Source organism: Variovorax sp. J22R115 (genome assembly GCF_030317005.1).
Lineage (GTDB): Bacteria > Pseudomonadota > Gammaproteobacteria > Burkholderiales > Burkholderiaceae_C > Variovorax.
On sequence record NZ_JASZYM010000012.1, the window covers coordinates 169,792 to 226,257 of the forward strand.

52 protein-coding genes (2 of these 52 cut by a window edge) are annotated in these 56,466 nt (G+C 65.0%); 39 read left to right on the forward strand and 13 right to left on the reverse strand.

Features of this window, described 5'->3' with window-relative positions:
* The 10 genes from ssuD to QTI04_RS21820 all read left to right on the forward strand — a co-directional run.
* Window positions 1-304 carry the 3' portion of an FMNH2-dependent alkanesulfonate monooxygenase gene (gene ssuD / locus QTI04_RS21775; protein ID WP_286617552.1) on the forward strand. It extends 866 nt beyond the left edge of the window, so only the last 304 of its 1,170 coding nucleotides appear in the window; its start codon lies beyond the left edge, outside the window; the stop codon is at window positions 302-304.
* Window positions 305-331: 27 nt separating this feature from the next.
* Window positions 332-1,165, forward strand: coding sequence for an aliphatic sulfonate ABC transporter permease SsuC (gene ssuC, locus QTI04_RS21780; RefSeq protein WP_286598284.1), 834 nt, complete (start codon window positions 332-334; stop codon window positions 1,163-1,165).
* A 13-nt stretch (window positions 1,166-1,178) separates the two neighbouring features.
* Entirely contained in the window at window positions 1,179-2,144 is a 966-nt protein-coding gene (locus QTI04_RS21785; RefSeq protein ID WP_286617553.1) for an aliphatic sulfonate ABC transporter substrate-binding protein, read from the forward strand.
* Between the two features lie 5 nt (window positions 2,145-2,149).
* Entirely contained in the window at window positions 2,150-2,974 is an 825-nt protein-coding gene (locus QTI04_RS21790; RefSeq protein ID WP_286617554.1) for an ATP-binding cassette domain-containing protein, read from the forward strand.
* A 44-nt stretch (window positions 2,975-3,018) separates the two neighbouring features.
* A complete protein-coding gene (locus QTI04_RS21795) occupies window positions 3,019-3,234 on the forward strand; it encodes a molybdopterin-binding protein (protein WP_028250350.1) in 216 nt (71 codons plus the stop codon).
* A 7-nt stretch (window positions 3,235-3,241) separates the two neighbouring features.
* Complete coding sequence (locus QTI04_RS21800) at window positions 3,242-4,285, forward strand: methionine ABC transporter ATP-binding protein (RefSeq protein ID WP_286617555.1); 1,044 nt, start codon at window positions 3,242-3,244, stop codon at window positions 4,283-4,285.
* Window positions 4,278-4,943 (forward strand): methionine ABC transporter permease, encoded by a 666-nt coding sequence (locus QTI04_RS21805; protein ID WP_286617556.1) that lies wholly within the window; start codon window positions 4,278-4,280, stop codon window positions 4,941-4,943. The genes QTI04_RS21800 and QTI04_RS21805 overlap by 8 nt, the downstream gene beginning before the upstream one ends.
* Window positions 4,944-4,998: 55 nt before the next feature.
* A complete protein-coding gene (locus QTI04_RS21810) occupies window positions 4,999-5,805 on the forward strand; it encodes a MetQ/NlpA family ABC transporter substrate-binding protein (protein WP_286598290.1) in 807 nt (268 codons plus the stop codon).
* Window positions 5,806-5,901: 96 nt separating this feature from the next.
* Window positions 5,902-6,816, forward strand: coding sequence for a serine O-acetyltransferase EpsC (epsC, locus tag QTI04_RS21815; RefSeq protein WP_286617557.1), 915 nt, complete (start codon window positions 5,902-5,904; stop codon window positions 6,814-6,816).
* A 44-nt stretch (window positions 6,817-6,860) separates the two neighbouring features.
* On the forward strand, window positions 6,861-7,412 hold the full coding sequence (locus QTI04_RS21820) for an NADPH-dependent FMN reductase (RefSeq protein ID WP_286598294.1): 552 nt from the start codon (window positions 6,861-6,863) through the stop codon (window positions 7,410-7,412).
* 36 nt (window positions 7,413-7,448) lie between these two features.
* Here the strand turns inward: QTI04_RS21820 and QTI04_RS21825 are convergent, their stop codons facing one another.
* Complete coding sequence (locus QTI04_RS21825; protein ID WP_286598295.1) at window positions 7,449-8,096, reverse strand: FMN-dependent NADH-azoreductase; 648 nt, start codon at window positions 8,094-8,096, stop codon at window positions 7,449-7,451.
* 125 nt (window positions 8,097-8,221) lie between these two features.
* Between QTI04_RS21825 and QTI04_RS21830 the strand changes: the two genes are divergently transcribed.
* The 7 genes from QTI04_RS21830 (at window position 8,222) to QTI04_RS21860 (ending at window position 14,277) form a co-directional block, all read left to right on the forward strand.
* Window positions 8,222-9,139, forward strand: a complete 918-nt coding sequence (locus QTI04_RS21830; protein WP_286598296.1) for a LysR family transcriptional regulator — start codon at window positions 8,222-8,224, stop codon at window positions 9,137-9,139.
* Window positions 9,140-9,291: 152 nt separating this feature from the next.
* Entirely contained in the window at window positions 9,292-9,870 is a 579-nt protein-coding gene (locus QTI04_RS21835; RefSeq protein WP_286617558.1) for an alpha/beta hydrolase, read from the forward strand.
* Window positions 9,867-10,868 carry a sulfate ABC transporter substrate-binding protein gene (locus tag QTI04_RS21840; protein WP_286598300.1) on the forward strand — a complete coding sequence of 334 codons (1,002 nt, stop codon included), beginning with the start codon at window positions 9,867-9,869 and terminating at the stop codon, window positions 10,866-10,868. Before QTI04_RS21835 ends, QTI04_RS21840 begins: the two co-directional genes overlap by 4 nt.
* Window positions 10,869-11,762, forward strand: coding sequence for a sulfate ABC transporter permease subunit CysT (gene cysT / locus QTI04_RS21845; protein WP_286598301.1), 894 nt, complete (start codon window positions 10,869-10,871; stop codon window positions 11,760-11,762).
* Window positions 11,759-12,658: a sulfate ABC transporter permease subunit CysW gene (gene cysW / locus QTI04_RS21850; protein ID WP_286617559.1), complete on the forward strand. Its 900-nt coding sequence runs from the start codon at window positions 11,759-11,761 to the stop codon at window positions 12,656-12,658. Before cysT ends, cysW begins: the two co-directional genes overlap by 4 nt.
* A gap of 12 nt (window positions 12,659-12,670) precedes the next feature.
* On the forward strand, window positions 12,671-13,762 hold the full coding sequence (locus QTI04_RS21855; protein ID WP_286598304.1) for a sulfate/molybdate ABC transporter ATP-binding protein: 1,092 nt from the start codon (window positions 12,671-12,673) through the stop codon (window positions 13,760-13,762).
* Window positions 13,747-14,277, forward strand: a complete 531-nt coding sequence (locus QTI04_RS21860; protein ID WP_286598305.1) for a disulfide bond formation protein B — start codon at window positions 13,747-13,749, stop codon at window positions 14,275-14,277. The genes QTI04_RS21855 and QTI04_RS21860 overlap by 16 nt, the downstream gene beginning before the upstream one ends.
* On the opposite strand, the gene QTI04_RS21865 is transcribed toward QTI04_RS21860, so the two are convergent.
* Window positions 14,247-14,939 (reverse strand): mobilization protein, encoded by a 693-nt coding sequence (locus tag QTI04_RS21865; RefSeq protein ID WP_286598307.1) that lies wholly within the window; start codon window positions 14,937-14,939, stop codon window positions 14,247-14,249. The two genes, QTI04_RS21860 and QTI04_RS21865, sit on opposite strands and share 31 nt — an antisense overlap.
* A 199-nt stretch (window positions 14,940-15,138) precedes the next feature.
* On the opposite strand from QTI04_RS21865, the gene QTI04_RS21870 reads away from it, so the two are divergent.
* Window positions 15,139-15,456 (forward strand): helix-turn-helix transcriptional regulator, encoded by a 318-nt coding sequence (locus QTI04_RS21870; protein WP_286617560.1) that lies wholly within the window; start codon window positions 15,139-15,141, stop codon window positions 15,454-15,456.
* Window positions 15,453-16,823: a type II toxin-antitoxin system HipA family toxin gene (locus QTI04_RS21875; protein ID WP_286617561.1), complete on the forward strand. Its 1,371-nt coding sequence runs from the start codon at window positions 15,453-15,455 to the stop codon at window positions 16,821-16,823. Before QTI04_RS21870 ends, QTI04_RS21875 begins: the two co-directional genes overlap by 4 nt.
* Before the next feature lie 3 nt (window positions 16,824-16,826).
* Here the strand turns inward: QTI04_RS21875 and QTI04_RS21880 are convergent, their stop codons facing one another.
* Window positions 16,827-18,119 (reverse strand): triacylglycerol lipase, encoded by a 1,293-nt coding sequence (locus tag QTI04_RS21880; RefSeq protein ID WP_286617562.1) that lies wholly within the window; start codon window positions 18,117-18,119, stop codon window positions 16,827-16,829.
* Between the two features lie 8 nt (window positions 18,120-18,127).
* Window positions 18,128-18,883 carry a hypothetical protein gene (locus QTI04_RS21885; protein WP_286617563.1) on the reverse strand — a complete coding sequence of 252 codons (756 nt, stop codon included), beginning with the start codon at window positions 18,881-18,883 and terminating at the stop codon, window positions 18,128-18,130.
* Window positions 18,884-18,987: 104 nt separating this feature from the next.
* Here QTI04_RS21885 and smc point away from each other — a divergent pair, with 104 nt between their 5' ends.
* The 5 genes from smc (at window position 18,988) to def (ending at window position 26,752) form a co-directional block, all read left to right on the forward strand.
* On the forward strand, window positions 18,988-22,503 hold the full coding sequence (gene smc, locus QTI04_RS21890) for a chromosome segregation protein SMC (protein ID WP_286617564.1): 3,516 nt from the start codon (window positions 18,988-18,990) through the stop codon (window positions 22,501-22,503).
* A 13-nt stretch (window positions 22,504-22,516) separates the two neighbouring features.
* Window positions 22,517-23,614, forward strand: a complete 1,098-nt coding sequence (locus QTI04_RS21895; protein WP_286617565.1) for a cell division protein ZipA C-terminal FtsZ-binding domain-containing protein — start codon at window positions 22,517-22,519, stop codon at window positions 23,612-23,614.
* Between the two features lie 8 nt (window positions 23,615-23,622).
* On the forward strand, window positions 23,623-25,716 hold the full coding sequence (ligA, locus tag QTI04_RS21900; protein ID WP_286617566.1) for an NAD-dependent DNA ligase LigA: 2,094 nt from the start codon (window positions 23,623-23,625) through the stop codon (window positions 25,714-25,716).
* 74 nt (window positions 25,717-25,790) lie between these two features.
* A complete protein-coding gene (locus QTI04_RS21905; protein ID WP_286617567.1) occupies window positions 25,791-26,153 on the forward strand; it encodes a hypothetical protein in 363 nt (120 codons plus the stop codon).
* A 59-nt stretch (window positions 26,154-26,212) separates the two neighbouring features.
* Window positions 26,213-26,752: a peptide deformylase gene (gene def, locus QTI04_RS21910; protein ID WP_286598317.1), complete on the forward strand. Its 540-nt coding sequence runs from the start codon at window positions 26,213-26,215 to the stop codon at window positions 26,750-26,752.
* 21 nt (window positions 26,753-26,773) lie between these two features.
* Here def and QTI04_RS21915 read toward each other — a convergent pair whose 3' ends face one another.
* Entirely contained in the window at window positions 26,774-27,178 is a 405-nt protein-coding gene (locus tag QTI04_RS21915) for a DoxX family protein (protein WP_286598318.1), read from the reverse strand.
* 158 nt (window positions 27,179-27,336) lie between these two features.
* Here QTI04_RS21915 and QTI04_RS21920 point away from each other — a divergent pair, with 158 nt between their 5' ends.
* From QTI04_RS21920 to QTI04_RS21930, 3 genes are read left to right on the forward strand one after another with little or no spacing between them, the layout of a single operon-like run.
* Entirely contained in the window at window positions 27,337-28,368 is a 1,032-nt protein-coding gene (locus QTI04_RS21920) for an amino acid ABC transporter substrate-binding protein (protein ID WP_286598320.1), read from the forward strand.
* On the forward strand, window positions 28,365-29,393 hold the full coding sequence (locus QTI04_RS21925) for an amino acid ABC transporter permease (RefSeq protein ID WP_286617568.1): 1,029 nt from the start codon (window positions 28,365-28,367) through the stop codon (window positions 29,391-29,393). Before QTI04_RS21920 ends, QTI04_RS21925 begins: the two co-directional genes overlap by 4 nt.
* On the forward strand, window positions 29,390-30,448 hold the full coding sequence (locus tag QTI04_RS21930; protein WP_286617569.1) for an amino acid ABC transporter permease: 1,059 nt from the start codon (window positions 29,390-29,392) through the stop codon (window positions 30,446-30,448). The genes QTI04_RS21925 and QTI04_RS21930 overlap by 4 nt, the downstream gene beginning before the upstream one ends.
* Here QTI04_RS21930 and QTI04_RS21935 read toward each other — a convergent pair.
* From QTI04_RS21935 to map, 3 genes are read right to left on the reverse strand one after another with little or no spacing between them, the layout of a single operon-like run.
* Complete coding sequence (locus QTI04_RS21935) at window positions 30,445-30,849, reverse strand: PPC domain-containing DNA-binding protein (protein WP_286598323.1); 405 nt, start codon at window positions 30,847-30,849, stop codon at window positions 30,445-30,447. The two genes, QTI04_RS21930 and QTI04_RS21935, sit on opposite strands and share 4 nt — an antisense overlap.
* Before the next feature lie 10 nt (window positions 30,850-30,859).
* Window positions 30,860-33,448, reverse strand: coding sequence for a [protein-PII] uridylyltransferase (locus QTI04_RS21940; RefSeq protein ID WP_286617570.1), 2,589 nt, complete (start codon window positions 33,446-33,448; stop codon window positions 30,860-30,862).
* Window positions 33,449-33,474: 26 nt separating this feature from the next.
* Window positions 33,475-34,299, reverse strand: coding sequence for a type I methionyl aminopeptidase (gene map, locus QTI04_RS21945; protein ID WP_286598326.1), 825 nt, complete (start codon window positions 34,297-34,299; stop codon window positions 33,475-33,477).
* A 127-nt stretch (window positions 34,300-34,426) separates the two neighbouring features.
* Between map and purL the strand changes: the two genes are divergently transcribed.
* The gene (gene purL, locus QTI04_RS21950; protein WP_286617571.1) at window positions 34,427-38,455 is read left to right on the forward strand and encodes a phosphoribosylformylglycinamidine synthase; all 4,029 of its coding nucleotides are present in this window, start codon (window positions 34,427-34,429) and stop codon (window positions 38,453-38,455) included.
* A 148-nt stretch (window positions 38,456-38,603) separates the two neighbouring features.
* Here the strand turns inward: purL and QTI04_RS21955 are convergent, their stop codons facing one another.
* The 5 genes from QTI04_RS21955 to QTI04_RS21975 form a co-directional block, all read right to left on the reverse strand.
* Window positions 38,604-39,389: a peptidylprolyl isomerase gene (locus QTI04_RS21955; protein ID WP_286598329.1), complete on the reverse strand. Its 786-nt coding sequence runs from the start codon at window positions 39,387-39,389 to the stop codon at window positions 38,604-38,606.
* A gap of 112 nt (window positions 39,390-39,501) precedes the next feature.
* On the reverse strand, window positions 39,502-39,765 hold the full coding sequence (locus tag QTI04_RS21960; RefSeq protein WP_286598330.1) for a BolA family transcriptional regulator: 264 nt from the start codon (window positions 39,763-39,765) through the stop codon (window positions 39,502-39,504).
* A complete protein-coding gene (locus tag QTI04_RS21965; RefSeq protein WP_286598331.1) occupies window positions 39,762-40,301 on the reverse strand; it encodes a septation protein A in 540 nt (179 codons plus the stop codon). Before QTI04_RS21965 ends, QTI04_RS21960 begins: the two co-directional genes overlap by 4 nt.
* Window positions 40,302-40,309: 8 nt before the next feature.
* Window positions 40,310-40,729, reverse strand: a complete 420-nt coding sequence (gene msrB, locus QTI04_RS21970; protein ID WP_286598333.1) for a peptide-methionine (R)-S-oxide reductase MsrB — start codon at window positions 40,727-40,729, stop codon at window positions 40,310-40,312.
* Window positions 40,726-42,207 carry a YdiU family protein gene (locus QTI04_RS21975; protein ID WP_286617572.1) on the reverse strand — a complete coding sequence of 494 codons (1,482 nt, stop codon included), beginning with the start codon at window positions 42,205-42,207 and terminating at the stop codon, window positions 40,726-40,728. The genes msrB and QTI04_RS21975 overlap by 4 nt, the downstream gene beginning before the upstream one ends.
* Before the next feature lie 195 nt (window positions 42,208-42,402).
* On the opposite strand from QTI04_RS21975, the gene QTI04_RS21980 reads away from it, so the two are divergent.
* From QTI04_RS21980 to QTI04_RS22030, 11 genes are all read left to right on the forward strand, one after another.
* A complete protein-coding gene (locus QTI04_RS21980) occupies window positions 42,403-44,046 on the forward strand; it encodes a 3-(methylthio)propionyl-CoA ligase (RefSeq protein ID WP_286598335.1) in 1,644 nt (547 codons plus the stop codon).
* Window positions 44,047-44,217: 171 nt separating this feature from the next.
* The gene (locus tag QTI04_RS21985) at window positions 44,218-45,456 is read left to right on the forward strand and encodes a branched-chain amino acid ABC transporter substrate-binding protein (RefSeq protein WP_286617573.1); all 1,239 of its coding nucleotides are present in this window, start codon (window positions 44,218-44,220) and stop codon (window positions 45,454-45,456) included.
* Between the two features lie 81 nt (window positions 45,457-45,537).
* On the forward strand, window positions 45,538-46,491 hold the full coding sequence (locus QTI04_RS21990) for a branched-chain amino acid ABC transporter permease (protein ID WP_286598337.1): 954 nt from the start codon (window positions 45,538-45,540) through the stop codon (window positions 46,489-46,491).
* A 2-nt stretch (window positions 46,492-46,493) separates the two neighbouring features.
* The gene (locus tag QTI04_RS21995; protein WP_286617574.1) at window positions 46,494-47,789 is read left to right on the forward strand and encodes a branched-chain amino acid ABC transporter permease; all 1,296 of its coding nucleotides are present in this window, start codon (window positions 46,494-46,496) and stop codon (window positions 47,787-47,789) included.
* Window positions 47,786-48,556: an ABC transporter ATP-binding protein gene (locus QTI04_RS22000; RefSeq protein WP_286598339.1), complete on the forward strand. Its 771-nt coding sequence runs from the start codon at window positions 47,786-47,788 to the stop codon at window positions 48,554-48,556. Before QTI04_RS21995 ends, QTI04_RS22000 begins: the two co-directional genes overlap by 4 nt.
* 1 nt (window position 48,557) lies before the next feature.
* Window positions 48,558-49,253, forward strand: a complete 696-nt coding sequence (locus tag QTI04_RS22005; RefSeq protein WP_286598341.1) for an ABC transporter ATP-binding protein — start codon at window positions 48,558-48,560, stop codon at window positions 49,251-49,253.
* A gap of 188 nt (window positions 49,254-49,441) precedes the next feature.
* Window positions 49,442-51,547, forward strand: coding sequence for a 3-hydroxyacyl-CoA dehydrogenase NAD-binding domain-containing protein (locus tag QTI04_RS22010; RefSeq protein ID WP_286617575.1), 2,106 nt, complete (start codon window positions 49,442-49,444; stop codon window positions 51,545-51,547).
* A gap of 19 nt (window positions 51,548-51,566) precedes the next feature.
* A complete protein-coding gene (locus QTI04_RS22015) occupies window positions 51,567-53,036 on the forward strand; it encodes a M20 family peptidase (RefSeq protein ID WP_286598345.1) in 1,470 nt (489 codons plus the stop codon).
* Between the two features lie 31 nt (window positions 53,037-53,067).
* Window positions 53,068-54,243, forward strand: coding sequence for an acetyl-CoA C-acyltransferase (locus tag QTI04_RS22020; protein ID WP_286598347.1), 1,176 nt, complete (start codon window positions 53,068-53,070; stop codon window positions 54,241-54,243).
* A gap of 149 nt (window positions 54,244-54,392) precedes the next feature.
* Window positions 54,393-54,833: a PaaI family thioesterase gene (locus QTI04_RS22025; RefSeq protein ID WP_286617576.1), complete on the forward strand. Its 441-nt coding sequence runs from the start codon at window positions 54,393-54,395 to the stop codon at window positions 54,831-54,833.
* Window positions 54,834-54,862: 29 nt separating this feature from the next.
* Window positions 54,863-56,466, forward strand: partial view of an acyl-CoA dehydrogenase gene (locus tag QTI04_RS22030; protein ID WP_286617577.1) — the 5' portion only. Its footprint extends 229 nt past the window's final position; 1,604 of the gene's 1,833 nt are visible here — the first part of the coding sequence; it begins with the start codon at window positions 54,863-54,865; the stop codon falls past the right edge of the window.

Consider the following 56,466-nt stretch of genomic DNA (forward strand, 5'->3'; position numbering starts at 1 on the left):
CCTGGAAATCAGTCCGAACCTGTGGGCCGGCGTGGGCCTGGTGCGCGGCGGCGCAGGCACGGCGCTGGTGGGCGATCCGAAGACAGTCGCAGCACGCATCGAGGAGTACGCGGCGCTGGGCATCGACAACTTCATCTTCTCGGGCTATCCGCATCTGGAGGAGGCGTATCGCTTTGCCGAACTGGTGTTCCCACTGTTGCCGCGCAGGCAGAGGGCAGGTCTGCCGGGTGAAGCGCTCACGGGCCCGTTCGGCGAGGTCGTCGCCAACCTGGATGCGCCATCGCGCCTTCTCTCGCAAAGCTGATCGCGAATGCGATTCAAAGGATTTTCAATGACTGAAGAAGTGCAGACCCTGCCATCCGCCGCACCTTCGCTGAACGCCGTCAAGGCCTTCGGCATCGGTGTCGCCAAGCGCCTCGTGCCCTGGCTGGTCCCGGTAGGCCTGATCGTGGTGTGGCAGATCGCCTCGTCACAGGGCTGGCTCTCGACCCGTGTGCTGCCGGCGCCTATCGACGTGGTAAAGGCTGCATGGACGCTCGCCGCGTCGGGCGAACTGTGGACGCACGTGAAGGTGAGCGCAGGGCGCGCGCTGGCCGGACTCGCGATCGGCGGCGGTCTCGGGCTCGCGCTGGGCCTGCTGACGGGCTCGGTCAAGTTCTTCGAGACGCTGCTCGACTCCAGCATCCAGATGGTTCGCAACATCCCGGCGCTGGCGCTGATCCCGCTCGTGATCCTGTGGTTCGGCATCGACGAATCGGCCAAGCTGTTCCTGATCTCGGTGTCGGTGTTCTTTCCGATCTACCTCAACACCTTCCACGGCATCCGCAACGTCGATCCGCAACTCATCGAGATGGGCCGCACCTATGGGCTCTCGCGCTGGCAGCTGTACAAGGAAGTGATTCTTCCGGGCGCGATGTCGTCGATCCTCGTCGGCCTGCGCTTCTCGCTGGGGCTGATGTGGGTGATCCTGATCGTGGCTGAGACCATCTCCGCGCAATCCGGCATCGGCTACCTCACGATGAATGCGCGCGAGTTCCTGCAGACCGACATCGTGCTGGTCGGCATCCTGCTCTACGCGTTGCTCGGCAAGCTGGCCGATCTTTTTGCGCGGGGACTGGAGCGCTGGTGGCTGCGTTGGCATCCAGGCTATCAAGTCTCGAAGTGACGGAGCAACAAAGATGACTCACACACTCTCCCTCACCCGTCGCGGTGCGCTGGGCGCGCTGGCATCGGTCGCAGGCGGCTTGGCCTTCGCGCAGAACAACGCGCCGTCGACCGTGCGCATCGGCTACCAGAAGTCCTCGACGCTGATCGTGGTGCTGAAGACGCAGGGCACGCTCGAACGTCAACTGGCGCCGCTGGGCGTGAAGATCGGTTGGCACGAGTTCACCAGCGGATTGCCGCTGCTGGAGGCGCTCAATCTCGACAACCTCGACTTCAGTGCCGACGTGGCCGACACCGTGCCGGTGTTTGCCCAGGCCGCCGGTGCCAAGCTGACCTTCGTTGCGCAAGAGGCGCCTTCGCCATCGGCGCAAGCCATCGTGGTTCGCGCTGATTCGCCCCTCCGCTCGGTCGCGGATCTCAAGGGCCGCAAGGTCGGCTTCGCCAAGGCCGCCGGCGTGCACTACCTGTTGATCGCCGCACTCGACAAGGCGGGCCTCACCTTCAAGGACATCGAGCCCGCCTACCTCACCCCGGCCGATGGCCGAGCCGCCTTCGAGCGCGGTGCGATCGACGCGTGGGTGGTGTGGGATCCATTCCTCTCCGCGGCGCAGCGCCAATCCAGCGTGCGTGTGCTGGCGGACGGAACGGGCATCGCGTCGTACCAGCGCTACTACCTGGCGGGCACGCCTTTCGCGCAGTCCCGGCCGGATGTGCTGCGCGTGCTTTACGGCGAGCTGCAAAAGGCGGGCGCGTGGGTCAAGCAGAAGCCCAAGGATGCCGCCGCGCTGCTCGCGCCCGTGTGGGGACTGGATGCCGCGACGGTCGAGCAAGCCAATGCGCGTCGCAGCTATGAAGTGCGCCCGGTCGTGGCTGGCGGACTCGGCGAGCAGCAACGCATTGCCGACGCCTTCTTCGCCGAGAAGCTGCTGCCCAGAAAAATCGATGCGCTCGACGTAGCGCTGTTCACCCCGGGAGCCTGAAGACCATGAGCGCCATCCTCCAGCAAAGCAACGAAGAGGGACCGGGCGGTGTCCGCCTCGATATTCGCGGCCTGTCCAAGTCCTACGGCGAACGCGAGGTGCTGCGCAACACACAGCTCTCGATCGAGCCTGGTCAGTTCATCGCCATCGTGGGTCGCAGCGGTTGCGGCAAGAGCACCTTGCTGCGGCTGATCGCAGGTCTCGAAGAGGCTTCCGACGGCGCGCTTTACACCGACGGCAAGGCCATCGACGGTCTGCATGACGACACGCGGATCATGTTTCAGGAGGCGCGCCTGCTGCCGTGGCGACGCGTGTTCGACAACGTGACGCTGGGCCTGCCCTCGGAGAGTCGCCCGCGTGGCGAGGAAGTGCTGGCGCAGGTCGGACTCGCGGAGCGAGCGGGCGAATGGCCGGCGCGATTGTCGGGCGGACAGCGGCAGCGCGTGTCGCTGGCACGGGCGCTGGTGCATCACCCGCGATTGCTGCTGCTCGACGAGCCGCTCGGCGCGCTCGACGCGCTCACGCGGATCGAGATGCACCGGCTGATCGAGAGGCTCTGGCAGCGCCATCGCTTCACCGCGCTGCTGGTCACGCACGACGTGCAGGAGGCCGTGGCGCTGGCCGACCGCGTGATCCTGATCGAGGACGGCCGCATCGCATTGGACGAAACCATCTCGCTGGCACGGCCGCGCTCGCAGGGAGATCCGGCTTTCGCGGCCATCGAGAAGCGCATCCTCGACCGCGTGTTGCAGAAGCCTGAGAACCCGGAACCCGCGAACGACACTCGCTGGGCCGATGGGCCGGCACACGTTCTTCGCTGGGCGGTGTGAGAGCCACCGATTACTGACCGTTCTTTTCAACCAAGGAGTTTTCCATGTCCATCCAAGCCATCAACGTCCGCAACCAGTTCAAGGGCAAGGTGCGCGAAATCATCCGCGGCGACGTCGTCTCCGAAGTCGACGTCGAGACCGCATGGGGCATCGTGACCTCGGTCATCACCACGCGCTCGGTCGACGAGCTGCAGCTCAAGCCCGGGTCCGACGTGGTTGCATTGGTGAAGTCGACCGAGGTGTCGATCGCCAAGCTTTAAAATGGGGATGATCCAACTCTCAGATATTCACCAGATTTACGACGGCCCGAGCGGGCCGGTCGAAGCCCTCAAGGGCATCGATCTCAAGGTGGCGCCGGGCGAAGTGTTCGGCGTGATCGGGCGCAGCGGGGCGGGCAAGAGCTCGCTGGTGCGCACCATCAATCTTCTCAACCGGCCCGTGCGCGGGAGCGTCCGCGTCGATGGGCGCGAGCTCACTGCGCTGGACGACGCCGAGCTGCGTACCGCGCGCCAGGGCATCGGCATGATCTTCCAGCACTTCAATCTGCTGGCTTCGCGCACCGTCTACGACAACGTGGCCTTGCCGCTCGAACTCGCGGGCCTGCGCCCGTCGGACATCCAGGCCCGCGTCGAGCCCTTGCTGGAACTGGTGGGCCTCACCGGCTTGCGCGACCGTTACCCTGCGCAGATCAGCGGCGGCCAGAAGCAGCGCGTGGGTATCGCGCGTGCGCTGGCGAACCGGCCGAAGGTGCTGTTGTCGGATGAGGCCACCTCGGCGCTCGACCCCGAGACCACGCGTTCGATTCTCGCGCTGCTGCAGCAGATCAACCGCGAGTTCGGCCTGACCATCGTGCTCATCACGCACGAGATGCAGGTCATCAAGCAGCTCGCGCAGCAGGTCGCCGTGATCGACCATGGCCGCATCGTGGAGCAGGGCGCCGTGCTCGATGTCTTCACGCGCCCCCAACATGAAACCACGCGCAGCCTGCTCGACGACATCGCACCGCAGGCTCTTCCTGAAAGCGTGCTGGCGAGGATCCGCGCCTTGATGCTCGACGGCGGTAGCGAGGCGCCGCAGCTGTTGCGCCTGGCTTTCGCGGGCGACGATGCGGCCGACCAGCCGCTGCTGTCGCAGGTGATCCGCCGTTTCGGCGTTGACCTGTCGATCGTGCATGGTCAGGTCGACGAAATCCAGGGGCGGCCTTTCGGCTCTCTGGCCGTGCTCGCACGCGGCGCGGGTGAATCGGTGGCAGCGGCCGTCGCGTATCTGCGCGGCGCCGGCGTGGTGGTGCAGGAGGTGGCGCATGTTTGACGTCTTCACCGGCCCCATGCTGGAACTCTTCGCGACCTCGCTGTGGGAAACCATCGTGATGGTCGGCATCTCGGGCCTGATCGGCGCGGCAGTGGGTGTGCCGCTCGGCGTGTACCTGCATCTCACGGATGCGGGCGGCGTGCTGGAGAATCGGCCAGCCAATCGCATCGTCGGCGCCATCGTCAACGCGGTGCGCTCCACGCCTTTCATCATCCTGCTTGTGGCGATCATTCCGCTCACGCGCCTGTTGACGGGCTCATCGATCGGCACGGCCGCAGCGGTGGTGCCCCTGAGCATCGCGGCAGCGCCTTTCGTGGCGCGGCTGGTCGAGACCTCGCTGCGCGAAGTCGATCGCGGCTTGGTCGAAGCCGCGCAGGCCATGGGCGCGACCACACGCCAGATCGTCTGGAAGGTGCTGCTGCCCGAAGCCTTGCCCGGCATCGTGGCCGGCGTGACGATCTCCTTCGTGAGTCTCACCGGCTATTCGGCGATGGCGGGTGCGATCGGCGGCGGCGGCCTGGGCGACCTCGGCATCCGCTACGGTTACCAGCGCTTCCTGCCCGAGGTGATGCTGGCCGTGGTGATCGTGCTGATCTTCTTCGTGCAGGCGCTGCAGAGCGGTGGCGACTGGCTGGTGCGCAGGCTCAGCCACAAGTAGTTTTTCTCCACAGACCTACAGGTCTTTTTTCTCTCTCCCACAAGGAACACGTTTCATGAGTCAATCCAAACGCAAGCTTCTCCAGTCGGTCGTCGCACTGGCGATCGCGTCGGGCTTTGCGGCCGTGCCGGCCTTCGCGCAGGACAAGCCGATCAAGATCGGCGTCACCGGCGGCCCGCACGCTCAGATCTTCGAGCAGGTCAAGAAGGTCGCCGAGAAGGACGGCCTCAAGATCCAGGTCGTCGAGTTCAGCGACTATGTGCAGCCGAACGCCGCCCTGGCCGCGGGCGATCTCGATGCCAACAGCTACCAGCACAAGCCGTACCTCGACCAGCAGGTCAAGGACCGCAACTACAAGCTCGTGGACGTGGCCTACACGGTCAACTTCCCGATCGGCATCTACTCGAAGAAGGTCAAGAACCTGAAGGACCTGAAGGAGGGCGCGCGCGTCGGCATCCCCAACGACCCGACCAATGGCGGCCGTGTGTTGCTGGTGTTCCAGGACCAGGGCCTGATCAAGCTCAAGCCAGAGGCCGGCCTCAAGGCCACGCCACTCGACGTGATCGAGAACCCGAAGAAGATCAAGTTCGTCGAAGTCGATGCTGCCCAGTTGCCGCGCTCGCTGGACGACTTGGATGCCGCGGGCATCAACACGAACTACGCGCTCTCGGCTGGCCTCAACCCGGGCAAGGACGCGATCGCGAAGGAAGGCGCGAAGAGCCCCTACGTGAACATCCTGGTCGTGCGTGATGCGGACAAGGGCAAGCCCTGGGTCGCCAAGCTGGTGAAGGCCTATCACTCGGACGAAGTGCGCAACTTCATCCAGAACGAGTTCAAGGGCTCGGTGCTCGCGAGCTGGTAAGACTGTGCACGGTAGGGAAACCTGCCGTCCGACCCGGTCGTAGAGGGTTTTGTGCGATGCTGCGCGGTCGAACCCCCACTCACCGGAGGACATCGCATGTCTCAATTCGACGTCAGCGACATCGTCACCGCGCTGCACGCCGCACGCGACGAATGGCGCGATTCGCAGAAGCGCTCGCGCGAGCCCGGCAGCCGCGAATTTCCCTCGCGCGACGCGCTGGCAGGCATCGTGGAGTCGCTGAAGGGCGCGCTCTTTCCGATGCGCCTCGGCCCGCCTGACCTGCGGCACGAAAGCGAGGATTTTTTCGTCGGCTATACGCTGGATTCGGCACTGCAGTCCCTATGGGTGCAAGCCTCCCTCGAACTTCGCTACACGGCGCGCCATCAGCCGCGCGCTGCCGAGGAGATCGATGCGCAGGCCACTGCCGCGGTGCGTGAATTCGCGGCCGCGCTGCCGGGCATCCGGCGCCTCCTCGATGGCGATGTGCTCGCGGCTTTCCAGGGAGACCCGGCGGCACGCAGCGTCGATGAAGTGCTGCTGTGCTATCCCGGCATCCTCGCGATGATTCACCATCGCCTGGCACATCGGCTCTACGGGCTCGGGCTGCCGCTGCTGGCACGCATCACGGCCGAACTGGCGCACAGTCAGACCGGCATCGACATCCATCCGGGGGCACAGATCGATGCCGGGTTCTTCATCGATCACGGCACGGGCGTCGTGATCGGCGAGACCGCGGTGATCGGCAAGCGCGTGCGCATCTACCAGGCCGTGACGCTGGGCGCGAAGCGTTTTCCCACCGACGTCGAAGGCAATCTGCAGAAGGGCCAGGCCCGCCATCCTGTGGTGCAGGACGACGTGGTGATTTATGCCGGCGCGACCATCCTCGGCCGCGTCACGCTGGGCAAGGGCGCGACGATTGGCGGCAACGTGTGGATCACCGACGACGTGCCGCCGGGCGCGAGCGTGTCCCAGGCCAGCCTGCAGAACGCGCCACTGCGTCGGACGACATGATCGAGCTTTGCTAGCCTCTCCAACCCCGCTTCCAAGGAGTTTCCATGAGCCAGACCAAGATTGCTGTCGTCATCGGCAGCCTGCGCAAGGATTCGTTCAATCGCAAGCTCGCACTCGCGATTGCGCATCTCGCTCCCAAGGATTTCACTTTCGAGCATGTGCGCATCGACGACCTGCCGCTCTATGACCAGGACCAGGACGGCAACCAGGCGCCGCCGGTCAAGCGTCTCAAGACGGAGATCGCGGCCGCCGATGGCCTGCTGTTCGTCACGCCCGAGTACAACCGCTCGATTCCGGGCGTGCTCAAGAACGCGCTCGACAATGCATCGCGGCCTTACGGCCAGAGCGCATGGGCAGGCAAGCCGGCGGGCGTGGTGGGGATTTCGGTTGGCGCCGTGGGCACCGCGGTAGCGCAGCAGCATCTGCGCACCATCCTGGCCTACCTCGATGTGCCGACGCTGGGCCAGCCGGAGGTCTTCCTTCAGAACAAGGAAGGGCTGTTCGACGACAAGGGGCATGTCGCCGAAGGCAGCAAGCAGTTCCTGCAGGGTTGGGTGGACAAATACGTGGCCTGGGTCAAGAGCCACAAGGGGTGAGCCCTCGCCGGAATCGGCAAAGGCTCACCTGGAGGGTCAGGCTGCCAGGATGGCTTGATCCTGGTTCGCTGCCTGGCCGATGGCTGCGGCGATGTCGGCACGGGCCGAGCCGATCGCAGCGGCCTTAGGCGCATCGCCCATCGCCACGCCTTCGGCGCGCACAAAGCGCACGTCGGTCACGCCGAAGAAGCCGAAGACCACCTTCAAGTAGCTCTCCTGGTGTTCCATCGCCTGACCGCCTTCGCTGGTCGAGTAGATGCCGCCGCGGGTCGACGCGACGATCAGGGTCTTGCCGGTAGCCAGGCCGACCGGGCCCTTGTCGGTGTACGTGAAGGTGCGGCCGGCTTGTGCGAGACGGTCGATCCAGGCCTTGAGCTGGGTCGGCACCGTGAAGTTGTAGAGCGGGGCGCCGACAACGATCACGTCCGCGGCCAGGAACTGGCTCACCAGGCGTTCGGAGACTTCGTTTTCGCGACGCTGGGCTTCGGTCGGCTCGGCTTGCACGCCGACCTTGATGCCGAGGGCGTCGGCATTGAAGTGATTGGGGGTGTCCACCGCGAGGTCGAGGTATTCGACGGTCGTGTTGGGGTGGCTCTTGCGCCATTCGGCCACCACTTCGGCGGTGAGCTGGCGGGAAACGGAGTTGGTTCCCAGGACGCTGGAATCGACGTGCAGCAGTTTCATGATCAACTTTCTTGAAAAGTGCCGGCACTAATCGGTCGGCATGGGAAGAATTCTATTTTTGTAGCGATTCTTTGATAAGTCGGCAAAAATGGCCTAATTCGTTCCATGAATAGGACAATGAGGCGATGCAAGACCTGAACGACATGGTGTTTTTCGCCGAGGTGGCTGAGCGAGGCGGCTTTGCCGCGGCCAGTCGGGCCTTGGGTATCCCGAAATCACGACTCTCGCGGCGCGTGGCCGAACTGGAGGCCGAACTCGGGGTGCAACTGATGCAGCGCAGCACCCGGCGCTTGTCTCTGACACCCGCCGGCGAGATTTACTTGCGGCATTGCGCCGCGATGCGCGATGCGGCGCAGGCGGCGGCCGAAGCGGTCGCGCAGGTGCAGACCGAACCGAGCGGCACGGTGCGCCTGAGTTGCCCCGTGACGTTGGCGCAAAGCAGTGTCGGCCCGCTCATGCCACGGTTCATGGCGCGCTATCCGGCAGTGCGCGTCGAGATGCGCGTACTGAACCGGCCGGTCGATCCGGTCGAGGAGGGCGTGGATCTCGCGCTGCGCGTGCGGCCCGAGATCGAGGACAGCGCCACACTGGTTGCAAAGACCTTTGGCATCAGCCGGGGAATCCTGGTCGGCAATCCCGAACAGCTGCAGCGCCAGGGGCCGGTGCTCGTACCGGCGGACCTGCACAAGATCGACACAGTGGCGATGTCCACGGGCGACGGCCGGGCCAACTGGCGGCTGGAAGGCCCGGCGGGCAAGGTGATCGTGCATACCCACACGCCGCGCTATATCGCCGACGACCTGCTGACGCTCAAGTTCGCGGTCGTTCAGGGGACTGGCGCTTCGGTGCTCCCCGACTACATGTGCCGCAGCGAACTCAAATCCGGAGTGCTGGTGGAGGTGCTGCCGGGCTGGGGGCCCGCACCGGGCATCACCCACGTCATGTTTCCGGCCCGCCGCGCGCTGGTACCGGCGGTGAGGCGTCTGATCGACTTTCTGGTGGAAAACCTGGACAGCGATGAGCCTCACGACCTTGCCGGCTGAGTCCTTATGCGAAAAACACCATATTCAAACAAGTAGATATTCGTTTGTCATTGAAGCAATGCTTTGGAGAATCGCCGGTCCCCCTCCTATCCAAAAGCGACCATGGCGACCCTGCGATTCGGCGACATCGCCCCCAACTTCATCCTTCCCGCGTGACACGACCGACCATCGTCATCGTGCCGGGCTGGCGCGACTCTGGTCCGGGTCATTGGCAAAGCCTGTGGGCCGAGCGGATACAGGGTGCGGTGCGCGTGGAGCAGGACGACTGGATCACGCCGGTTCGCGCGGCGTGGGTCGCCTCGCTCGAAAAGCTGGTGCTCGAAAGCCCAGGCCCCGTGGTGATCGCCGCCCACAGTCTGGGTTGCATCGCGACCACGCACCTGTCCGAAGCCGCTGCGGCGCGCATCAGTGGCGCACTGCTGGTGGCGCCGGCCGACCCTGAACGCCGTGCCGTCCTGACCGATTTCGCACCCGTGCCCTATGCGAAGCTGCCGTACCGGAGCATCGTCGTGGCGAGCAGCAACGACCCCTATTGCCCCGTGCGCCTGGCCGGCGCGTATGCCCGCGCCTGGGGAAGCGAATTCGTTCGGATGCAGAATGCCGGCCACATCAACATCGATTCCGGGCATGGCGACTGGCCTCTGGGCCTGGCACTGCTCCAATCCTTGACGGACGAGCCGACCACACTCCTGGACGGCCGTCGCAATTTCGAACCTTTGGCAACTCTATGACTTCCAGAATCAAGACGATCCTCGGCGCTTTGGTGCTCGCTGCCAGCAGCGCCGCTTCGGCCCAGACCAGCCTCCTCAACGTCTCCTACGACGTGGCACGCGAGTTCTACAAGGACTACAACGCCGCTTTCGTGGCCCACTACAAGAAGACCACGGGCAAGGACGTCAAAATCGACCAGTCGCACGCCGGCTCCAGCGCCCAGGCGCGCGCCGTGGCGGACGGCCTGGAAGCCGACGTGGTGACGATGAACACCACCACCGACATCGAATTCCTCGCCAATGCCGGCGTCGTTGCCAAGGATTGGGCCAAGCGCTTTCCGTACAACGCCGCGCCCACCACCTCGACCATGCTGTTCCTGACGCGCAACGGCAACCCGAAGAGCATCAAGGACTGGGACGACCTGATCAAGCCCGGCGTGCAGGTCGTTATCGTCAACCCGAAGACGGGTGGAAACGGGCGCTACGCCTACCTCGCGGCCTGGGGTTACGTGAAGAAGAAGGGCGGCACCGACGCGCAGGCGGCGGAGTTCGTCGGCAAGCTGTTCAAGAACGTGCCGATCCTCGCTCGGGGTGGCCGCGATGCGACGACGGCCTTCTTGCAACGCAACATCGGCGACGTGCTGATCACCTTCGAATCCGAAGTGGTCTCCATCGATCGCGAGTTCGGCGCGGGCAAGGTCGATGCCGTGTACCCGTCGATCAGCATCCTGGCCGAAAACCCGGTCGCGGTGGTCGATCGCACGGTCGCCAAGAAGGGCACCGGCGACCTCGCCAAGGCCTACCTCGACTACCTCTACTCCGATGAAGCGCAGGAGATTGCCGCCAAGCACGCGCTGCGCCCGCGTTCGGAAGCCGTGCTCAAGAAGTTCGCTTCGACCTTCAAGCCGGTGCAGCTCTTCACGGTGCAGGAACTGTTCGGCAGCCTGAGCGAAGCGCAGAAGGTGCACTTCAACGACGGCGGCCAGTTCGACAAGCTCTACACGCCTGGCGCGAAGTAAATGAGCGGTGCCATTTCCACGGCGCTGCCGTCCTCGGCGGCGCCGCTTGCGCGCGCGGGGACCAAAGGTGTGTCCCGGCGCGTGCTTCCGGGCTTTCACCTGACGCTCGGCTACTCGCTGCTGTACCTCAGCCTGATCGTCCTGATCCCCTTGTCGGCGCTGGTCTTCAAGACCTTCACGATGAGCTGGGAGCACTTCTGGGTGGCAGTAACTGCGCCGCGCGTCATGGCGTCCTATCGGCTGACCTTCGGTGCCTCGCTGTTCGCTGCGCTGGTCAACCTCGTGTTCGGCCTGCTCGTCGCGTGGGTGCTGGTGCGCTACAAGTTTCCGGGCAAGCGCATCGTCGATGCGCTGGTGGACCTGCCGTTCGCACTGCCCACCGCGGTGGCCGGCATCTCGCTGACCGCACTGCTCGCCGGCAACGGCTGGGTCGGTCAGTTCCTCGAACCGCTGGGCATCAAGCTGGCCTTCACGCCGGCGGGCGTCGTGATTGCGCTGATCTTCATCGGCCTGCCCTTCGTGGTGCGCACGGTGCAGCCGGTGCTTGAAGATACCGAGAAAGAACTCGAAGAAGCCGCGACAAGCCTCGGCGCGACGCGCCTTCAGACCTTCATGAAGGTGATCCTGCCGTCGATCATGCCGGCGTTGCTGACCGGCTTCGCGATGGCTTTCGCACGTGCGATCGGCGAGTACGGTTCGGTGATCTTCATTGCCGGCAACATGCCGATGATCTCGGAGATCACGCCGCTGATCATCATCGGCAAGCTCGAACAGTACGACTACGCGGGTGCGACGGCCGTGGCGCTGGTGATGCTGGTGATCTCCTTCGTCCTGCTGCTGGTTATCAACGGGCTGCAGGCATGGCAGCGCCGTCGCTCGGGAGCCTCGACATGAGCGCGAACGCCAGGACCATACGCCGAGAAAAGGCGGGGACGACAGAGTCGGCATGGGTGCGCTGGACGCTGATCGGCATCGCGATGGCCTTCATGTTCCTGTTCCTGGTGCTGCCGCTGGCTGCCGTCGCAGCCGAGGCGTTGCGCAAGGGCTTCGGCGCCTACGTCGATGCGTTGAAGGAACCCGATGCGTGGAGCGCCATCCGCCTGACCCTGCTGACGGCGGCGATCGCGGTGCCCATGAACCTCGTCTTCGGCATCGCGGCCGCCTGGGCGATCGCGAAGTTCGAATTCCGCGGCAAAGCCTTTCTCACGACCTTGGTGGATTTGCCCTTCGCGGTGTCGCCGGTGGTGGCGGGCTTGATCTACGTGCTGGTGTTCGGCGCGCAGGGCTGGTTCGGGCCGTGGCTCGCGGCGCATGACATCAAGATCATCTTCGCCGTGCCAGGCATCGTGCTCGCGACCGTGTTCGTGACCTTTCCCTTCATCGCGCGAGAGCTGATTCCGCTGATGCAGGCGCAGGGCACCGAGGAGGAGCAGGCCGCGATCGTGCTAGGCGCGACCGGATGGCAGACCTTCTGGCGCGTGACGCTGCCCAACATCAAGTGGGGGCTGATCTACGGCGTGATCCTCTGCAACGCGCGCGCCATGGGCGAGTTCGGTGCGGTGTCGGTCGTGTCGGGCCATATCCGCGGGCAGACCAACACCATGCCGCTGCATGTGGAAGTGCTTTACAACGAATACCAGTCCGTCGCCGCCTTCGCGGTGGCCTCGCTGCTCGCGATCCTGGCGCTGGTCACGCTCGTCATCAAGTCCTTCGTCGAATGGCGCCACGAGCGCGAGATGAAGGCCATCGCCGACCTGCCGCCCGAACGACCGACAGCCGTCGCGCCCTGAAAGAGAGAAATCATGAGTATCGAAATCCGCAACGTCAGCAAGCAGTTCGGCGACTTCCACGCGCTGCGCGATGTGAGCCTCGACGTCTCGTCGGGTGAGTTGGTCGCGCTGCTCGGCCCTTCGGGCTGCGGCAAGACCACGCTGCTGCGCATCATCGCGGGGCTGGAGACTGCCGACACCGGCAGCATCCTGTTCTCGGGCGAGGACACCACCGACGTGCATGTGCGCGAACGCCAGGTGGGCTTCGTCTTCCAGCACTACGCGCTGTTCCGCCACATGACCGTGTTCGAGAACGTGGCCTTCGGCCTGCGCGTCAAGCCACGCAGCGCGCGGCCGAGCGAGGCGCAGATCAAGTCCAAGGTTCACGACCTGCTCAAGCTGGTCCAACTCGACTGGCTGGCCGACCGCTATCCGTCGCAGTTGTCCGGTGGCCAGCGTCAGCGCATCGCGTTGGCGCGTGCGCTGGCGGTGGAGCCGAAAGTGCTGCTGCTCGACGAGCCTTTCGGCGCTCTCGACGCCAAGGTGCGCAAGGAACTGCGCCGCTGGCTGCGTCGCCTGCATGACGAACTGCACGTGACCAGCATCTTTGTCACGCACGACCAGGAAGAGGCGCTCGAAGTCGCCGACCGCGTGGTGCTGATGAACAGCGGCAAGGTCGAACAGGTCGGATCTCCGCAGGACGTGTGGGACCATCCCGCGAGCCCCTTCGTCTACGGTTTCCTCGGCGACGTGAACCTGTTCCACGGCCGCGCCCACGAGGGCGAAGTGCACGTCGAGGGCATCCGCATCGAGACGCAGGAGAGCGCGTTTGGAGATGGCAAGGCGCTGGCCTATGTGCGTCCGCACGACCTGCACATCGAACGCTACACGGCGGGCGCGACCGGCATCGTCGCGACCTTGAGCCGCGCCATCGTCGTCGGCCCCATCGCGCGGCTGGAACTCGAACCGGTCGAATCGAATCCAGATAATCCGGGCTCCGGAACCATCATCGAAGCGCAACTCCCTGCGCAACAGTTCCGGGACCTGGGCCTGAAGGAAGGCGACACCGTCGTCGCCACGCCGCGCAAGGCCCGGGTGTTCGTTGAAGAATGGGTTTCGCCTTGATCGATTGGTATTTTGGTGCGCCTCGGCGCGCGTTCGCTCTGATATTCGCTGCCTGCGTGGCGATGCTCGCCTTCGGGATGTACTTGCAGCATGTTGTCGGCCTCGAGCCGTGCCCGATGTGCATCGTGCAGCGTTACGCGTTGGTGTTGGTCGCGATCTTCGCGGGCCTCGCGGCTGCCAGCAATCGCAGGGGACTGCAGGTGACCGGATCGCTGCTGGGGCTCATCATGGCCGTCGGCGGCGCCTACACCGCCGCGCGCCAGAGTTGGCTGCAATGGCACCCGCCGGAAGTCGTGTCCTGCGGACGCGACATCTACGGAATGATCGAGACTTTCCCGCTGCAGCGCGCCCTGCCGATGATTTTCCGCGGCGCCGGCGATTGCTCTCAGATCGACTGGACCTTCCTCGGGCTGTCGATCGCGAACTGGTCCTTCATAGCCTTCACCGTGTTCGCGGTGTTGTTGCTGGCTTTGCTGTTCCGTCGTCAGAGCGGAAGCGTGTCGAAGGCCGCGTAGGCGGTTGCGAGCCAGGTCTTCACGCGCTGGCGTTCCAGCAGTCCCAGCGCGTGCGGTCCTTCGCGGTCGTTGACCGCCTTCCAGAAACTCGTGTTGCGCGCATCGATCTTGCGCATGCTGGCGTCGTGCAGCCGGGGCAGGGCAATCACGCGAGCGCCGTTCGCCGTCGCCTTGCTGAGCGACTGCGATCCGAGCAGCAGACCGAAGTCGCTTCCTCGGCCGTAGTTCTGCACGACGATGTAGTTCGGTCGATCGCCGAAGGTGTCGATCAGCACGCCCAGCAGGTCGCTCGAATCCTTGCCGTCGTCGAGCACGTGCCAGAAGTTGACCGCCACGCCGAGTTCGGCGAACACGTCGAACAGGTCGGACTCCTTGATCCAGCGCGACAGCGGCGCCAGCGTCTGCGCCGCCAGGTCGACGATCACGCTTTGCTGCGGATTGGTTTCGAAACCGTTCACGACCGTGTCGAGGCCCTCGAAGCTGTCCACCACCACCGGCGAGGCGAAGCCTTCATAGAAGCGGGTGAAGGAACTGTGCGAGCGATCGGTGTCGAAGCCGACGAAGGGCCGGCTGTGATCGATGAAATACTGCGCCAGAACCCGTGCCGTGACCGACTTGCCGACACCGCCCTTTTCGCCGCCGATGAAATTGATGGAGCTCATGAGGTTCCTGGGTGAATGGGTTGGAATGTGCGAATCATTCTAGGGGCCGAGTTATAGGAGACAGCGCTCGTTGCGCACTTTGCCCATTAAAATATGCAAAATTCGAATATGGGAATCTTGATAAGCAAATAATCTTGACTTGAACCCTCTATCTGCGCAACATGCTTTGCATAGTTGATATTTGCACAATGTAATGAGCATGACCAATCTCGCCGAAATCGGCCGCTTCCTGCGACAGGCGCGCAAGGATCGGGCCATGACGGCGTCCGAACTGGCGCTGAAAGCCGGCGTTTCCCGAAACACCCTCGGCGCGCTGGAGGCCGGGCGCGGCAATGTCGAACTGAACACCTTGCTGGCGCTGCTCAGGACGCTCGAGCTGGAAATGCAATTCGTGCCCCAGGCGGTCGCAGCCTTGACCCGCGGCGACATCGACACCAGATTCACGGGCCTGCAGGAGGAGGTCGACAGCCTGATGCCAAGGTCTCGGAGAAGCCCGCAGGCCAGGCCGATCCGATGAGCGTCGTACGGTCACTGCGCATCCGGCGGGGCAGGACGGATGTCGGCTCTCTGTTCGGGCTGGACGATGGGCGGGTGTACTTCAGGTTCGACGACGAGTACGCGAAGAACCCGAAGCGGCCCGTCCTGTCGCAGCTTTACGTGGTTGCGCCGGCCATTGCGGGCAGCAGCGAAAGAATGGCGCAGCCGATCGCCGAGGCCGAGGCCGCCACCGTCGCGCAATTGTTGGACCCCGCCCTTGACGTGAACCGCGGCGACGGCAAGTTCGGCCTGCCGCCCTTCTTCCAGAATCTGCTTCCCGAGGGGCCGCTGCGCAAGCAACTCGTCGGAGACATCGGTCTGGAACCGAATGACGAGCTCGGCCTCCTGGCCGCCTGCGGAGGCGATCTTCCCGGCGATGTCTGGGCGGACGCGGAGACGCTGGAGGAGAGCGCACTCGGGCGCCTGATCGGCCAAAGCCGCGACAGCTACGAAATGAGTTCGGGGCAGGTGCCGACGCCGCAACAGACCTCGATCTCGGGCGTGCAACCCAAGATGGCGCTGGTGCACGGCGGCCCGGGGCGCTATGTGATGCGCTCCAGGCAATCGGACGAAAAGCATTTCATCGGCAAGCTGCCGACGGCCGAATACGACCGACTGCCCGAGGTCGAATACAGCTCACTGAAGCTGGCCGCGGCAGCCGGCGTGAACACCTGCGAGGCCTCTCTGCAACCGCTGTCGGCCATCGCGGACCAGTTGCCCTATGCACTCCAGAAAGACGAACGCAACTTCCTGCTGGTGTCCCGTTTCGATCGCGACGTCGACACCGAGACCCGGCGCCTGCACATGGAGGATTTCGCGCAGGTCACGGGCACGCCGTCCGAGTACAAGTATTCGGGCACCTACGCAGCCATCGGCCTGCTGCTCAAGCGTCGCTCGGCCAAGGGGGAGGCCGACGTGGCCGAACTGCTGAGGCGCATCAAGGTCTCGGAGCTGCTCGGCAATTACGACGCGCACCTGAAGAACTTCAGCCTGATCTACCCGCCGGGCCAGACCTGGCCCGAACTGTCGAAGGCCTACGACATCGTCGCCTATGGCGTGTACTTCAAGGGTTCGGGGCACGGCCTGCAGTTCTTCCCCGGCCAGAAGGACCGGACCCTGTTGACGCCTGCAACGCTGCGCCAACTTGCCAACGCGTGGGACATCCCTGAAAAGCGGCTTTCCGAGGTTGTCGCGAACTGCGTCGATCAGGCCATGAGGACATGGCCCGTCCTGTCGAAGGAACTGCCGCTCACGCCTGCTCACCGGGCGCGACTGGCCGAGCACATCGAATCCAATGCCAGCGTCGTGTCATGGCGCAGGCGCCATCCCGACGCGGTGTGGTTCTAGGCTTCAGTGGGTGGCCGGGAGCCGGTTCGCCTCATCGCGCATGCGCTGCATGAGTTTGTCGATCATCTCGCTCGACCGAAGAATCGAGACGTGACCCTCGTCGAAGCCGAAGACGTAGTTCGCGCGGGCCTGAATGTCGGGCGCCAGCACGCTGTCCAGCGATACGGAGCCGTCGTTGTTGCCGGCGACGAAGCGCGAAGGGCCGCCGAAGCCGAAGAACAGCGTGTACCGGATGTCGGCAGGCCGTGGATTGACCATCAGTTCGCTCAGGTATGGCGAGTTCGGGGCCATGTCGAGCCATGAGCCGGGAACGCGCGTCGGCCCGATGTCCGCCCACCGTGCGGCCGAATGGCCCAACCACGGCGTGGAGATCGTCACCACGTGATGCACCGGCGGCGTGCGGCCTTCGCGCACGATGATGTTCAACGCCCCACGGGCCACCAGCCCTCCCATGCTGTGCGCGACGACGATGCTGGTGGGGAAGCCATATCGGTAGTGAAGTTCGTCGACGGCGTTGTTCAGGAACAGGGCTGAAAGGCCGATGGAAAAGCCCGACGGATAGAAGAAGACCCACGGCTGGAAGCGCGTTCGATCCAGCTTGTCGATGACGTATTCCCAGTTGCGGGGCGATCCGCCGACCCCGTGCACGAAGATCACTGGAATCCGCTTCGGGTCGTAGGGTTCGAGCATGAAGAGGCCGGCGCGGCCTTCCTCGATGAATCGCAGGGGCTGGAACAGGCCTTCGCGCACCCGGTTCGGTGCGAATCGGCCTTCGTCGATGGTGGCCTGTGCGCCGAATCCCTCGTTGCGCCGACGCACGAGTGCGGCATAGGCCTCGTCGAAGACGGGGGGCAGGGTTTTGGCGGTCGCTGTGGCTGGAATCAGGATGCGGCCAAGGCCCTTCGCCGAGGTGGGCGGATCGTCGACCGCCTCGATGCCCAGCGCGGTGCCTTCGTAGAGCACCGCGGGCTCGCCGGCTCCGTAGACCATGTCGCGATCGACGTCCTCGAAGGCGAGGATCCCGTACTGCGCTGGCGGGCCTGCGAGGTGATAGACACCCCGGCTTCTCGGAATCACGTCGAGGAAGACGGGTTCCGGCTTGGCACCGAGCCGGTACAGCACGACCACGATGGGGCCGCGAGCCTCTTTCTCGGTCTCGACGATTCCGGTGAAGTACATCGCGTCGCCCAGCCGCCTCATTTGCTGGTCGGCCTGGAGGAGCCCGCAACCGCTCGCCATGACGCAAAGCGCCATCAGCGCGATACGCAGTGCACGCGAAAGGGCTTGGGCTGGCATCGTCGGCATCAGTTCTTGGGCACCATCGAGAAGAACGGCCCGAGACTACCCAGAAACCAGTTCTGGCTGAAGTCGAGCGCGGCGCGGCGGTATTTTTCGTCTGCCTGTGCGGCGAGCAGGTCAAGTCGTGCGACCACCTTGGACAACTCTCGATCCACCACCAGGTTGCGCCCGCGTTCGCTGATCTCGGTCGCCAGCAGCAGGGGCTGTCCGTCGGGACCGGTCTTGGAGCCGATGAGCCAGAGAGAGATTTCCACATTGCGTGCGGCACGAAAGCTGTTCTCGGCGTTCACCCCATCGAGCATGGTCTGGTCCCAGGTGTTGCCATTGGCCTGCTTGAGCAGGGACGCCCAGCCCACCACCAGTGCCGCGACGCGGTCACCCTCATAGGCCTTCGGTACGGTCGTCTCGAAGGCGAGCCGGATGGCGTCGATGCCCGTCGCGCCTCGCAGTTGGGGCAGGGCGGTTTCCTGCGAAATCGAATCCCAGGTTCGTTGGACGGCGTCGTCCGAACTGGCGGCCCACTTTCGCCATTCGCGCGGATTGCGCCGGTACAGCGACACCTGTACCCGGCGGACGGACTGGAGGTTGTCGCGCAGCGCGAGGTTGGCGATGCGATTGCTGCCCGTCTGCAGCCATTCGTTGTTCGCGTAGGGTTCGGCGCGCTCGGTGGATGCGCATCCGGCCCCGCCCATCGCCGCGACGGCCGCGGCAAGCAGCAGGACACGGCGTCGGAAGGCAGGGAAAACGGGGGTCTCGCTCATGGCTCGCACGTTATCATCCTCGCCTCAGGTGGCGGCCGATCTTCCGGGTCCAGGCCAGCGAAATCTCCTTACAAATCAACACCTTGCCTTAGGGCTGACCCGCCGTGCGTCTTAATTCCATCAAGCTTTCCGGCTTCAAGTCGTTCGCCGAACCCACCAATTTCCTGTTGCCGGGCCAACTCGTGGGTGTGGTTGGCCCCAACGGTTGCGGCAAGTCGAACATCATGGACGCCGTGCGCTGGGTGCTCGGCGAATCGCGCGCCTCCGAGTTGCGCGGCGAGTCGATGCAGGACGTCATCTTCAACGGCACGACCACGCGCAAGCAGGCGAGCCGTTCGAGTGTGGAACTGGTGTTCGACAATGCCGACCATCGCGCTGGCGGCCAGTGGGCCCAGTTCGCGGAAATCGCGGTCAAGCGCGTGCTGACCCGCGACGGCAACTCCAGCTACTACATCAACAACCAGCCGGTGCGCCGGCGCGACGTGCAGGACGTGTTCCTCGGCACCGGCCTCGGCCCCCGCGCCTACGCGATCATCGGCCAGGGCACGATCAGCCGGATCATCGAATCCAAGCCCGAGGAACTGCGGCTCTTCCTCGAAGAGGCTGCCGGCGTCTCGAAATACAAGGAGCGCCGCCGCGAAACCGAGAACCGCCTCGGCGACACGCGCGAGAACCTCACGCGCGTCGAAGACATCCTGCGCGAACTCAACAGCAACCTCGAAAGGCTGGAAAAGCAGGCCGAGGTCGCCGCGCGCTACAACTCGCTGACCGGCGATGCCACGCGCAAGCAGCACCAGCTGTGGTTCCTGAAGCGCACCGAAAGCGAATCCGACCAGAGCCGCATCAAGGCGGACGCCGAGAAGGCCATCAACGACCTCGAATCGCGCACGGCCGACCTGCGCCACATCGAGGCCGAACTCGAAACCGTGCGGCAGGCGCACTACGCCGCCGGCGACCAGGTCAACCAGGCGCAGGGCAAGCTGTATGAGGCCAGCGCGGAGGTCGGCCGACTCGAAGGCGAGATCCGCTTCGTGGTCGAAGGTCGCCAGCGTGTCGAACAGCGCCTCGTGCAGTTGCGCGAACAGATCGCGCAGTGGAGCGCCCGCCGCGAGGATGCCGAAGCCGAGATCGAGACCCTGGCCGGCCAGGGCGTGAACGCCGAAGAGCAGGCCGAATTGCTGGCCGCCCAGCTCGAAGAGCACGACGCGCGCATGCCCGAGCTGGAGGACGCGCAACAGCGCGCGCAGGATGAGGCCAACGCCCAGCGCACGACGGTCGCTCAGGTGCAGCAGCAGATCCAGGTGCTCGCGGCCGACCAGCGCAACATCGAAGAGCAAAGCCGTCAGCTCAATCAGCGCGCAGAGCGTCTGCGCAGCGACCAGAACGCGCTGGCCGCGCCCGACGAAGCGCGCTTGCGAAATCTCCAGGAGCAACTCGCCGCAGCGCAGGAGGCGTCCGCCGAAGCCGACGCGCGATTGCAGGACTTGCAGGAAGCGGTGCCGCAACTCGATGACGATCGCCGCACGCGCCAGCAGGCCGTCAATACCGAGGGCGCCCGCCATGCGGAGCTCTCGGCACGGCTCGAAGCACTCAAGGCACTCCAGGAAAAGGTCAAGACCGACGGCAAGCTCGCGCCCTGGCTTGCCAAGCATGGACTCGAAAGCCTGCAAGGCCTCTGGAGCCGCATCCACATCGAGCAGGGCTGGGAAAACGCCCTCGAAGCCGCATTGCGCGAGCGACTGGGCGCGCTCGAAGTCAGCCGCCTCGACATGGTCCGCGCGTTTGGTGGTGACGCGCCGCCGGCCAAGCTGGCCTTCTACACTCCGCCAGTGGCTGGCGTGCCGCCGGGCGCGGCCACCATGCCGCGTCTGTCGGACCTGCTGCGTCTCAGCGATGCCGGCCAGCAGGCCTTGCTGGGCGAATGGCTGCATGGCTGCTTCACGGCGGAGACGCTGGAGGATGCACTCGCGCAGCGTGAGAAGCTTCAGCCCGGCGAGGTGATGTACGTCAAGAGCGGGCATGCGGTCACTGCGCACAGCGTGAGCTTCTATGCCCAGGACTCCGAGCAGGCCGGTCTGCTGGCCCGCCAGCAGGAGATGGAGAACCTGGAGCGCCAGTTGCGCGCCCAGACGCTCATCGCCGATGAGTCGCGTACCGCGCTCGCGCGCGCCGAGGCGGCCTACGGTGACGCCGCACAGCGCCTCGTCACGGCGCGCCGCGAAGCCGCCGACACGCAGTCGCGCGCGCACGAGCTTCAGGTCGAGACACTGCGCCTGTCCCAACTGGCCGAGCAGACGCGGGCGCGCAGCGAGCAGTTGTCGAATGACCTCGGCGAGGTCAACGCACAACTCGAGGAACTGCAGGAACGGCGCATCGCCGCCGAGTCGCGTTTCGAAGAGCTGGACATGCAGCTCGCCGACAGCCAGGAGCGCCACGCGCAGCTGGACGAGCGCGTGATCGAGGCAGGCCGCGCTCTGGCCGCGAGCCGCGAGCAGCATCGCAGCCTGGAGCGCCAGGCACAGGAAGCGACTTTCTCGCAGCGCACGCTCGAAGCGCGCCGCGGCGAACTCAGCCGCGCCATCGAAACGGCCACGCAGCAGACCGTCTCGCTGAACGAGGAAGACGAACGCGCCCGCGCCGAACTCGGTCGCCTGTCCGACGCGGCGGCGCAGGCCGGTCTGCAGGATGCTCTGTCGCTCAAGCTCGAACGCGAATCCGCGCTCGGCGCCTCCCGCAGCCAGTACGACGACCTCACGCTCAAGCTGCGCGCCAGCGACGAGCGCCGCCTCCAGCTCGAACGCGAACTCGACCCGCTGCGTCAGCGCATCACCGAGTTCCAACTCAAGGAGCAGGCGGCGCGCCTGGGCTTCGAGCAGTACCAGCAATTGCTGACCGATGCAGAGGCCGATCTCGAAGCGGTTGCGCTGTCGATCGAAACCGACAAGGTGCGGCTCACCGGCCTGCAAAGCGAGATCGATCGCCTGAACCGCGAAGTGGCATCGCTCGGCGCCGTCAACCTCGCGGCGCTCGACGAACTGAACGTGGCGCGCGAGCGCAAGACCTTCCTCGACTCGCAGTCGGCCGACCTGAACGAAGCCATTGGCACTCTGGAAGATGCGATCCGCAAGATCGACGCCGAGACGCGCGATCTGCTCGGCGGCACCTTCAAGATCGTCAACGAGCACTTCAGCCGCATGTTCCCCGAGCTGTTCGGTGGCGGTAACGCCAAGCTCATGATGACCGGCGACGAAATCCTCGACTCCGGCGTGCAGGTGATGGCGCAGCCGCCGGGCAAAAAGAACCAGACCATCCATCTGCTGTCGGGCGGCGAGAAGGCGTTGACCGCCATCGCGCTGGTGTTCGCGATCTTCCAGCTCAACCCCGCGCCGTTCTGTTTGCTGGACGAAGTGGATGCGCCGCTGGATGACGCCAATACCGAGCGCTATGCGAAGCTCGTGACCGCCATGAGCCGCGAAACCCAGTTTCTCTTCATCAGCCACAACAAGATCGCGATGGAAATGGCCGAACAACTCATTGGCGTGACCATGCAGGAGCAGGGCGTGTCGCGCATCGTGGCCGTGGACATGGAATCGGCCGTCTCGATGGTCGAAGCAGCCTGAGTCGACGCGGTCCATGAGCAGCCTCACCGTCGCCCTCGCCATTCTTGGCGGACTTGTCCTTGCCACCGTGGTCGGCTACAACGCCTGGACCTCGCACCGCAACGCACCGCGTCAGCCGGATGCCAAGGACAGCGAGCCGCCCGCCTCCGAAATCCCGCAGCACAAGGGCGAGCAGGAGCCCGTGCTTCACGTCGACCCGCACCAGGTTCCCGGCAACGAGCGGCACGAGCCGCTGTTCGACCCGGACCTGCCTGCGCCGACAGCGCTGACAGTGCCCGCGGCAGACCGCCGTGGCGGCCTCGATCCGCTGATCGACGTCATCGCACCGGTTTCACTGGACGGTCTCGCCTCCGGCGATGCCGCACTCGCCGCCATGCCCGCCACGCGCCGCGCCGGCAGCAAGCCGGTCGCGGTCGAAGGCCTCAACGAACACACGGGCGAATGGGAGCCGGCGGTGGCCGGCCAGCGCTACGGTGCCTTCCAGGTCGGCGTGCAACTGGCCAATCGCACGGGCGCGCTCAACGAAATCGAGTACTCCGAGTTCGTCGTCAAGGCGCAGGCCTTCGCCGATGCTGTGAACGGAGCGCCGGAATTCCCGGAAATGCTCGACGAAGTGGGGCGGGCCCGCGAACTCGACCAGTTCGCGAGTTCGCACGACGCGCAACTGGGTTTCGTGCTGCGTGCGCGGCATGCCGCGTGGAGCCCGGGCTACGTTCAGCAGAACGCCGCGCGGCTGGGCTTCGTGGCCGGCATCATTCCGGGGCGCATGGTGCTGCCCGCGGGCGAGGTGGGACTGCCGCCGATTCTGGGTCTGTCTTTCGACACGCAGGCCGCGTTGGCCGACGACCCCGCGCAATCCGCCATCCGCGAACTGACGCTGAGCCTCGACGTCCCCCAGGTGGACCGCAGCGAGCGGCCCTTCGAGCGCATGCGCGAAGCCGCTGCCACGCTCGCGCGCGAGATGGACGGCATCGTCACCGACAGCGATGGCCAGGCGTTGCGCGACGAGACCATGGACGCGATCGGCGGCGACCTCGAACAGCTTTACGACACGCTGGATTCGCGCGATCTTTCTGCTGGATCTCCGCTGGCACGTCGACTCTTCAGCTAGAGGTTCCCATGACGACGAAGCATGAAGACGCGGCTCGCGAGGCTGCCGCATTGAGCGAGCAGCTGCATCGCCACGCTCATCTCTACTACGTGCTCGATGCGCCGGAACTGCCGGACGCGGAGTACGACAAGCTCTTTCAGCGCCTGCAGGCGATCGAGGCTGAGTTTCCCGAGCTGCGCACGCCCGATTCGCCGACGCAGCGCGTGGGCGGCAAGCCGCTCGATGGATTCGTCAAGGTGCGTCACAAGGTGCCGATGCTGTCGATCCGCACCGAGACCGACATCACGCCCGCCGGCGCCAGCGCCTTCGACGCGCGCGTGCGCAAGGAGCTTGGTCTGGCCGAGGACGCCCCTCAGGTCGAATACGTCTGCGAGCTCAAGTTCGACGGGCTGGCTCTCAATCTTCGCTACGAACACGGCGTTCTGGTCCAGGCCGCGACGCGTGGCGACGGCGAGATCGGCGAGGAGGTCACGCAGAACATCCGCACGGTCCAGCAGATTCCGCTGCGCCTGCAGGGCAAGGCGTCGGAGATTCCGCCGGTGGTGGAAGTGCGCGGCGAGGTCTACATGCGGCGCGACGATTTCGATTCGCTCAACGAGCGCCAGCGCGAGAAGATCGCGGCGGGCCAGAAGAACGAGAAGGTGTTCGTGAACCCGCGCAACGCTGCAGCCGGCGCGGTTCGCCAGTTGGACCCTGCGATCGCGGCCAGCCGTCCGCTCAGCTTCTTCGCCTATGGTCTCGGCGAAGTCACGCCGCCCGATCAGGGTGGCCCCGATTGCCCGACGCAGTTCGACTGGCTCCAGCAGTTCCACGCCTGGGGCTTTCCGGTTGCGAGCCAGACCACGCGCGCGCGTGGTGCGATCGAGCTGATCGCATTCCACGAGACGACGGGGCGTCAGCGCGATGCGCTGCCCTATGACATCGACGGCGTGGTCTACAAGGTGGACAGCCTCGAGCTGCAGCGGCAACTCGGCTTCGTCTCGCGCGAGCCGCGATGGGCCGTGGCGCACAAGTACCCGGCGCAGGAACAGCTCACGGAGGTGCTCGCGATCGAGGTACAGGTGGGCCGCACCGGCAAGCTCACGCCGGTGGCCAAGCTGGCGCCGGTGTTCGTGGGCGGCGTCACGGTGACCAATGCCACGCTGCACAACGAGGACGAGGCGCGGCGCAAGGACGTGCGGGTCGGTGACACGGTCATCGTGCGGCGCGCCGGCGATGTCATTCCCGAGGTGGTCGGCGTGCTGCCCGAAAGTGCGGCCAGGCCCGACGATCAGCGCGGCGCGGTCTTCACCATGCCTCGCCAGTGCCCGGTGTGCGGCTCCGATGCTTTGCGCGAAGAGGGCGAGGTCGACTATCGCTGCACCGGCGGCCTCTTCTGCGGTGCACAACGCAAGGAAGCCATCCTCCATTTCGCGGCGCGGCGCGCACTCGACATCGAGGGCCTCGGCGACAAGCTGGTCGAGCAACTGGTGGACACCAACCTGATCCGCACGCTGCCGGACCTGTACAAGCTCGGTTTCAGCACGCTGGCCGGCCTGGACCGCATGGCGGACAAGTCGGCGAAGAACATCGTCGATGCGCTGGAGGCTTCGAAGAAGACCACGCTGCCGCGCTTCCTGTTTGGCTTGGGCATCCGGCACATCGGCGAGAGTACCGCCAAGGATCTCGCCAAGCATTTCGGCAAGCTCGACGCGATCATGGACGCGACCGAGGAGCAGCTTCTTGAAGTCAACGACGTGGGGCCGGTGGTCGCGACCAGCCTTCGCACCTTCTTCGACCAGGCGCACAACCGTGAAGTCGTCGAGCAGCTCCGCGCCTGCGGCGTGCATTGGGAAGAGGGCGAACCCGCCGCGCGCGCGCCGAAACCGCTGGCGGGCAAGACCTTCGTGATCACCGGTACGCTTCCTACACTGGGCCGCGATGAGGCCAAGGACAAGCTGGAATCCGCCGGCGCGAAAGTGGCCGGCTCCGTGAGCAAGAAGACCGACTACGTGGTGGCAGGCACCGAGGCCGGCAGCAAGCTCGACAAGGCGCGCGACCTGGGCGTGGCGGTGATCGACGAGGCGCAGATGCTCGAGATCCTCGAAAAGGGTCTACCGTAGGGCCTTTGGGATTTGCCCTGTCAACAGCGGCGCTCGCGGTCCGTTGAACGGCTAGATGACCCCAGGAGGCTCGAATGGTCCGAATTCGCTCTCTGTCCGCCGGCATTGCCATCGGTGCCGCCGCTTTTCTGGGCGGCTGTGTGGCCCCTGGCCCGTACTACGCCGCCGGCGGCTATCCGTACTACGTCGAACCGGGACCGGTGGTCGTGTCGCCCTCGGTCTATGTCGGCGCGGGCTGCTGCTGGGGCAACTACTGGGGGGGCGGCTATTGGGGGCGCCCGGCCTATTGGGGTGGTTACTATGGGCGGCCTTACTACGGCTACTACGGGCGCGGGAGCTACTACGGGCATCCGGGCTATTACGGCCGGGGCGGTTACTACGGCGGTAACTATGCGCGCGGCGGGGGCTACTACGGAGGCCGCGGCGGAAGGCGGTAGCGGCGCGCGGCAGACTGCCGCCCCGGTCCTCGGAGCCGCGCCACCGCGATAATCCCGCGATGGCCATTCGTGAAATCCTCAAGATGGGCGACCCCCGCCTGCTGCGCGTTGCGCGGCCGGTTGCTGCCTTCGATACCGACGAACTGCACCTGCTGGTGCGCGACATGTTCGAGACCATGCATGTCGTCAATGGCGCCGGTCTGGCCGCGCCCCAGATAGGGGTCGACCAGCAGGTCGTGATCTTCGGGACCGACACCGTCAATCCGCGCTATCCGGACGCGCCGGTCGTGCCGCGAACGGTGCTCGTGAACCCCATCATCACACCGATCGGCGTCGAGGAAGAAGAGGGCTGGGAAGGGTGTCTGTCGGTGCCGGGCCTGCGCGGCGTGGTGCCGCGCTTTGCCAACATCCGGTACACGGGCTTCGACCCGTTTGGCGACCCGATCGACCGCACCGTGAGCGGGTTCCACGCCCGGGTCGTTCAACACGAGGTGGACCACCTGCTGGGCAAGCTCTACCCGATGCGGATGCGCGATTTCTCGCGCTTTGGCTACACCGAGGTCCTGTTTCCAGGACTCGATGCGGGCGAGGACGACTGACGCCCCCCGCCGCCAGTCCCTTCAGTTGTACTTGCCGCTGGTGCCGCCGACGCTAAAGCGACCGGCGCCGAGGAGGGCGACTGCCAAGGCGGCAAACAGGAACAATCCCTGCAACTCCAGGGCCCAGCCGCCAGACTTGCCGAGCGATCCGATGTCCTTGAGGTGCACGAGCCAGATGGCGACCAGCATGTTGATGACCGTGATCCACGCTGCCGGACGCGTGTAGATGCCTACGATCATCAGGACCGGTGCAACGATTTCGCCGATAAAGACCAGATAGGCCAGCGCAGCGGGCAGCCCATGGGAAGTGAGCATGCCTGCGATGCCGCCGACCCCGCCTGTGATCTTGGCGATGCCGTGCAGCAGGATCAGGATGCCGAGGGCGAGGCGCAGAACGAGTTTGCCGGTGTCGTCGGAACGGATCATGAGAAAGCCTTTCAGTTGAAAAATCAGGCGCGATTGTGGTCGATAAGGAGGGCGTTCCGGCGAATTTGCTTCCGACCGAAGGTTCTTTGGCAGACTCCGGCGGCCGCCCGTAAACTGCCCGCTGCTTCCATTTCGAAGAGAGAGAAGAGGATCCCAGAATGAATCAATGCTTCCGTCCGGCACTTGCCGCTGCCGCCGCCGCCCTGGCCTTCGTGGCCGCACCGGCCTTTGCGGGCAAGACACTCGACGCGGTCAAGCAACGCGGCACGGTCAAGTGCGGCGTGACCAACGGCGTGGCCGGTTTCTCGGCGCCCGACACGCAGGGCAACTGGTCGGGGCTGGATGTCGACACCTGCCGCGCCATCGCGGCGGCAGTGCTGGGCGATGGCAAGAAGGTGGAGTTCGTGCCGCTGAACTCGCAGCAGCGCTTCTCGGCCCTGCAGGCCGGCGAGATCGACATCCTGGCGCGCAACACCACCTGGACGCTGACGCGTGACGCATCGCTCGGCTTTCATTTCACGACCATCACTTACTACGACGGCCAAGGCTTCCTGGTGCCGAAGAAGATCAAGGTGACGAGCGCCAAGCAACTCAAGAACGCCACCATCTGCACCCAGTCGGGCACCACCAACGAGAAAAATGTCGCCGACTATTTCAAGGCACAGAACATCCCGGTCAAGACGGTCGTGTTCGAGAGCTTCGAAGCCTCGTTCAAGGCCTTCTTCGCCGGCCGTTGCCAGGCCTTCACCACGGACACCTCGGCGCTCGCGGGCCTGCGCAACAAGGAGGCGCCCAACCCGGACGACTACGTCATCCTTCCCGAACTGATCTCGAAGGAGCCCCTCGCACCGCTGGTGCGCCGTGGCGACGACGAATGGTTCGCCATTGCCAAGTGGGTGCCCAATGCGCTGATCGAGGCCGAGGAGTACGGCGTCACCCAGGCCAACATCGACGAGCTCAAGGCAGGCAGCAAGGACCCTGCGCAACAGCGCCTGGTCGGCACCGGCGATGACCTGGGCAAGCTGCTGGGCCTGGACAAGGATTGGTCCTACCGCGCGATCAAGGCGGTGGGCAACTACGGTGAAATCTTCGAGCGCAATGTCGGACCGAAGTCGGTGCTCAAGCTGCCGCGCGGAACGAACAATCTGTGGAACAAGGGCGGGCTGATGTACGGATTGCCGGTGCGATGAGCGCGGCGCCGGGCCGCTCGGACATCGGTCCGGCGCCCGATGGGCGCCGCGGCGTCTGGCTGGCCTGGGCGGCACAGGCGTTGCTGATTGCGGTGGTGGCGGGTGGCGCTTTCTGGCTCGTTCACCATGCGCTCGAAGTGCTGCGCGCGCGCGGTGTGCGATCCGGGTTCGACTTTCTCCTGCAGCCTGCCGGATTCGAGATCTCCGAAGGCTGGCTCGACTTCCACGCGGGCCAGCCCTTCTGGCGAGCCTTTCTTGCCGGACTGATCAATACCATTCGCGCGGCGGTTCCTGCAGCCGTCATGGCGGTCCTGCTGGGGACGCTGATCGGCATCGGCCGTCTCGCCCCGCATGTGCTCGTGCGGGGCCTGTGCGGTGCCTACGTCGAGACGGTGCGCAATGTTCCGCTGCTGGTGCAATTGCTGATGCTGTACTTCGCGCTGACGCAACTGCTGCCTGATTCGACGGAGCCGCTCGAACTGTTGCCGGGCTTCTGGCTCAGCAAGGGAGGGCTCTCGATGCCGTGGCCGGTCGCGGATGAGGGCGCCGTGTGGCCCAGCCACTTCGAATGGCCCGAGCGCGGCAGCTTCAACGTGAGCGGCGGCGCGGCATTGAGTCCGGAATACCTCGCGGTCGTGATCGCGCTGGCGCTCTACACCGCGGCCTTCGTTGCGGAGATCGTGCGTGCCGGGATCACCTCCGTGTCGCAGGGCCAGAAGCTCGCGGCGCAGGCGCTCGGCCTGTCGTCGTGGCAGCAACTGCGGCTGGTGGTGATGCCGCAGGCCTTGCGCGTGATCGTGCCGGCGCTGACCAATCAGTTGTTGAGCCTGACGAAGAACTCGTCGCTGGCCGTGGCGGTGGGCTATCCGGAGCTGGTATCGATCGCCAATACCTCGCTCAATTCGACGGGCCGAGCGTTCGAATGCATTGCCGTGATCATGGTCGTGTATCTCGCGCTGTCGCTTGTCATCTCGGCCGGAATGAATCGATACAACACGCGCGTCGCGCTGAGAGGCTGGCGTTGATCGGCGCGACACACCAGGCCATCGCATGGCGCAAGGAACTGTGGGGCTCGCCAGTTCGCGGGGTTTCGACGATCGTGCTGATGCTCCTGTTCGCCTGGGCCGGCTATCACGCGGTGGACTGGGCGGTGTTGCACGCCGTGTTCCGTCCCGACGCGGAAGCCTGCCGCGCGGTGCAGCATGGCGCGTGTTGGGGTGTGATCGCCGAGAAGTGGCGGCCGATCCTGTTCGGCCGCTATCCCTATGAGGACCAGTGGCGACCGGCGATCGCCGTCACCGTGCTGTCGCTGACCACCATTCTCAGCGCCTGGCCGCGTACTTGGCGGTGGTGGTTGTTTCCGTTGTGGGTCGTGGTGCTCGCGTTCTTCGTCGTGATGATGCGCGGCGGCGTCCTCGGCCTGGAACTGGTGCCCACCAATCGCTGGGGCGGCTTGCCGCTGACCATCGGGCTGGCGGTGGTCGGGCTTGCCCTTGCCTTTCCGCTGGCGCTGCTGCTGGCGCTGGGCCGGCGGTCGCAATGGCCGGTGGTGCGCACCCTTTGCGCGACGTACATCGAGCTGGTGCGCGGCGTGCCGCTGATCTCGGTCCTGTTCATGGCCTCGTTCCTCCTGCCGCTGTTGTGGCCCGCGGGATGGCAGCCCGACGTGCTGCTGCGTGTGCTCGCGGGACTTTCGCTGTTCGTCGCGGCCTATCTGGCCGAGATCATCCGCGGCGGCCTGCAGGCGGTGCCGCGCGGACAGACGGAGGTCGCGATGGCGCTCGGCTTCGGCCGCTGGCCGGTGCAGCGCGACATCGTGCTGCCGCAAGCGCTGCGCCTCGTCGTGCCGGCGCTGACCAACAACGTGGTCGGCACGCTGAAGGACACCTCGCTCGTCACGGTGGTGGGCCTGTTCGAGCTGACGGGCGCGCTGGGTCTCGCGCTCGGTGGCGACCCGACGTGGCGGCCCTTCTACCTCGAGGGCTACCTGTTCATCGCGCTGGTCTACTGGGTGCTTTGTTTCGGGTTGTCGCGCTACAGCGTGTGGCTGGAGCGGCGGCTGGCGGCAGGGCGCGACTAGCGATCTTCGGCTTTGCGGATGGTCAGTTCGGCGTAGCCGGTGGCCGCATCAAACTCGCGAGTCAATCGCCATTCCGGCAGCCACGCCACCAGCACTTCGGCGGTCGTTCGCACCACGCAGCCGGGCGCGACATGGCCGCCGAATATCTGGCCTTGCGCGTCGGCGACGCTCATGTGCAGGTGCGATCCGTCGGGAGACAGGGTGCCGGAGAGTGTGAGGATTTCCAGGTCACCCGCGAGCGCCTCCGGCGTCTCGACGCCGGCAAAGCGCAGGCGTGCGGCGCTCAGGCTGCCAATGCCCGCAACGACGAATGCGGCTGCACAGCCGTGCAATGCCAGCGCTGCATCGAGCGTGCGGCGCAGGTCGTCGCCGGGATTCAGGCGCAGCGGCGTCGCGTCCAAGTCCTGCTCCTCAGGCTGCCAGCGCGTCGAGCAACTCCGTCTCGATCGCCAGTTGGGCCCGCTGCCCTTGCAGCTCGGGCCCGCTGATCAAGAACGTGTCCTCGACACGCTCGCCGAGCGTCGTGATCTTGGCGAGTTGCAGGTTCAGATGGTGGCGCGCCAGCACGCGCGCCACTGAATACAGCAGGCCCGCCCGGTCGCTCGCCGAGATGTTGAGCAGCCAGCGCTGCGCCTTCTCGTCGGGCAGCAGGCTGATGCGAGGCTTGATCGGGAAGCTGCGCACCCGGCGGGATACGCGGCCCTTGCTCGGTGCGGGCAGGGGGCCCGCTTCGGTCAGCGTCTTGGTCAGGCCGGCCTCGACCATGTTGATCAGGTCGCGATAGTGCTCGGGGATGAAGGTGGTAACCACCTGGAAGGTATCGAGCGCGAAGCCGTTGGTCGCCGTGTGCACCTTGGCATCCAGAATGCTGAACGACGACTGGTCGAAATAGCCACAGATGCGCACGAACAGGTCGGGTTGGTCGGGCGTGTAGACCACCACCTGCAACCCTTCGCCCACCGGCGAAAGCCGGGCGCGCACGATGGGCGGGGTCTGGGGGTCGATCGGCACGCCCGGATGCGGCACGTGGCGAGACAGCTGCTTGGCGTGCCAGGCGATCTCCGACGCGTCGTGACGCATGAAGTAGCCGACGTCGAGCGTCTCCCACAGCGCCTTGTGCGCATCCAGCGGCTCGGCATGCAGCGCGAGTTGGACCAGGGCCTCGCGCTTGCGCGACTCGGTCTCCGCGCCGGGGTCGGGCATGCGCCCGCCGAAGGCGCGCAGAGTGTAGCGGTAGAGGTCTTCGAGGAGCTTGCCCTTCCACGCGTTCCACACGCGCGGCGAGGTGCCCCGGATGTCGGCGATGGTGAGCAGGTAGAGGGCCGTCAGGTAGCGCTCGTTGCCGACCCGCTTGGCGAAGGTGCCGATCACCTCCGGGTCGCCCAAGTCCTGCTTCTGCGCGACCTGGCTCATCACCAGGTGCTCCGAGACCAGGAACTCGATGAGCTTGGCGTCTTCGCGCGGAATCTCGTGCTGCCGGCAAAAGCGCCGCACGTCGCGCGCGCCCAGCGTCGAATGGTCGCCGCCGCGGCCTTTGGCGATGTCATGGAAGAGCGCCGCGATGTACAGGATCCAGGGCTTGTCCCAGCCGGCGGCGAGCTGCGAGCAGAAGGGGTACTCGTGCGCATGCTCGGCAATGAAGAAGCGGCGCACGTTGCGCACCACCATCAGGATGTGCTGGTCGACCGTGTAGACATGGAACAGGTCATGCTGCATCTGCCCCACGATGCTGCGGAACACGCGCAGGTAGCGGCCGAGCACCGATGTCTGGTTCATGAGCCGGAGTGCATGCGTGATGCCGCGTGGCTCCAGCAGCATGCGCATGAAGGTCATGTGGTTCACGCGGTCGTTGCGGAACTTGCTGTCCATGACATGGCGCGCGTTGTAGAGGGCGCGCAGCGTCCGGGCCGACAGGCCGTTGACGCCGATGGTCTTCTGGTAGAGCAGGAAGGTTTCGAGGATCGCGTGCGGATCCTTCAGGTAGAGGTCGTCGCTCGCGACCTCGATCAGTCCGGCCTTTTCGAAGAAGCGCTCGTTGATGGGCGTCGGCTCCTCGGCCTGCGGCTGCAGTCGATCGGCGATGTTGAGCAGCAGGATCTGGTTGAGCTGCGTGACCGCCTTGGCCGCCCAGTAGTAGCGGCGCATCAGCGCCTCGCTCGCCTTGCGCTGCGATTCGCCGACGTACCCGAAGGTGGCGGCCACGGCGGTCTGCAGGTCGAACACCAGACGGTCTTCGCGCCGGTTGGCCGTGACGTGCAGACGCGCGCGGATCAGGCACAGCAGCGCCTCGTTGCGCTTGATCTGCTGGATCTCGAAGGTGGTGGCCAGGCCGTTCTTGGCGAGGTCGTCCCATCGGTTGCCGAAGCCAGCGGCCTTGGTCATCCACAGGATGGTCTGCAGGTCGCGCAGGCCGCCGGGAGATTCCTTGCAATTGGGTTCGAGTGCGTACGGCGTGTTCTCGAACTTCTGGTGCCGGTGCCGCATCTCCTGCGACTTGGCGGTGAAGAAGGCCTGCGGGTCCATGGCCGCAAGGAAGTTCTTGCGAAACGCGGTGTAGAGCTTCTTGTCGCCGACGACCAGGCGCGATTCGAGCAGCGAGGTCTGTACCGTCACGTCCTTGGCGGCCTCGGCCAGGCATTCGGCGACCGTGCGGACGCTGGAGCCGATCTCGAGTCCCGCATCCCAGCAGTGGCCGATGAAGGCTTCGAGCCGCGCAGGGTCGATGTCCGCCCCGTGTCCCTCGGGCAACAGCAGCAGCACGTCGACGTCCGAGTAGGGGAAGAGTTCGCCCCGTCCGAAACCGCCGACCGCGACCAGCGCAAGCTGGTTGCCGAATCCGGCGTCCGACCACAGCGCGCTCAGGGTCTCGTCGGCCAGGGCGGCGAGCTGGCGCAGCACCGTGTGGACGCTGCGCGCGGGCGCACGCGCGCTGCGCAGCTGATCGAACAGGGCCAGCTTGTGCGTCCGGTAGGCGTCACGCAACGATGGGATGTCCACCATGAGCGCCCTGAAAGGCCGGCGCTGCGTCAAGCCGCGGCGCTGACGAACGCGGGGGTCGGCGGGCTGCCTGCCGACAGCGTGAGCACTTCGTAGCCGGTGTCGGTGACCAGCACCGTGTGTTCCCACTGCGCCGACAGCGAATGGTCGCGTGTGACGATGGTCCAGCCGTCGTACTGTCCGCCCTTGGCGTCTTCCTTGATGTCGCGCTTGCCGGCGTTGATCATCGGTTCGATGGTGAAGGTCATGCCGGGCTTGAGTTCCTCGAGCGTGCCGGGCTTGCCGTAGTGCAGCACCTGCGGCTCTTCATGGAAGCCGCGGCCGATGCCGTGGCCGCAGAACTCGCGCACCACCGAGAAACCGTTGCTCTCGGCAAAACGCTGGATCGCGAAGCCGATGTCGCCCAGGCGAACGCCCGGTTTGACCTTGACGATGCCGTGCCACATCGCCTCGTAGGTGAAGGCGCACAGGCGCTTGGCCGCGATGGAAGCGTCGCCGACGATGAACATGCGGCTGGTGTCGCCGTGCCAGCCGTCCTTGATGACGGTGATGTCGCAATTGACGATGTCGCCCTTCTTGAGCGGCTTGTCGTTCGGGATGCCGTGGCACACCACGTGGTTGACCGAGGTGCAGATCGACTTGGGGTAGGGCACGCTGCTGGCGCCCATGTAGTTGAGGGGGGCCGGGATCGCGCCCTGGACCTGCGTGATGTAGTCGTGGGCGAGCTTGTCGATTTCGTTGGTGGTCACGCCGGGCTTGATGTGCGGAGTGATGTAGTCCAGCACTTCGGAGGCGAGGCGGCAGGCCACGCGCATGCCGGCCACGCCTTCGGCGTCTTTGTAGGTAATGCTCATGCCGGGAATTATCCCATCGGAGCCGTTAAAATTCAGGGTTAGCGCGGATGGCCCCAGTCAGCGGCCGCCGCCTCGATTTCTTCATTCTCAACGCGGCCGCCCGGCCGATCCGACTGTGACGTTGCCCGTGAATCCGCTTTCCCATTCCGCGCCCCCTGTGGTGACTTTCTTCGAGGGCGGCAGCGCGCTCAGCGAGTTCCGGGCCCGCCAGCTCCTGCCCCGGCTGCAGGCCGTCGATCCGCGCATCGAGGGCCTGAGCGCCCGCTTCGTGCATCTGGTCGTCACCGAGACGGCATTGGACGCGGCCGGACGCGAGCGTTTCGCCGCGCTGCTGGGTTATGGCGAGCCCTTCGTCGCCCCGGCCAGGTCCGGGCCGACCATCGTCGTCACCCCGCGGCTGGGCACGGTGTCGCCCTGGGCCTCCAAGGCGACCGACATCGCGCACAACTGCGGACTCGCGCTGCGCCGCGTCGAGCGCGTCACCGAATACCACCTGACCCTGAAGGCGCCGCTGCTCGACAAGGCCCTGGGCAAGGCCGCCACGCTGGAAGGCGACAAGCTCGCCGCCGTTGGCGATCTGCTGCATGACCGAATGACTGAATCGGTCCTGGCCCAGCTGGACCAGGCCGCCAATCTCTTCGCCGAGTTGCCGGCCCAGCCGATGGCGCAGGTCGACGTGCAGGGTGGTGGCCGCGCCGCGCTGGTCGAGGCCAACAAGAACTTCGGACTCGCACTGGCGGAGGATGAGATCGACTATCTGGTCGACGCCTTCACCCGGCTCGGCCGCAATCCGAGCGACGTCGAGCTGATGATGTTCGCGCAGGCCAACAGCGAGCACTGCCGCCACAAGATCTTCAACGCCGACTTCATCATCGACGGTCAGTCGCAGCCGCAGAGCCTGTTCTCGATGATCCGGCACACCGAGCGCCAGAGCCCGCAGCACACGGTCATCGCCTATGCCGACAACGCCTCGGTGATGGAAGGCACGCAGATCGAGCGCTTTGTAGCCGCCTCGGAGTCGGGCAGCTACGAAAAGCAGAACGCCCTGAGCCACGTGCTCATGAAGGTCGAGACGCACAACCACCCGACGGCCATCTCGCCTTTCCCGGGCGCATCGACCGGCGCGGGCGGCGAGATCCGCGACGAGGGCGCCACCGGGCGCGGCTCGAAGCCGAAGGCGGGCCTGACCGGCTTCACTGTCTCAAAGCTCTGGCCGGAAGAGGGCAGCTACGGCAAGCCGGGCCAAATTGCGAGCCCGCTGCAGATCATGACCGAGGGCCCGCTGGGCGGCGCCGCGTTCAACAACGAATTCGGCCGGCCTAACCTGCTTGGCTACTTCCGAGAATACGAACAGGCCATCACCAGCGACGGCGACACCGTGCAGCGCGGCTATCACAAGCCGATCATGATCGCGGGCGGGCTCGGCAGCATCGACGCCAAGCAGACCAAAAAGATCCAGTTTCCGGCCGGTGCCTTGCTGATCCAGCTGGGCGGGCCCGGCATGCGCATCGGCATGGGCGGCAGCGCGGCGAGTTCGATGGCGACCGGCGCCAATGCGGCCGAACTGGACTTCGATTCGGTGCAACGCGGCAACCCGGAGATCGAGCGCCGTGCGCAGGAAGTCATCAACCATTGCTGGCAGCAGGGCGACGCCAACCCCATCCTCGCGATCCACGACGTGGGCGCCGGCGGCCTGAGCAATGCCTTCCCCGAGCTCACCAACGACGCCGGGAGGGGCGCACGCTTCGACCTGCGCGCCGTGCCGCTCGAGGAATCGGGCATGGCGCCGAAGGAAATCTGGTGCAACGAAAGCCAGGAGCGCTACGTGCTGGCCATCGCACCGGAATCGCTCGAGCAGTTCCGCGCCTTCTGCGAACGCGAGCGCTGCCCGTTCTCTGTGGTCGGCGTCGCGACGGAGGCTCGCCAACTGCTCGTGGCCGACGAAGGTGCCGAGGCGCAGCCAGTCGACATGCCGATGGACGTGCTGCTCGGCAAGCCGCCCAAGATGCTGCGCGACGTGAAGACCGTCGAGCGCCGCTTCAAGCCACTGAACCTCACGGGCGTCGACCTGCAGAAGGCCGCGATCGACGTGCTGTCGCATCCCACCGTCGCATCCAAGCGCTTCCTCATCACGATCGGCGACCGCACCGTGGGCGGGCTCAGCCATCGCGACCAGATGGTCGGCCCCTGGCAAGTGCCCGTGGCTGATTGCGCAGTGACGCTGGCCGACTACAAGGGCTTTGCGGGCGAGGCGATGAGCATGGGCGAGCGCACCCCGCTCGCGGCCATCGATGCACCTGCCTCTGGCCGCATGGCGGTGGGCGAGGCCATCACCAATCTGCTGTCAGCGCCCATCGAGCTGTCGAGGGTCAAGCTGTCGGCCAACTGGATGGCCGCTTGCGGCGAGCCGGGCGAGGACGCCGCGCTCTACGAGACCGTCAAGGCAGTGGGCCTTGAACTGTGCCCGGCGCTCGGCATCTCGATCCCGGTCGGCAAGGACTCGCTGTCGATGCGCACGCAATGGCAGGATGGCGGCGAGCAGAAGAAGGTCACGTCGCCGGTCAGCCTGATCGTGAGCGCCTTCGCCACGCTGGCCGATGTGCGCGGCACGCTCACGCCGCAGCTCGACGCCAACGAGCCCGATACCACGCTGGTGCTCGTCGACCTCGGCCGCGGCCAGCACCGCATGGCCGGCAGCATCCTGGCGCAGACTCTCGCGCAGAGCGGCGATACGGTGCCCGACCTGGACGATCCGCAAGATCTGGTCAAGCTGGTCGCGGCGGTCAATGCGCTGCGCGCCGAGGACAAGATCCTCGCAATGCACGACCGCAGCGACGGAGGCCTGTTCGCAGCTGCGTGCGAGATGGCCTTTGCCGGACACGTCGGCGTGGCGCTCAATGTCGACCTGCTGGTCACCGAGGGCGACGGTATCAGCGACAGCCGTGCCGAATACGGAGATGCGAAGAACTGGGCCGGCCAGGTCAGTGCCCGCCGCGAGGAACTCACGCTCAAGGCGCTCTTCAACGAAGAGCTCGGCATGCTGCTCCAGGTGCGGACGGCCGAACGCAACGAGGTCATGCAGACACTGCGTGCCCACGGCCTCAGCACGCACAGCCACTTCGTCGGCAAGACCCGCCTCGCCAGCTCGACCATGGACGCCGGCAAGGGCAAGGTCGAGGTGTGGCGCGACGCCAAGTCCGTCTTCAGCGCCAATCTCAGCGACCTGCATCAGGTCTGGGATTCGGTCAGCTGGAAGATCTGCCGCGAGCGCGACAACCCCGAATGTGCCGATGCCGAACACGCCGCGGCCGGAGATCCGCAAGACCCTGGCGCGCTCGTGGTGCTGGCGGCCGGAGTGGCCGAGAACGTTGCGGCGCCCTTCCTGAATCTCGCCAGGCCCAAGGTCGCAATCCTGCGGGAGCAGGGCGTCAACTCGCACGTCGAAATGGCCTACGCCTTCACCGAAGCAGGCTTCGAGGCCTACGACGTCCACATGACGGACCTGCAGATGGGCAGGGCAGACCTCGCTGATTTCAAGGGCGTGGTCGCTTGCGGCGGCTTCAGCTACGGCGACACGCTGGGCGCCGGCATCGGCTGGGCGCGCAGCATCACTTTCAACCCGAAGCTGGCGGATCAATTCAAGGGCTTCTTCGGTCGGGACGACACCTTCGGCCTCGGCGTCTGCAATGGCTGTCAGATGTTCGCCGAACTGGCCGACATCATCCCCGGCGCCGAAGCCTGGCCGCGCTTCACGACCAATCAGAGCGAGCGTTTCGAGGCCCGGCTGTCGATGGTCGAAGTGCTCGATTCGCCCAGCCTCTTCTTCGCCGGCATGGCCGGCAGCCGCCTGCCGATCGCAGTGGCGCACGGCGAGGGCTATGCCAACTTCAAGCACCGTGGCGACCCGGCCAAAGCGATCGCCGCGATGCGCTTCGTCGACAACCTCGGCCAGGCGACCGAGCGTTATCCGTTCAATCCGAATGGCAGCGCAGGCGGCCTCACCTCCGTGACCACCGCCGATGGACGTTTCACCGCGCTGATGCCTCACCCCGAGCGCGTGTTCCGAAACATTCAAATGAGCTGGACATCAAGCGACAAGAGCGAATTCAGCCCCTGGATGCGGATCTGGCGCAACGCCAGAAAATGGGTGGATTGAGCACCAGCGCCCAACGAAAAAGCGGCCCAAGGGCCGCCTTTTTCTTGTTCGAGAAACACCGCTGAACCGGCCTAGCCGGGCTGCTGGTGTTGCCCCCGGCGAGGGGGTGGGCGGCTACACGAAGTGAGCCAACCTGGGGGAGTGCCAATTATTCGACCTTTGCCTTCGCGCGCAGGTCTTCCTGATACTTCTGCAGGCGCTGCTGTTGCAGCTGTTGCGTGATCTGCGGCTTGACCTCTTCGACCTTCGGCAGTTGCGCCTGGCGAATGTCATCCACGCGGATGATGTGATAGCCGAACTGCGACTTGACCGGCGCGGCAGTCGTCTCGCCCTTCTTGAGCTTGATCATCGCTTCCGAGAACTCGGGGACGAAGCTCGCAGGCGCCGCCCAGTCCAGGTCGCCGCCGTTCGCACCCGATCCCGGATCCTTGCTTTGCTTCTTTGCGATGTCTTCGAACTTCGCACCCTTCTTGAGTTCGGCCAGAATCTTCTTGGCTTCGTCTTCTGTGGCGACCAGGATATGGCGGGCCTTGAATTCCTTGCCGCTGTTGGCTGCGACGAACTTGTCGTATTCGGCCTGCACGTCGGCGTCGGAGACGGCGTTGGTCTTGCGGAAGTTCTCGAACAGCTGGCGGATCAGGATGGCCTGGCGGGCCAGTTCGAGCTGGTTCTTGTAGTCGTCCGTGGCGTCCAGGCCTTGCTTCTGGGCCTCTTGCATGAAGACTTCACGCGCGATCACTTCTTCGCGCAGCTGGCTCTGCATTTCCGGCGTGACCGGGCGACCCGCCGCAGCGAGTTGCTGCGCCAGCACGTCCATGCGTGCCTTCGGCACCGGCTTGCCGTTGACGATGGCCGCATTCTGCGCAAAGGCAGCGACGGGCAGGGCGCCAACGAGTACGGCGGCCGCGACGGCCTGCAAGATGTGTTTCTTCATAGAGGGAGCCTCGGTCCTGGAGGAGAAAACGCGCAGTTGTTTTGGAAAGCGCTTGTATTGAAAGGGGGGAGTTTTTCGCCGCACAGAGGAGGCGGGGAAAGATCAAAGCGCTTCAAAGCGTCTCGATGGCAATCGCGTGAAGGCCCTGTGCGATGAAAAGTTGCAGCGCATCATACACAAGCCGATGGCGCGCCACGCGGGGCTTGCCGGCGAACAGCGGGGAGGCGATGCGCACCCTGAAATGCGTGCCATAGCCCTCCGGTCCTGCACCAGCGTGACCGGCGTGCGAGGCGCTTTCGTCGATCACTTCGAGCACGGTGGGCTGAAGTGCATCGCGCAGACGCACCTCAAGATCCTTGGAGGTCGGAAGGCTCATGCTGCGGGCTTGTCAGACTTGAGGTACGGAGAGATATAGAGGCCCTGTGCGACCAGGAAGACGATCGGGAACACATAGCCCCACAGCTTGAAGTTGACCCATGCCTCGGTGCTGAAATACGCCGCCACATAACCGTTGATGACGGCCATGAAGAGGCAATACGCGATCCACGCCACGTTGAGGCGTCCCCAGATGTGCGTCGGCAACTCCAGTTGCGCGCCCAGCAGCATCTTGAGGAAGTTCTTCCTGAATCCCCACAGCGCCACGGCCAGCGCCAGCGCCATCGCGCCGTAGAGCACGGTCGGCTTCCACTTGATGAAGCGATCGTCGTGCAGCACGAGTGTGAGCGTTCCGAATAGCAGGATCAACACCAGCGTGGCCTTCTGCATTGGCAGCAACTTGCGCTCGGTGAACCAGATGATGGCCATCTGGATGACTGTGCCTGCCATCAGCACGCCGGTTGCGGTGTAGATGTCGTAGAGCTTGAAAGCGCCAAAGAACAGCAGGATCGGGAAGAAGTCGAGGATCAGTTTCATGTTTGAGTTCAGTCCGTCTCGCGCTTTTGAAAATCCAGCGAGGCCGAGTTCATGCAGTAGCGCAGGCCGGTTTCGGTCGGGCCGTCAGGGAACACATGTCCCAGATGGGCACCGCAATTCGCGCACACATTTTCGGTGCGCACCATGCCGTGCGAACGGTCGACGATGTTTCGGATCGCGCCCGGCACGGCTTCCTGCGAAAAGCTGGGCCATCCGCAGCCGGCGTCGAACTTGGTCGCTGACTCGAACAGCTTGGCGCCGCAGCAGATGCAGTGGTAGGTGCCGTCTTCCCAGTGGGCTTCGTATTTGCCGGTAAAAGGGCGCTCCGTGGCAGCGTGGCGCGTAACCTCGAAGGCGCCGCGCTCGGCACCTTTCTCGGCGAGGATGGCATTCCATTCGGCGTCGGTCTTCTGGATGGGAGAAGTCATGATGAGCAGCTGATCTCGATGGTGGAGGCCCAGTCGGGCGGGAATCCGGCGAAGGCGTCGTGGCCGGGGTGCTCTTCAAATGGGGTTTCGAGCAGCGCAAGCAAGGTGGAGACGCCGGCAAAGTCCTTTTGCTGCGCCGCTTCGATCGCCTGCTGACCCAAGTGGTTCCGCAGCACGAATTTGGGATTGGTCTTGAGCATCAGGTCTGCCGACTGCGCCGCCGAGGTCGGCGCGCGGCGCTCCGAAAACGATTGCAGCCAGGTATCGAAGGCCGCCCGGTCGATGAAAAGATCGCGCACCGAGTCCGGATTGTCACCTGCGACGTGCCCGGACAGACGACGCCAGAAGATCGTGTAGTCGACCTTTTCCTGCGCCAGCAGCTTGAGCACGCCCTCGATCAGTGCGCGATCGGAATCCACAGTGTCGACAAGGCCGAGCTTGGAACGCATGCGAGCCTCGAATTCGCTGGGGAAGACGGTCTTGTACGACTCCAATGCCGCGACCGCGACTTCCTGATCGCCGATCAGCGGCAGCAGCGCCTGTGCGAGGCAGAAGAGATTCCAGTACGCCACATTGGGCTGCTGGTTGTAGGCATATCGGCCGGCCGTGTCGCTGTGGTTGCAGATATGGCGCGGATCGAAGCCGTCGAGGAACTGGAAGGGCCCGTAGTCGATGGTGAGCCCGAGGATGCTCATGTTGTCGGTGTTCATCACGCCATGGCAAAAACCGACCGCCTGCCATTGAGCGAGCAGCGCTGCCGTGCGTTCGCTCACCGCCTCCAGCAGCGCGGCGTAGGCGTTGCCATTGAAGCGTGATGTCGCGCGGCAGGCAGGGTAGTAGCGGTCGATGACGTAGTCGGCCAGGGCGCGGAGTTCGTCGTCGCGCTGGTTGGCGGCGAAGTGCTCGAAATGCCCGAAGCGAACGAAGCTGGGCGCTACGCGCGTGACGACGGCGGCAGTCTCGAGTTCCTCGCGGCGCACGCGGGCGTCCGAGCCGGTCACGCACAGCGCGCGCGTGGTCGGAATGCCCAGCGCATGCATCGCCTCGCTGCACAGGAACTCCCGGATGCTCGACCGCAGCACGGCCCGTCCGTCACCCATGCGGGAGTACGGCGTCAGGCCGCTGCCCTTGAGCTGAATTTCCAGCCCGCCGGCGGTTTCGCCCAGCAGGATGGCCCGGCCATCGCCAAGCTGGCCGGCCCAGACGCCGAATTGATGGCCGCTGTAGACGGTCGCCAGCGGCCGCACTCCAGCGATCGCCACGTTGCCCGTGAAGGCCGCCAGCCCTTCGGCCGAATACAGCCAGGATTCGTCCAGGCCGAGTTCGCGCGCGACTGCCGCGCTGCGGCCGACCCAATAGGGCTCGGGCAATGGTCTGGGGTCGAGTTCAGTGAAAAATCCAGGGCCCAGCGCTGAAAACCCCGGGGTCCAGCGCAGGCCAAGGTCAACGACATCCTCTTCGTCTGCAAGCATGCTCATGGGGGTGGATTGTCCCGCACGGGCGCCAACCCCGTCCCATACGGGCCAACTGCCGTTTTCGGACCGAGCACTCCGGGTTTCTGACATTGTGTGACGAGCCGAAACTAAGCGAACCTCATGGTCGTCACGGGGCAACCGATGGTCACATCGCATTGGCCCTCAATTTTCGAAGTCCATTTCCACAGGAGCCAATAGATGCTGGGTTTGATGCAGGACCAACCGTTGCTGATCTCGTCGCTGATCGAGTTCGTCGAACGTCACCACGGCGACGCCGAGATCGTGTCGCGGCGGGTCGAGGGCGACATCCACCGCTCGACATGGCGGGAGATCGCCGCGCGGTCGCGCCAGGTTGCCAACGCCCTGGACGACGAGCAACTGCTCTTCAGCGACCGCGTCGCCACCCTGGCCTGGAATGGCTATCGCCACCTCGAGCTCTATTACGGTGTGAGCGGATCCGGCCGCGTCCTGCACACCATCAATCCGCGGCTCCATCCCGATCAGATCGCCTGGATCGCGAACCATGCGGAAGACCAGATCCTGTGCTTCGACCTGACCTTCCTGCCGCTCGTGCAAGCGGTACACGCCAAGTGCACCACTGTCAGGAAATGGATCGCCCTGTGCGATGCCGACAAGCTGCCGGCCGACAGCGGCGTGCCCAACCTGGTGAGCTACGAAGCCTGGATGGGCCAGCGCTCCACGGAATACCCGTGGCCGAGCTTCGACGAGAACTCCGCATCGAGCATGTGCTACACGAGCGGCACCACGGGCAATCCCAAGGCGGCGCTCTACAGCCATCGCTCCACGCTGCTGCACGCCTACGCCGCCGCGCTGCCGGACGTGATGACGCTGTCGGCCCGCGACTCGGTGCTGCCGGTCGTGCCGATGTTCCACGTCAACGCCTGGGGCATTCCGTACTCGGCCGCGCTGGTCGGCGCCAAGCTGGTGTTTCCCGGCCCGGCGCTCGACGGCAAGTCGGTTTATGAGCTGCTCGAATCCGAGAAGGTGACTTTCGCGGCCGGCGTGCCGACCGTGTGGCAGATGCTGTTGGGCCACCTGCAGGCCAACGGGCTCAAGTTCTCGACGCTCAAGCGGACGGTGATCGGTGGCTCCGCCTGTCCGCCGGCCATGATCAACGCTTTCCAGCAGCAATACGGGGTGGAGGTGCTGCATGCCTGGGGCATGACCGAGATGTCGCCGCTCGGTACGCTCTGCACGCTGAAGAACAAGCACCTCGACATGTCGCCGGAGCAGCAGACCGCAATCCGCATGAAGCAGGGGCGCGCGATTTTCGGCGTGGACATGAAGATCGTCGACGGCGACGGCAAGGACTTGCCTTGGGACGGCAAAGCGTATGGCGACCTGCTGGTCAAGGGCCCGTGGGTGGTCAAGGAATACTTCAAGGGGGAGGGTGGCGACCCGTTGATCCAGGATGCGCAGGGGCGCAGCTGGTTCCCCACCGGTGACGTCGCGACCATCGATGTCGACGGCTTCCTGCAGATCACCGACCGCAGCAAGGACGTGATCAAGTCCGGCGGCGAGTGGATCAGCTCGATCGACATCGAGAACATCGCGGTGGCGCATCCGGGCGTCGCGATGGCGGCCTGCATCGGCGTCGCGCATCCCAAGTGGGATGAGCGGCCGATCGTCGCGATCGTGAAAAAGCCGGGCGCCGAGGTCTCGCGAGACGAACTGCTGGCCTTCTATCAAGGCAAGACAGCCAAGTGGCAGATTCCCGACGACGTGGTGTTCGTCGAGGCGATCCCGATCGGCGCGACCGGCAAGATCCTGAAGACCCGGCTGCGCGAGCTGCTGCGTGACTACAAGCTGCCCGGCGTCTGAGCTGGATTTCGGAAGAATCCTACCGGCCGGTAGCACCATCCAGATGCGCTCTGTCGCATGGGTGATAGAAACGGCCCTCGCGGCCGATTTCTTACGGGCAATCCCTGACGGGCGAGGTTCCAAAGGCTTGTAACCTCGCCTCGCACTGACAGTATGACCAGGAGATACGGAATGAAATTCGCTCTGAAAATTGCAACCGCCGCCGTCCTCGCAGCCACCGCCACAGGCGCTCTGGCTCAAAAGGGTGAAACCGTGAAGATCGCCTGGCTCGACCCGCTGTCGGGCTTGATGGCCGCGGTCGGAACCAACCAGCTCAAGACCTTCCAGTTCCTGGCCGAAGAGTTCAACAAGAAGAACGCCGCCGGCGTCAAGTTCGAGATCATCGGCATCGACAACAAGCTCAGCCCGCAGGAAACCACCAGCGCGCTGCGCTCGGCCCAGGACCAGGGTGCGCGCTACGTCGTGCAGGGCAACGGCTCGGGCGCCGCGCTGGCGATCATCGACGCGCTCGAAAAGAACAACGCCCGCAATCCGGGCAAGGAAATGCTGTACGTCAACTACGCTGCAGTCGATCCCGACCTGACCAACAGCAAGTGCAGCTACTGGCACTTCCGCATGGATGCCGACACCTCCATGAAGATGGAAGCGCTGACAACCTTTATGAAGGACCAGCCCGACGTCAAGAAGGTCTACTTGATCAACCAGAACTATGCGCACGGCGTGCAGGTCGTGAAGTTCGCCAAGGAGAACCTGGCACGCAAGCGGCCTGACGTGCAGATCGTCGGCGAGGACCTGCATCCGCTGGCGCAAGTGCGCGACTTCGCGCCGTACGTCGCCAAGATCAAGGCATCGGGCGCCGACACCGTGATCACCGGCAACTGGGGTTCCGACCTGTCGTTGCTGATCAAGGCCGCCAACGACGCCGGCTTGAACAACGTCAAGTTCTACACCTACTACGGCACCGTGAGCGGCACGCCGACAGCCATGGGCGCTGCATCGGCCGGCAAGGTGTATCAAGTCGGTTACGGCCACTACAACATGGGCGGCGATTTCGAACGCCTGACCGTGGCCTTCAACAAGAAGTTCAAGGAAGACCTGTATACGTCGGCGGCCTACACGACGCTGCAGATGCTCACCGACGGTTTTGTCAAGGCCAAGTCGACCGATCCGGTCAAGGTGGCTGCGGCGCTGGAAGGTTTGAGGTTCAAGAGCTTCAATGGGGACGTCGAGGTGCGCAAGGCTGACCACCAGTTGCAGCAGGGTCTCTACATCACCAAGTGGGACAAGGCGGGCGGCAAGTACCCGATCGACTCAGAAGGCACGGGCTACACCTTCGTGCCGGTCAAGTACTACGAGCCCTACGTCGCCAGCACGCCCACCTCGTGCGAAATGAAGCGGCCGAGCCCCTGATTCCCCTGCGGAAAACAGACCGGTCGAGGCCCGACTTCAAAACTCGGGCCTTTTTCTTTTCTTACGTGACCTCGAGGACCGATGAACGTCGAATTCTTCGTCATCTCGCTGCTCAACGGCGTGAGCTACGGCTTGCTGTTGTTCATGCTGAGTTCTGGCCTGACACTGATCTTCAGCATGATGGGCGTGCTCAATTTCGCGCACACCAGTTTCTACATGCTCGGGGCCTACGTGGCCTACACGCTCTCCGGCATCATCGGCTTCTGGCCGGCACTGTTCATCGCGCCGCTGCTGGTGGGCGCGCTGGGCGCGGCCTTCGAACGCTACAGCCTCCGGCGCGTGCACAAGTTCGGGCATGTGCCTGAACTGCTGGTGACCTTCGGTCTGTCCTTCCTCATCCTCGAAGTGGTGCAACTGGTCTGGGGGCGCTCCACGGTGCCTTACGGGCTTCCGACGCAGCTGCAGGGTCCACTCTTCACGCTGTTCGGCACCCAGTTTCCCAAGTCGCGCTCGTTCATCATGCTGGTCGCCCTGCTGATGCTGGTGTCGGTGTGGCTGCTGCTGACGCGCACCCGCATCGGGCTGGTCATCCAGGCGGCCCTCAAGCACCCCGAGATGGTCGAAGCGCTCGGGCACAACGTGCCGCGTGTCTTCATGCTGGTGTTCGGCGGCGGCGCCGCGCTTGCCGGGCTCGCGGGTGTGGTCGGCGGCAACACCTACGTGACCGAGCCGGCGATGGCGGCATCGGTGGGCTCGATCATCTTCGTCGTGGTCGTCGTGGGCGGCCTCGGCTCGCTTGCGGGCGCTTTTCTCGCGTCGTTGTTGATCGGGATCATTCAGACCTTCGCGGTGGCGATGGACCAGTCCATGGCCTCCGGCCTGCGTGCCATCGGCGTTGCGGTGAACGAGAGCACCTTCGGCTATCCCTTGCTCAATCTCACGATCTCGCAGGTGGCGCCGATCCTTCCCTACCTGTTCCTCGTTCTGATTCTGATCTTCAGGCCCAAGGGCTTGCTCGGCACGCGGGAAGACTGACCATGACCACGCAGTACTACCGCTTCAAGCCCTGGAACATCGGGCGCTACTTCATCTGGTCGCTGTTCGCGATCGTGCTGATCGTCGCGCCGATGATCTTCAAGACCAGCCTCGCGCTGACGATGCTCTCGCAGATGGGCTATCTCATCATCATCTGCCTGAGCTACAACATCCTGCTCGGACAGGGCGGCATGCTGAGCTTCGGGCATGCCGTCTATACCGGGCTCGGCTCCTTCATCGCCATCCACGCGATGAACCTGGCGGGCAAGGGCGGCTGGCCGATTCCGCTGGTGCTGATCCCGGTGGTGGGCGGCCTGGCCGGCATGTTCTTCGCGATCCTCCTGGGCTTCGTCACCACCAAGAAGTCTGGCACCACCTTCGCCATGATCACGCTGGGCATCGGCGAACTCGTGGCCTCGATGGCACTGATGTTCCCCGGCTTCTTCGGCGGAGAGGGTGGCGTGACCACTGACCGCGTCTACGGCAGGCCCTTCTTCGGCATCACCTTCGGGCCGCAGATCCAGGTCTACTACCTGATCGCCGTGTATTGCTTCATCTGCACCGCGCTCATGTATGCCTTCACGGGCACCCCGCTCGGACGCATCCTGAACGCGGTGCGCGACAACCCGGAGCGCGTGGAGTTCATCGGCTACAACACGCAGCGCGTGCGCTACTTCGCCTTCATCATCGCCGGCTTCTTCGCGGGCATCGGCGGCGGGCTGGCAGCGATCAACTTCGAGATCGTGAATGCCGCCGACAGCCTGAACGCCATTCGCTCTGGCGGCTACCTGCTCTTCACCTTCCTTGGCGGGGCCGTGTTCTTCTTCGGTCCGATCATCGGCGCGGTGCTGCTGGTGTTCGCTTCAGTGCTGCTGTCGGAGCTTTCCAAGGCCTGGCAGCTCTACTTCGGTCTGGTGTTCGTCTTCATGGTGATGTTCGCACCCGGCGGCATCGCGAGCCTGATCATGATGAACCTGCGCGTCGCGAAGTTCGGCAAGTTCAACCGGCTCTGGAAGTTGTATATCGGCCTGCTGCTTGCGGCCATTCCGGTGGTGGTCGGTGCCGCCGCCCTGATCGAAATGATCTATCACATCCAGCTCAATTCGGCCCTGGGCCCGGAACTCAACTTCTTCGGCGTGCCGCTCGATACGTCCGGCCTCGCAAGCTGGGCCGGCGCCGTGGCCATCCTTGCCATCGGCCTGGCCGTGCTCGAGGTCGTGCGGCGGCGCTTTGTGCGAGTCTGGGGACAAGCGCAGGAAGAGATCGAAGCCGAGATCAAGCGGAGGGAGCTCGCATGACCCACGCACTCGAACTCAAGGGACTTCGCAAGAATTTCGGAAAGACCGAAATCATTCGCGGAGTCGACCTGGCCGTCGAGGCCGGCGAGCGCATCGGCATCATCGGACCCAACGGTGCCGGCAAGTCGACGTTGTTCAACCTCATCAGCGGGCGGCTCGCACCGACCAGCGGTGAGGTGCTGCTCAACGGGCAGCGCATCGACGGCAAGAAGCCGTTCGAGATCAACCGGATGGGGCTGTCGCGCAGCTTCCAGATCACGAACATCTTTCCGAAGCTCAGCGTCTTCGAGAACCTGCGCTGCGGCGTGCTGTGGAGCCTGGGCTATCGCTACAGCTTCCTGCGATTCCTGTCGAACCTCGACGACGCCAACGAGCGAACGGAGGAGTTGATCCACCAGGTCGGCCTCGACAAGAAGCGCGACGTCCACGCGGTGAACCTTACCTATGCCGAACAGCGCGCACTGGAAATCGGGGTGACCATCGCCGGCGGCGCCAACGTGATCCTGCTCGACGAACCGACCGCCGGCATGAGCAAATCCGAGACGGCGCACTTCATCGCGTTGATCAAGCAAGTCACCGTCGGCAAGACGCTGCTGACGGTGGAACATGACATGGGCGTGGTGTTCGGCCTCGCCGACAAGATCGCGGTGGTGGTCTACGGTGAAGTCATCGCCTTCGACACCCCCGCCGCCGTACGCGCCAACCCGCGTGTGCAGGAAGCCTATCTCGGCTCGTCAGTTGCCGACGCACAGGGCGCTGGACATTGACATGCTGAAACTTCAAGACATCCACGCCTATTACGGCAAGAGCCATGTGTTGCATGGTGTTTCGTTTGACGTCGGCCCCGGCGAAATCGTCGCCTTGCTGGGGCGCAACGGCTCGGGTCGCTCGACCACGGCCAAGGCCATCATGGGCCTGGTGCATGCCGAGGGAACGCTGCGCTGGAAGGAGCAGGACATCCTGCGCCGGAAGGCCTACGAAATCGCGCACCTCGGCATCGGCTATGTGCCCGAGAACCGGGACGTCTTCCCGAAGCTCACGGTGCACCAGAACCTGCTGCTGGGCCAGAAGGGCGGCGGGAAGGGCAGCCGCTGGTCCTTCGACGACATGTACGGCATGTTCCCGCGCCTGAAGGAGCGCCAGCACACGGAGGCCGGCGTGCTCTCCGGCGGCGAGCAGCAGATGCTGACCCTGTGCCGGACGCTGATGGGCGACCCCGACCTGATCATCATCGACGAGCCGACCGAGGGCCTCGCGCCCAAGATCGTGGAGCTGGTGGGCCAATACTTGCGCACCCTCAAAGACAAGGGCATCTCGGTGCTGCTGATCGAACAGAAGCTGACCATCGCCATGCAGATCTCCGATCGTGCGCTGGTGATGGGCCATGGCAGCATCGTGTTCGACGGAACGCCGGACAGCCTCAGGGCAGACGCCTCGACCCGCAAGGAATGGCTGGAGGTCTGACCACCTCCAACTGCTTCCTGCATTTGTCTCGACAGCGACTTGGGGCCGTTGCCTGGTCACAGGAAACGCCTAGAATTTCACAAAAAAAGAACACTCGTGCTTTTTAAGTGCGAGGGCGCCGGCGCCGAGTGTGTGCGTCGCGCCCTCGAACCCTTTTTTCGATCCTCTCCATCCCAAAGGAACGCAGCATGACGGCTGAATACAAAGTGCTCGGCGATGTCGCCGTGATCACGATGACCAATCCCCCGGTCAATGGCCTCGGTTTCTCGACGCGCATCGGCATCACCGACGGGCTCTCGAAGGCCATCGACGACCCGGCCGTCAAGTCGATCGTCATCACCGGCGCAGGCAAGGCCTTCTCCGGCGGCGCCGACATCAAGGAATTCGGCACGCCCAAGGCGCTGCAGGAGCCCAATCTGCTCAGCGTGATCCTGGCGCTCGAGGCATCGCCCAAGCCCATCGTGGCGGCGATCCACTCCGTCTGCATGGGCGGCGGCCTCGAACTCGCCCTGGGTTGCCACTACCGAGTGGCCGCACCCGGTGCCAGCGTCGCTCTGCCCGAAGTCAAGCTGGGCCTGCTGCCCGGCGCCGGCGGCACGCAGCGTCTGCCGCGTGTACTCGGCGTGGAAACCGCACTCAACATGATCGTGAGCGGCGAAGCGGTCAAGAGCGAGATGCTCGCCTCGCTGCCCGGCCAGAAGCTGTTCGACAAATTGGCCGCATCGCCCGAATCCGTGTTCGACGAGGCGATCGAATTCGCGAAGTCGGTGGCCGGCAAGACGGGCGCCGAACTGCCGCTGGTGCGCAACCTGCCGTGCAAGCACCCGCAAGGCGATGCCTACTTCCAGTTTGCCAAGAACATGGTTGGCGGCATGTCGAAGAACTACCCCGCGCCCCTCAAGTGCGTCGATGCCGTGCAGGCTGCGACCAAGATGAAGTTCGACGACGGCATGGCCGAAGAGCGCCGCCTCTTCACCGCGCTGATGTTCACGCCCGAATCGATGGCGCTGCGCCATCTGTTCATGGCCGAGCGCGCGGCCTCGCGCATTCCCGATGTGGCCGACGACACGTCCCAGCGCACCATCAAGGCTGTCGGCGTGATCGGCGCCGGCACCATGGGCGGCGGCATCTCGATGAACTTCCTGAACGCGGGCATCCCCGTGAAGATCCTCGAGATGAAGCAAGACGCCCTTGATCGTGGCATCGCCACGATCAAGAAGAACTACGAAGCACAGGTCAAAAAGGGCAAGCTCAAGCAGGACAAGTACGAGCAGCGCATGGCACTGTTGAGTACCACGCTGAACTACGACGACCTGAAGGACGCCGACCTCATCATCGAAGCCGTGTTCGAAGAACTCGGCGTCAAGGAAAAGGTCTTCAAGGAACTCGACCGCGTCGCCAAGGCTGGCGCCATCCTGGCTTCCAACACCTCGACGCTCGACGTCGACAAGATCGCCGCTTTCACCAAGCGTCCGCAGGACGTGGTCGGCATGCACTTCTTCAGCCCGGCCAACGTGATGAAGCTGCTCGAAGTCGTGCGCGGCAAGGAAACCGCCAAGGACGTGCTCGCCACCGTCATGTCCACGGCCAAGAAGATCAAGAAGACCGCCGTCGTCTCCGGCGTGTGCGACGGCTTCATCGGCAATCGCATGATCGAGCAGTATTCGCGCCAGGCCGGCTTCCTGCTGGACGAAGGCGCGACGCCCCAGCAAGTGGACAAGGCGATCGAGAAGTTCGGCTTCGCGATGGGTCCGTTCCGCATGGGCGACCTCGCCGGCAACGACATCGGCTGGGCCATCCGCAAGCGTCGCGCGACCGAGATCGCCGACATGAAGTACAGCCGCACGGCTGACAAGCTCTGCGAACTGGGCCGTTTCGGCCAGAAGACCGGAGCAGGGTGGTACGACTACCAGGCGGGCAAGCGCGACGCGATTCCGTCCGATCTGGTCAACAAGATGGTCGAGGACCACCGCAAGGAAATCGGCATCACGCCGCGCAAGATTTCCGATGAGGAGATCGTTCAGCGCCTGGTGTACGCCCTGGTCAACGAAGGCGCGCGCATCCTCGAAGACGGCATTGCTTCCAAGTCCGGCGACATCGACATGGTGTACTTGACCGGCTACGGCTTCCCGATCTGGCGCGGTGGCCCGATGCACTACGCATCGCAGGTCGGCCTGTACAACGTGGCCGAGTCGATGAAGCGCTTTGCCAGGAATCCGCGCGACGACGCGAGCTTCTGGCAGCCCGCGCCGCTGATCCAGAAGCTGGTGGCCGAAGGCAAGTCGTTCAGCTGACCGGAGGCGAGACCGCTCTATGCTGAAACGCGTTTCTCTTGCGTTGCTGCTGGTGCTCCTCGCACTGGTGGCGGCGGTGGCGGTCAACACCTGGCGCACGCCGTCGCGGCAGCTCGCCGTGGCGCCCGCGCCCGCATTGCCCATTGACAAGGAGGCCGCTGCGAAGCGCCTGTCCGGTGCGATTCAGTTCCGTACGGTGTCCAGCCTCGAAGACCCGGCCGCGAACAACGTGGAGTTCGACAAGCTGCACGCCTACCTGGCGCAGCAGTTTCCCAAGGTCCATGCCACGCTCAAGAAGGAAGTGGTCGGCCAGAAGGCGCTGCTCTACACATGGGCCGGCTCGGACCCCGCGGCCAAGCCTGTCGCACTGATGGCGCACCAGGACATGGTGCCCATCGCGTCGGGCACCGAAAAAGCCTGGTCGGTCGATCCTTTCGCCGGCGAGATCAAGGATGGTTTCGTCTGGGGCCGCGGCACGCTCGACAACAAGGGCAACCTGATGGCGCAGATGGAAGCCATCGAGATGCTGATCGGCAGCGGCTTCCAGCCCGAGCAGACGGTCTACCTCGTGATGGGCGACGACGAAGAGGTGAGCGGCCTGCGTGGAGCGCTGCCCATCGCCGAACTACTCAAGTCGCGTGGCGTGCGCCTCGATTGGGTGCTCGACGAAGGCCTGCTCGTGCTCGATGGCGTGCTGCCCGGCCTGTCGAAGCCGGCAGCGCTGATCGGCCTGGCGGAGAAGGGCTACGGCACCTTCTTCCTGTCGCTCGACACGGCGCCTGGCCACTCGTCGATGCCGCCGGCGCACAGCGCCATCGGCACCATGAGCGCGGCACTGGCGCGGTTGGAGGCGACCCCGATGCCCGGTGGAATCCAGGGCGTGGCTGGCGAGATGTTCGGCACGCTCGCGCCGGAGATGAGCGGCATCAACCGCGTGATGCTCTCCAATCTCTGGCTCACACGGCCGCTGGTCGAAAGCCAGCTCCAGAAGAGCCCGAGCAGCAACGCGATGCTGCGCACGACCACCGCGCTCACCATCGTGCGCGCCGGCAACAAGGACAACGTGCTGCCGGGTCGCATCGAGGCCGCAGTCAATTTCCGCATCCTGCCGGGTGACACGATCGACAGCGTGGAGGCGCATCTCAAGCGCGCCTTGGGCAACGACGCGATCCAGGTCAAGCGCTATCCGGGCAACTCGGAGCCTTCGCCGGTCTCTCCGACCAACAGCACCGGCTACCGCTCGATCGAGCAGGCCGTGCGGCAGGTGTTTCCGGATGCACTCGTCGCACCCGGCTTGATGACCGCCGCTACCGACTCGCGCCATTTCAGCATCGTGAGCGATGCGGTCTACCGCTTCTCGCCGTTCCGCGTGAAGAGCGAGGACCTTCCGCGTTTCCACGGTACCAACGAGCGCGTCTCGATCTCGAATTACGCCGAGATGATCCAGTTCTATCACCAGCTGCTGCGCAACACCGCACAGCCACAGTAACCGTCATTCCTCTTCTTCAAAGGACCACACCATGACCAGCGCCGTCATCGTTTCCACCGCCCGCACGCCGCTCGCCAAGAGCTGGAAGGGTGCTTTCAACATGACGCACGGTGCCACGCTCGGCGGCCATGCGGTGCAACACGCCGTGCAGCGCGCCGGCATCGATCCCGCGTCGGTGGACGACGTCATCATGGGCTGTGCCACGCCCGAGGGCGCGACCGGCTCCAACATCGCGCGCCAGATCGCACTGCGAGCCGGCCTGCCGATCACCACGTCGGGCATGACCATCAACCGCTTCTGCTCGTCGGGCCTGCAGACCATCGCGACCGCGGCGCAACGCATCATCGCGGGCGAAGGCGAGGTCTACGTGGCCGGTGGCGTCGAGAGCATTTCCTGCGTGCAGAACGAAGCCAACAAGCACATGCTGGCCGACCCTTGGCTCGTCAAGCACAAGCCAGAGATCTACTGGAACATGCTGCAGACGGCCGAACAGGTCGCCAAGCGCTACAACATCGGCCGCGACGCCATGGACGAATACGGCGCAGCCAGTCAGCAGAAGGCCACCGCCGCGCTGGAAGCCGGCCGCTTCAAGGACGAGATCGCCCCGATCACGGTGTTGGCGGGCGTGGCCGATCCAGTGATGGGCCTGCGCACCAAGGAAGTCACGATAGAGAACGACGAAGGCATCCGCGCCGGCACCACCAAGGAAGGCATCAGCGGCATCCGCTCGGCCATCCCCGGCGGACTGATCTCGGCCGGCAATGCCAGCCAGTTCTCTGATGGTGGCGGCGCCTGCGTGCTCGTCGATGAAAAGTACGCCGAGCAGAAGAGCCTGAAGCCGATCGGCCGTTTCCTCGGCTTCGCGGTCGCGGGCTGTGAGCCTGACGAAATGGGCATCGGTCCTGTCTTCGCGATCCCGAAGGTGCTCAAGCGCCTGGGCCTCAAGGTCAGCGACATCGACCTCTGGGAACTGAACGAAGCCTTCGCGGTGCAGGTCATCTACTGCCGTGACAAGCTCGGCATCCCGGCCGAACTGCTGAACGTCGACGGCGGCGCGATCGCGGTCGGCCACCCCTACGGCGTGAGCGGCCAGCGTCTCACGGGCCACGCTCTGATCGAAGGCAAGCGCCGCGGCGCCAAGAAGGTTGTCGTCACGATGTGCATCGGCGGCGGCATGGGCGCGGCGGGCGTGTTCGAAGTCCTCTGAAATGAAGTTCTCCCCCAGGCTCGCGCACTGCGTGTCGCTCTCCACCCCCTTTCCGGGGGCAACCCCGGCGGCCCGGCAAAGCCGGCTCGGCGGAGTTTCTGGATTTGGCTGCGCCGGTTTCATTCGCGAAAGCGTGGCGGAGAACTGATATGGCGTCGCGAGCGCAGGTCACGCCCGAGCGATTTCTTTCGATGGGCAGGCAGGCGCTGGCGTCGCAGCCTTTCAGCGTGCTGATCGGCGCCGAGATGCACGCGCTGTCGCCGGGCTTCATAGACCTGCAGTTGCCGGTGACCGACAAGGTCCGGCAGCAGGACGGCTTCGTCCACGGCGGCGTGGTGAGTTACCTGGCCGACAACGCGCTGACCTTCGCGGGCGGAACCGCGATGCAGGTGCCGGTGGTCACCGCCGAGTACAAGATCAACTACGTCCGGCCGGCCATCGGCGAGCGCCTGATTGCGCGCGCCAGGGCCGTGCACGTCGGCCAATCGCAGTCGGTGTGTACCTGCGAGGTCTTCGCGGTCGCCGGCGGCGAGGAAAAGCTCTGCGCCATCGCGCAGGGCACCATTGCACGGTTGCCATCCAATCCATAGATCCCACAGATCGCGCTGCGAACAGATCCATGAGCCTTCGTCCCACCCTCGATTTCCTTCTCTACGACTGGCTCCATGCCGAGTCGCTCAACGAGCGCGAGCGCTTCGCCGACCATTCGCGCGAGACCTTCGACGCGGTGCTCGACACCTGCGAGCGCATCGCGCGCGAGAAGTACGCGCCGTTCAACCGCACCGTCGACATGCAGGAGCCGCACTTCGACGGCGAAAAGGTCATCCTGCCGCGCGCCACGCACGACGCGCACAAGGCCTTCGTCGAATCCGGCATGCTGAGTGCGGCGCAGGATTACGACATCGGCGGCATGCAGTTGCCCTACACGTTGTCGGCCGCAGCCAACAGCTTCTTCGCCATGGCCTCGGTCAGCATCGGCTCGAACATGCTCACCAGCGGCAACGCCAACCTGCTCATGGTGCACGGCACCGAGATGCAGAAGGAAGTGTTCGCCAAGAACGAATTCGCGGGTCGCTGGGCGGGCACGATGTGCCTGTCGGAGCCGCAGGCCGGTTCCAGCCTGAGCGACGTCGCGACGCGCGCCGTGCCCGATGGCGCCGATTTCCAAGATGACCCGCTCGGCCCGCGCTACCGCCTCACCGGCAACAAGATGTGGATTTCGTCCGGCGACCATGAGCTGACCGAAAACATCGTGCACATCGTGCTGGCGAAGATTCCCGACGAAAACGGCAAGCTGATTCCAGGCACTCGCGGCATCTCGCTCTTCATCGTGCCGAAGAAGATGGTCGACACACAAGGCCGCCTGACCGGCGAGCGCAACGATGTCGCGCTTGCGGGCCTCAATCACAAGCTCGGCTGGCGCGGCACGACCAACACGCTGCTCAATTTCGGCGAAGGCAAGTTCCCGGTGAGCGGCAAGGCCGGCGCCGTGGGCTACCTGGTCGGCCAGCCCGGCAAGGGCCTCCATTGCATGTTCCACATGATGAACGAGGCACGCATCGGCGTCGGCACCGCGGCCACGATGCTCGGCATGGCCGGCTATCACGCCTCGCTCGACTACGCGAAGAGCCGCCCGCAAGGCCGGCCCGCGGGCCCTGCCGGCAAGGACTCGGCCAGACCGCAGGTCCGCATCATCGAACACGCCGACGTGCGCCGCATGCTGCTCGCGCAGAAGGCGTACTGCGAAGGCGCACTGGCACTGGAGCTCTATTGCGCGCGGCTGGTCGACGAACAGAAGACCGGCGACGCACAGGCTGCCGATGACGCACGCTTGCTGCTCGAAGTGTTGACGCCCATCGCCAAGAGCTGGCCCAGCGAATGGTGCCTCGAAGCCAACTCGCTGGCGATCCAGGTGCACGGCGGCTACGGCTACACGCGCGACTTCCCGGTGGAGCAGTACTGGCGTGACAACCGCCTCAACATGATCCACGAAGGCACGCATGGCATCCAGGCGGCCGACCTGCTGGGGCGCAAGGTGCTGATGGAAGACGGCCGCGGCCTGCAACTGCTGGCCGGACGCATGACCGACACGATGCGGCGCGCTGCTTCGGTGCCTGCGCTGGCCGGCCATGCGAAGGCGCTGGCCGAAGCCCTGCAGCGCGTCGCCTACGCGACGAAGGCCGCGTGGTCCACCGGCAATCCGCAGGAGGCTCTCGCCAACGC

What these genes read in the sequence shown, in the direction of transcription:
- QTI04_RS22005 (WP_286598341.1), top strand. Translation starts at nt 48,558, where the DNA reads ATGCTGAAACTTCAAGACATCCACGCCTATTACGGCAAGAGCCATGTG.
- QTI04_RS21810 (WP_286598290.1), top strand. Translation starts at nt 4,999, where the DNA reads ATGAGTCAATCCAAACGCAAGCTTCTCCAGTCGGTCGTCGCACTGGCG.
- QTI04_RS22020 (WP_286598347.1), top strand. Translation starts at nt 53,068, where the DNA reads ATGACCAGCGCCGTCATCGTTTCCACCGCCCGCACGCCGCTCGCCAAG.
- QTI04_RS21855 (WP_286598304.1), top strand. Translation starts at nt 12,671, where the DNA reads ATGAGTATCGAAATCCGCAACGTCAGCAAGCAGTTCGGCGACTTCCAC.
- QTI04_RS21800 (WP_286617555.1), top strand. Translation starts at nt 3,242, where the DNA reads ATGATCCAACTCTCAGATATTCACCAGATTTACGACGGCCCGAGCGGG.
- QTI04_RS21965 (WP_286598331.1), bottom strand. Translation starts at nt 40,301, where the DNA reads ATGAAACTGATCCTCGACTTCTTCCCGATCCTGCTGTTCTTTGGCGCT.
- epsC (WP_286617557.1), top strand. Translation starts at nt 5,902, where the DNA reads ATGTCTCAATTCGACGTCAGCGACATCGTCACCGCGCTGCACGCCGCA.
- QTI04_RS22010 (WP_286617575.1), top strand. Translation starts at nt 49,442, where the DNA reads ATGACGGCTGAATACAAAGTGCTCGGCGATGTCGCCGTGATCACGATG.
- QTI04_RS21915 (WP_286598318.1), bottom strand. Translation starts at nt 27,178, where the DNA reads ATGATCCGTTCCGACGACACCGGCAAACTCGTTCTGCGCCTCGCCCTC.
- map (WP_286598326.1), bottom strand. Translation starts at nt 34,299, where the DNA reads ATGAGCATTACCTACAAAGACGCCGAAGGCGTGGCCGGCATGCGCGTG.
- QTI04_RS21940 (WP_286617570.1), bottom strand. Translation starts at nt 33,448, where the DNA reads ATGGTGGACATCCCATCGTTGCGTGACGCCTACCGGACGCACAAGCTG.
- QTI04_RS22015 (WP_286598345.1), top strand. Translation starts at nt 51,567, where the DNA reads ATGCTGAAACGCGTTTCTCTTGCGTTGCTGCTGGTGCTCCTCGCACTG.
- QTI04_RS21875 (WP_286617561.1), top strand. Translation starts at nt 15,453, where the DNA reads ATGAGCGTCGTACGGTCACTGCGCATCCGGCGGGGCAGGACGGATGTC.
- QTI04_RS21925 (WP_286617568.1), top strand. Translation starts at nt 28,365, where the DNA reads ATGAGCGCGGCGCCGGGCCGCTCGGACATCGGTCCGGCGCCCGATGGG.
- QTI04_RS22025 (WP_286617576.1), top strand. Translation starts at nt 54,393, where the DNA reads ATGGCGTCGCGAGCGCAGGTCACGCCCGAGCGATTTCTTTCGATGGGC.
- QTI04_RS21905 (WP_286617567.1), top strand. Translation starts at nt 25,791, where the DNA reads ATGGTCCGAATTCGCTCTCTGTCCGCCGGCATTGCCATCGGTGCCGCC.
- QTI04_RS21980 (WP_286598335.1), top strand. Translation starts at nt 42,403, where the DNA reads ATGCTGGGTTTGATGCAGGACCAACCGTTGCTGATCTCGTCGCTGATC.
- QTI04_RS21960 (WP_286598330.1), bottom strand. Translation starts at nt 39,765, where the DNA reads ATGAGCCTTCCGACCTCCAAGGATCTTGAGGTGCGTCTGCGCGATGCA.
- QTI04_RS21995 (WP_286617574.1), top strand. Translation starts at nt 46,494, where the DNA reads ATGACCACGCAGTACTACCGCTTCAAGCCCTGGAACATCGGGCGCTAC.
- QTI04_RS21975 (WP_286617572.1), bottom strand. Translation starts at nt 42,207, where the DNA reads ATGAGCATGCTTGCAGACGAAGAGGATGTCGTTGACCTTGGCCTGCGC.
- QTI04_RS22000 (WP_286598339.1), top strand. Translation starts at nt 47,786, where the DNA reads ATGACCCACGCACTCGAACTCAAGGGACTTCGCAAGAATTTCGGAAAG.
- QTI04_RS21865 (WP_286598307.1), bottom strand. Translation starts at nt 14,939, where the DNA reads ATGAGCTCCATCAATTTCATCGGCGGCGAAAAGGGCGGTGTCGGCAAG.
- ligA (WP_286617566.1), top strand. Translation starts at nt 23,623, where the DNA reads ATGACGACGAAGCATGAAGACGCGGCTCGCGAGGCTGCCGCATTGAGC.
- QTI04_RS21990 (WP_286598337.1), top strand. Translation starts at nt 45,538, where the DNA reads ATGAACGTCGAATTCTTCGTCATCTCGCTGCTCAACGGCGTGAGCTAC.
- QTI04_RS21790 (WP_286617554.1), top strand. Translation starts at nt 2,150, where the DNA reads ATGAGCGCCATCCTCCAGCAAAGCAACGAAGAGGGACCGGGCGGTGTC.
- def (WP_286598317.1), top strand. Translation starts at nt 26,213, where the DNA reads ATGGCCATTCGTGAAATCCTCAAGATGGGCGACCCCCGCCTGCTGCGC.
- QTI04_RS21820 (WP_286598294.1), top strand. Translation starts at nt 6,861, where the DNA reads ATGAGCCAGACCAAGATTGCTGTCGTCATCGGCAGCCTGCGCAAGGAT.
- QTI04_RS21895 (WP_286617565.1), top strand. Translation starts at nt 22,517, where the DNA reads ATGAGCAGCCTCACCGTCGCCCTCGCCATTCTTGGCGGACTTGTCCTT.
- QTI04_RS21840 (WP_286598300.1), top strand. Translation starts at nt 9,867, where the DNA reads ATGACTTCCAGAATCAAGACGATCCTCGGCGCTTTGGTGCTCGCTGCC.
- QTI04_RS21885 (WP_286617563.1), bottom strand. Translation starts at nt 18,883, where the DNA reads ATGAGCGAGACCCCCGTTTTCCCTGCCTTCCGACGCCGTGTCCTGCTG.
- QTI04_RS21805 (WP_286617556.1), top strand. Translation starts at nt 4,278, where the DNA reads ATGTTTGACGTCTTCACCGGCCCCATGCTGGAACTCTTCGCGACCTCG.
- QTI04_RS21795 (WP_028250350.1), top strand. Translation starts at nt 3,019, where the DNA reads ATGTCCATCCAAGCCATCAACGTCCGCAACCAGTTCAAGGGCAAGGTG.
- QTI04_RS21830 (WP_286598296.1), top strand. Translation starts at nt 8,222, where the DNA reads ATGCAAGACCTGAACGACATGGTGTTTTTCGCCGAGGTGGCTGAGCGA.
- cysW (WP_286617559.1), top strand. Translation starts at nt 11,759, where the DNA reads ATGAGCGCGAACGCCAGGACCATACGCCGAGAAAAGGCGGGGACGACA.
- QTI04_RS21870 (WP_286617560.1), top strand. Translation starts at nt 15,139, where the DNA reads ATGACCAATCTCGCCGAAATCGGCCGCTTCCTGCGACAGGCGCGCAAG.
- QTI04_RS21955 (WP_286598329.1), bottom strand. Translation starts at nt 39,389, where the DNA reads ATGAAGAAACACATCTTGCAGGCCGTCGCGGCCGCCGTACTCGTTGGC.
- QTI04_RS21880 (WP_286617562.1), bottom strand. Translation starts at nt 18,119, where the DNA reads ATGCCAGCCCAAGCCCTTTCGCGTGCACTGCGTATCGCGCTGATGGCG.
- QTI04_RS21785 (WP_286617553.1), top strand. Translation starts at nt 1,179, where the DNA reads ATGACTCACACACTCTCCCTCACCCGTCGCGGTGCGCTGGGCGCGCTG.
- ssuC (WP_286598284.1), top strand. Translation starts at nt 332, where the DNA reads ATGACTGAAGAAGTGCAGACCCTGCCATCCGCCGCACCTTCGCTGAAC.
- QTI04_RS21860 (WP_286598305.1), top strand. Translation starts at nt 13,747, where the DNA reads ATGGGTTTCGCCTTGATCGATTGGTATTTTGGTGCGCCTCGGCGCGCG.
- QTI04_RS21825 (WP_286598295.1), bottom strand. Translation starts at nt 8,096, where the DNA reads ATGAAACTGCTGCACGTCGATTCCAGCGTCCTGGGAACCAACTCCGTT.
- QTI04_RS21920 (WP_286598320.1), top strand. Translation starts at nt 27,337, where the DNA reads ATGAATCAATGCTTCCGTCCGGCACTTGCCGCTGCCGCCGCCGCCCTG.
- cysT (WP_286598301.1), top strand. Translation starts at nt 10,869, where the DNA reads ATGAGCGGTGCCATTTCCACGGCGCTGCCGTCCTCGGCGGCGCCGCTT.
- QTI04_RS21985 (WP_286617573.1), top strand. Translation starts at nt 44,218, where the DNA reads ATGAAATTCGCTCTGAAAATTGCAACCGCCGCCGTCCTCGCAGCCACC.
- msrB (WP_286598333.1), bottom strand. Translation starts at nt 40,729, where the DNA reads ATGACTTCTCCCATCCAGAAGACCGACGCCGAATGGAATGCCATCCTC.